Below are 51120 nucleotides of genomic sequence, written 5' to 3' on the forward strand. Positions count from 1 at the left end.
CTCTGATTGGTTCAGCAGGTGAGAACAATCAACTTCTGGGTAAGACCGTTCATCCAAGGGAGAATAGCTTTCTCCTACGACAGGACTTTTGTATACTAAGCCATGTGCAGCCGCCAATGGCATGGAATACGGAGAAATTTAGATGAAGGTCGCAGTAACAGGGGCAACAGGGTTCGTAGGGCATCGGCTGGTGGAACGCTTGCAGGCAGAAGGCCATCAGGTAGTTGTCTTCACCAGAAATCCAGACCGGGCGGCAAAGGTGTTTCCCAAAACAGCATTTCCAGCCGTTGCAATCGTCGCCTATACCCCAACCGTTGCAGGAGAGTGGCAACAGGCGATCGCGGGCTGCGATGGTGTCGTTAATCTGGCGGGAGAACCGATCTCAGAACGGTGGACAGCGGCTCATAAACAGGCCATTCTGGAAAGTCGCAAGCTGGGAACTCGACGAATTGTCGAGGCGATCGTCCAGGCAAACCCCAAACCCCAAGTACTGGTGAATGCCTCAGCGATCGGCTATTACGGTACCAGTGAAACAGTGACCTTTGATGAGAGCAGCAATCCGGGTAACGACTTCTTAGCAGAGGTTTGTAAGATGTGGGAAAGTGAAGCCCAGAAAGTGAAAGAGGCCGGAGTGCGGCTGGTCATCCTGCGCCTGGGAATTGTGCTGGGGATGGGAGGTGCGATCGCCAGAATGCTGCCACCGTTCAAACTATTTGCAGGTGGTCCGATCGGTTCCGGCAAGCAATGGTTTTCCTGGATTCACCGTGATGATCTAGTCAGCCTGATTCTGCAGGCCCTAACTCAACCCAGTATGGCAGGTATTTATAATGCGACTGCCCCCAATCCTGTCCGCATGGCCGAATTCTGTCATACTTTGGGCGAGGTGATACATCGTCCTTCCTGGCTTCCCGTGCCTGCCTTTGCGATCGAAGCGTTGCTGGGCGATGGTGCGATCGTCGTTCTGGAAGGGCAAGAAGTCATTCCCAAACGCACCTTGGAAACTGGATTTCAATACCAGTATCCAACCGTGAAGCAGGCGCTAGAAGAAGTTGTAACTGAAGAAAGTTAAACCAAGTCCAATTTCAACTCTTACCTTTCAACTCTCAACTTTTTTAAGATGTTTGTTGAGCCAGCTAATCACGCCACTGGCGATCGCGCCTGCCATCAAAATACCGATTGCAGGTTGCATCACAGGATCCCATAGCTTGTACCAGATATCCAGACCTAGAGGAAATCCGGCACTGCGCCCAATTACGGCGGCAGCAAACCAGATAAAGCTCAACAGTACAAAAAATAAATCTGCCATCAAGGCCAGATTCAGCCACTGCAGAAGTTTTTCTTTCACGCTGAGTAATCTCCCAAGTCCACTAGCCTGATTGTACAGGGCAGCGCAATCAATAACCGAGTGGTGAGTGCAGAGTAACACAATTAGTTTATTTCATGATCCTTAGAGAATTTTTGTTGCATGGCATCAAAGGCTGCAACTTGAGCCTGAGCCGCTAGACTATTGGGGCATTCATTCAGCAACAATGACCAGATCATTTGATCCGGCTTCTGCCCCCCATGGTCATCCAATCATTGGCGTAAGGTGGCCTCATGGATAAAACCCAGTTTTATTGTTGATGGTGGTCTCTTCCCAACCTGCGGGTCGAGCGATTGCTGACTACGCCCATCGTTGGTCAATTGAAACCCTCTTTGTCGCGTTCTGTTAAATCTCGAACAAAAGGCTGATGATTTTTTCAAGTTCTACGTTTTTTGTCCTGTACTTAAATCTCGGTCACATTCCAGTCGGAATTTGCGGAGCCAATTAACTTTTTGCTGTAAATCCTGGGGTTCGTTGTGCGCCCATGATGTCCAGAGTTTAAGGTGTTCCAGTATCTTTCATTTACTCAGTGGTTATCAGATCGATTTCCACACCATAGGTTTCCAGCAAATTACAGGTGTCGTGATCAACAATGTTAGTATCACTCAGTTCCAAATTGTAAAAATCAATCATGGGCGCTTCAAAATAAGGGCCAGTGTGCCAAGTGTCCAGATTTAACTTAATAAAACAATTGCCTGGAATCCGAAAAGCTCTGATACTTTCCCAGTCTGGTTTAGGAGACTCCAGACTGGGACGAGCAACGGCCATCAACCACTCTTTGCCTTCCAGAGATCCTAAACACTGAGTACAGCGCAGATGGCGGGTAATGCGATCGAATCTTGTTCCCCGGTTATGCAGCCGCATGATGTAGAGGCGTGGAGTGCCATTTTGTAACTCAAGTTGAGCGTCACTGGCATCATAAGCCTTGCCATCTTCAGCAGCAAAAATGACTTGCCCAAAGGGTTGAAAGTTCTCTGAAGTAATGGGTTGGGGACGCAGTTTAAGCAGCAAGTAGGTTTCCATAGCGGGTAAGGATGGCTAGATAGGAATGGATTCAAGCACAACAGCAAGTTTTCCGTAAAGGATGGCAGAATAAACCAAGTCCAGCTAGAGAACGATCGTTTTCCTATAAGAGGGTGTTTGAAAAGTCATTTGTTATAATGAAAGGCGTCTGTTGATCTCCCTTAGTCCCCCTTAAAGAAGGGGAAACCGGGCTCAAAGTCCCCCTTGTTAAGGGAGATTTAGGGGGATCTAAACCGTTTCGTTACCAGCAAGAGAGCTTCTCAAACATCCTCTAAGAGAAACTCCAATTCTGGACTTGAACAAGCTTTATTTTAGGTTTTAGATTTTGGATTTTGGATTTTCAAATTGCATAACATGACGCAGATTGAGGTTTCAGTATGAAAGTTATCTAACCTGAGATTTGAATCGGTGAATTTAAGTTGGTACCAGTTTGAATACAGAATAGATCCTATGATTTATTGGTTCTATCTATAGATATGCAGATATGCCAAATTTTTTACCGAAAAGCGTGTCTCCGGCAAAAAATTATGAGTGTCATCAGTATGTCTGAAATAGTGTCTCAATAGATGGTGAAGCTCAACTTAACTGACTTTTTGATTGCTGCAGCCTGCGATCGCTTATTGAGATCCACCTGATCTTTAATTGTCTGCCAAACTGAAACTACCCCTTCCAGCCAGCCTTGCGCGAAAACAATCCGGCTTTGGGGATCCACTTCCAGCAGATAAGCAAAATCAGGATCCTGAATCCGCGCTTGTTGAGAATACTCTTTCAAATCTAAAAAGCTCCACAGATAGTCCAAAACTTCATCATCTAGGGAAGTTGCCAAAGGCATAACTCGTTCAAAATGCCGCAAGTCTTCATAGGACAGTTTTGAACTGGAGCGGACTCCCAACTCAAATCCTTCCTGACGAATTTTTTTGAGTAAAACTTTCCTTTCTGCCTGTAACCGCTCGATCAAATTGTCTTGTTCAGCAGCCTGAACTTTGAGTTCTTCACAAATCACAGCCATTTCTAATGCCTCCTGGCAAATTGCCGAAATATTGAACTGATGTTTCACGGGTTGAAGCCTTTCAAATAGTGCATCTGGAACAGCGATGGTAACTCTTTGACTCACAACTCCCTCCCGAAAACTGTCTACTCTTATACAAGAATTGGCTTTTGTGCATAAAAGCTGACATTGACCTAATTTGTTGCATAATTAGCAGTTTGTTTTTTAAAAGTATGTAACCAGGAGAGTATGAACCATGAGCAAGTGCCCGAATAGGGAAAATGCCCAATGCCTGGGTTCCCATGCCAAAGTTTGTGTAGCAGATGGACTGGCTGCTTGCGTGGGCATGGTAAGCACTAGCAAGAGAGACGATCGCTGTCAGCAAGCATCATAGGCTTCATCAGTCGGAATTACTCCCGTGTGGTGCCCAGAAAGCAAGGAGACTCAATGGACAAATGACTGAAGATGAGTGTTGAATCCCTATACCACTGCCATTGGTTGCTATATCACTAATCTGTTGCTTAAAAGTTGGCAAATAGCCTTGATAGGTATAATTCCGAATACGACTTTGGCCTGTGCAATTTGAATTGCAACACTTGTAATGTTAATTACCTACGGTTGACTTTCTGTACTTGACGATCTAAGTTCTACCAGAACTCAGGCACTGTATAGGTTTTAGCACCGCTGGCATCTTTCCCACCTTTGGAATCTCATTTGCAAATTCTGCTATCTCATTCTAAGACCTACATATCCATAACACTACCTCTGCCCTGACGCTTACCTGTAAGATAAAAAATCATTGCAGTTGGGATGAAAAAGCGATGCGGATCTTGATTATGGGCGGTACCCGGTTCATTGGGGTATCCCTAACCCGTCTTTTGTATGAGCAAGGCCATGACGTAGTGCTGTTTAACCGGGGGAATAAACCTGCTCCCATAGAAGGGATAGAACAAATTCATGGCGATCGCGCCAATGCCACCCAGCTCAAGGAATTGCTGGATGGGCAGGAATTTGATGCCGTGTTCGACAATAACGGACGAGAACTGAGTGATACCCAGCCTCTAGCAGAAATCTTTAAGGATCGAGTCAAGCACTTTGTTTACATGAGTTCTGCAGGAGTCTATCTGAAATCTGATCAAATGCCCCATATTGAAGGCGATCCGGTTGATCCCAAGAGTCGCCACAAAGGGAAACACGACACCGAAACTTACCTGGCCGAACTGGGAATTCCCTTTACCTCCATCCGTCCCACTTATATTTACGGTCCTCAGAACTATAACGATCTGGAAGTCTGGTTCTTTGACCGGATTGTCCGCGATCGCCCCATTCCTATTCCTGGCAACGGTCAGCACTTTACCCAATTCGGCCATGTGCGTGACTTAGCCAATGCCATGACCAAAGTCCTGGGCAACCGCAAAGCCGTGGGCCAAATCTACAATGTGTCCGGCGATCGCTACGTCACCTTCGATGGTCTGGCACGGGCCTGTGCCGTTGCTGCTGGTAAATCTCCTGACACTCTACAGCTTGTTCACTACGATCCCAAACAATTCGACTTCGGCAAACGCAAAGCCTTTCCCATGCGCGTGCAACACTTCTTCGCCTCTGTGCAAAAAGCCATGACTGACCTCTACTGGCAACCCGAATTCGACCTCATCTCCGGCCTCAAAGATTCCTTTGAAAACGACTACATCGCCTCTGGACGGGACAAAGCCGAAGTCGATTTCTCTACTGACGAAGAAATACTAAAAGGGAATTGAGAATTATGAATTATGAACTGGAGGGTCAATGCTCATCATTCATAATTCAAACCTCTTAAACCTTGTCCAAGTCCAGAACCGGAGTTTCTTCGATCGGAAAACAACTGTTCTCTAGCTGAACTTGGTTTAAATTTCTGATTCAAAATTCCTAATTCAAAATTCCTCAAAGGTTTTCTGTGCTGCTCCAAATTCTCGAAATCATCCTCGCTGCTGGCGTTCTGGTCATTGCGCTCTACCTGCTGCTGTTGGAACTGCAGTATCGTCGCCGGTTGGGTAACAAATTGGTGGCAACGGTTGGCCACTGGCATCTACAGGTGAAAGACCCGCAGCATTATGTGCTGCTCGGGGAGATGGACTTGGTTAACCGCACGCAACGGCTGGAAATTATGGTGCCGGAGATCGGGGCGGAAGTGGTCTTACTCTCGGATGGCAGTCTGGAGGGCGTTACCTGGCAGGCACGGGTTATTCCCAATCACCCGGATGAGCCTGCCCGTGCTGATGGCTACTGGTTTGGCTATATTGTCAAAATCGGGAAGCGCACCCAGGTAAAGATTCAGGTAGATATCCAGGGGCCAGATTTGAGCCAGTTGAAAACAGCCTGGGTGAAAGTGCATTACCTCACCTATGGGCCTGCCGGACGCATTCCCAAAACTCGTCATGTGGTTGTGCCACTGCAATTTCCAGAGCCGCAGGATTCCAGGAACTGGCGATCGACCCCAAACTCAGAGGTGCTGCCAATTCGTACCCATCTGCTAACCGAATTGGACGATCCGATCCAGATTGTGCAACGGTATGTCAGTCCCCATGCCAAACCGGGCGATATCGTGACGATCGGCGAAACTCCGATCGCTATCATGCAAGGTCGCTTCCGGCATCCCAGCGAAATTCAACCAGGATGGGTCGCCAAGCGGCTCTGCTACCTGTTCCTGCCTACCTCCAGTCTGGCAACCGCTTGTGGAATGCAATCGCTGATTGATATTGTTGGGCCAGTCCGGGTGTTAGCCGCATTTTTTATTGGAGCGATCGCTAAGGTCTTTGGCCGCCGGGGGGTGTTCTATCAATTGGCTGGAGAGCAGGCCCGACTCATTGATGATGTCACAGGCACCCTGCCTCCCTATGATCAGTTCATTGTGTTGGGGCCAGACCATCCTCAACAGGTGGTAGAGGCGATTCAGCGAGAAACCGGATTAGCCGCTGCGATTGTCGATGTCAACGATCTGGGAGCCGTCAAAGTGCTGGCCGCCACCCCAGATGCCTCTATTCCCCTGTTAAATCAAGCTCTGGCCAAAAATCCAGCAGGCAACGCCAACGAACAAACGCCTGTAGTGCTGATTCGACCCCAGCCACCCCTAACTCCTGCTCCCTGATCCCTAATTCCCAATCCCCATCTCTTAACCTTTTCCACCCAGCGCCAAATGACCGAACCGTTTAGAATATTAGGATAATATTGCCAGCATGCTCCTCAGAGCTTAGCCGTTCCCAAGGATAACTCCTATGCTTTCTCAAAACAGCGACATCTTAATCCGCTCCGTTCAGTATGGTGACTGGGAGGTGGTGGAGCAGTTTTGTAATCAGGCCTCAGCGGACGACGGTTTAAGCTACGCCATTAATCCCACCAGTCACTTGAAACCCTATCGTCCCTGGTATGGCCCACTCAAGGTATTGGGAGCACTCTTCAAGCGGCCTAACGTATTCGGGGCTTACCTGGCAGAACGAGACAGTAAGTTGCAAGGGGTGATTCAGGTATCTCCCTTTAATCGCGCTCGCAGTACCTGGCGGGTCGATCGCGTGGCGCTTGTAAATGAGATCGCAGCAGACTCTGAGCTTCCCAAGGGGGAAACAGCGATGTCTCTTTCCTCTGACTTAAGCGAATCCCCAACCGTGGTGAAGACTCCCAGCTTTTTGCATATTGGTTCGCTACTCCTGCGCCACTGTTTTGAGAAGACCTGGGAAGCCCGCAACTGGCTACTGGAAGTGAATGTGAATGATACAGAGTTGCTGGCCCTGTATCGGCACAATGGATTTCAACCCCTGGCGCAGATGACCTACTGGGAAATTAGTCCAGAGGAGTTGCAAGAACTGGCCGAGCGGGAGCCAGATTTACCGAACCTGTTACCCGTCAGTAATGCAGATGCTCAATTGCTATATCAACTTGATACGATGTCGATGCCGCCCCTGCTACGTCAGGTCTTCGATCGCCATGTTGAGGATTTCAAAACCAGTCTGGTGGGTTCCTTGTGTCAGGGAATCAAGAACTGGCTCAATCACACGGAAGTGATCAGTGGCTATGTGTTTGAGTCGCAACGAAAGGCAGCGATCGGCTACTTCCAGGTGCAGTTGTGTCGGAATGGTTCCCGTCCTCATCAGGCCCAATTGACGGTGAATCCGGCCTACACCTGGCTGTATCCAGAGTTGATGTCCCAGATGGCACGCATTACCCAAGACTTTCCAGAAAGCCCCTTGCAACTGGTCTCTTCGGATTATCACAAAGAGCGGGAGGAATATTTGGAACGCCTGGGGGCAAGCCGGATTGCCCACACATTGATGATGTCTCGCTCTGTGTGGCATAAGGTAAGAGAATCCAAGCTCAGTTTGGATTTGCAATTGCCAGAGGTGTTTCAAGGTCTGAAACCAGCCCGGAAGCCCATTCCTAGCCGGATTTCTCTGATTCAACCTCACCATCCGGCAAAGTTCAAACCACCGACTCGCAATGCAAAATCCGCCTCTAAGCCAGGCGGAATTAACAAATCGGTTTTGGATTTAGCTGGGAAAGATTTCCCAGACTCTCCTCCAGAAGGGCCGTGTTGCTAGTGGGCCGATTCATGCCAATTTCTGCCTTAGGACTGGATGTTGGTAAGAAGCGAATTGGGGTAGCAGGTTGTGATGGCACTGGATTGATTGCCTTTGGCATCACGACGATCGAACGTAAGTCGTTTCAGGCGGATCTGGCTGCTTTGCAACAATTGGTGAACGATCGCCAGGTTGACACCCTAGTTGTTGGCCTTCCCTACTCAATGGATGGAACGTTAGGAGCGCAGGCCCGCCAGATCCAGAAATTTGCCACCGCGATCGCCAAAGCCCTGCAATTGCCGTTGGAATATGTCGATGAGCGGCTTACCTCGTTTCAGGCAGAACAATTGCTGCAGGCGGAAGGAATTGCTCCCTCCCAACAAAAAGGTTTGGTCGATCGGAAAGCCGCGTCCCTGATTCTGCAACAATGGCTAGATGAGCGACGATCGCAAAACGCTCGCTCCAATTCAACCCAAATTTAACCGCCAGTGCCCTTTGGGAGAACACTGGAGCATAAATTTGTACTAATTGGCAGAATGCTGACTAAGCACTATCCAGGAGGAAAATCTGCAGTGCACGAGGACGATTTAGAAATCAATGGTGAAACCATCATTTTGACAGATGATGAAACTGGACGTACCATCGCCTGTACCATTGAGCGTTTTTTGGAAGTCGATAAACAGGACTATGCGTTGCTGCTCCCTGTCGATTCACCAGTAGAAATTTTTGAGTGGCAGGGTACCGACGATGAGGATGAAGAAGCCGTTCCCGTTGAAGATGAAGCGGTCATTGATCAGGTCTTTGCGATCGCCAAAGCGGTTCTGGAAGAACAAAACCTTACCCTAAAACGGACTGCCGTAATGCTGACCGTAGAGGGAGAACTCCCCGACCTGGATGAAGAGGATGAGTTTTTAGATCTAGCAGCAGAGGATGAAGAAGAAGTAGAAGAACTGCAATTTTTAGCCAGTTTTTACTATGAAGAACAGGAGTTTGCCGTTTACGCTCCTTTAGATCCTTGCTTTATCCTGGTGCGTATGGACGAAGATCATCAACCTAAGCTACTCTCTTCTGAAGAACTCAAAAAGCTTGAGCCAATGCTTGCCATGATCGAAGCTCAACTGTTTGATGAATTTGAGTCGACTGAGTCTTAAGGCTTAGAGGTAACATTCATGGGTGTCCGCTGCAATCGGCACCTTTTTTATGACGAAGCGAGTTCCTAAAACGTCTATTTTCTTAGTCCTGGTATTAGCCTTGCTGGGCTTTGCGGGCTGGTGTGGTTATCAGTGGTGGATCTGGGCAAGTGCCCCCACCGTCTCGACTACTGGCAGCCCAACCAATGAACAGCCCATTAATCTCCGGATTCCTCCGGGTACCTCCGCTCAGGAAATTGGCAAAGATCTGGAAACTCTGGGATTAATCCGCTCAGCTCTGGCCTGGAATCTCTGGGCACGCTGGTTAGCTGTACAGGATGACAAAGGTGGGTTTCAAGCAGGAACCTATCAACTTTTCAAAACCCAATCAATGCCAGAAATTGCGGCTCGCATCTGGTCAGGCGATGTGGCGCAACAGAGTTTCACGATCCCGGAGGGCTGGTCGATCAAACAAATGGCTCAATATTTTGAGCAACAGGGATTTTTTCCGGCTCGAGAGTTTCTGGCGTCAACAGAGCGAGTTTCTCTGGCTGAATATCCCTGGCTCCCCGCTACTAGCCCCATGACAGGTTTTCCGCGCTTAGAAGGATATTTATTTCCAGACACCTACCAAATTCCGGTAGGAGCAACAGTCAGTCCTGATGAGATCGTCAAGCAGATGCTTGACCGCTTTGAAGAGGTGGCCCTACCGATTTATCAACAGCATCAGGGCAAAACGAATCTCAGCTTAAGCCAGTGGGTAACCTTAGCGAGCCTGGTCGAAAAAGAAGCCGTCGTTCCTCAGGAGCGTCAACGGATTGCGGGAGTCTTTGATAATCGGTTAAAAAAAAGGATGCCCCTGGCTTCTGATCCTACGGTTGAATATGCGTTTGGCATTAAACAAACTCCTGATCGTCCCCTGACCTTTAAACAGGTGGAGACTCCCCATCCCTATAATACCTATGTCAATCCTGGCTTACCGCCTGGGCCGATCGCTAGTCCCGGAAAGGCCAGCCTGGAAGCAACTCTGAATCCAGAAGCAACGGACTACCTGTATTTTGTGGCGCAGTACGACGGTACCCATGTCTTTAGCCGGACATTGAAAGAACACCAGGCCGCGCAAACTGCTATTCACGATCAACGAGAGGCTGCAAAGCCCACCCCTCAATAACTATGTTTGGCAAACTGTTACAACCTGACCTGATTGTTCAGGGGACGATTCTAAAACTCACTCCAGACACGCTTAAACACCATCATTTGAAAGGATTGGTTTTAGACGTGGATGAGACTTTGGTGCCTTTTCGGGCGGCTCAAATCTCGGAAGAATTACTCCCCTGGGTGGAAGAGGTACGGCAAATGGCTGCTCTCTGGCTAGTGAGCAACAATATCAGTGAAGCTCGCATCCGACGAATTGCCAAATCTCTGGATTTGCCTTACATCTCCGGGGCTGGAAAACCATCTCGCCGTAAAGTTAGACGGGCAGTTGAAGCCATGCAATTGCCTGTGGAACAAGTAGGAATGGTGGGCGATCGCCTGCTGACCGATGTACTAGCTGGAAACCGCCTGGGGATGTTCACGATTCTAGTAGAGCCGATGGTCACGCCGGATCAACTGGCTGTCCGCTCCTCGCTCCATTCTTTTGAAGTTTGGTTATCGCAACGGCTGGGAGCATCTTTAGCCAACGATCAATCAAAAACTCTCTAAAGTTTGAAAAATATATAAAAATCAACAAATGGTTGTATGAGTAAATATAAAGAAAACATTACGTATTCTTTGAGTTTTTCAGATTTCTGCCATTCTGTAGACAGTTCAAATGGGGTCAGCCATATAAAGACCCTAACGATAAATCCTTGTGAATACTTTGGCAAAGCGCTGGCTCTCAACCATAGAGAGTCAGCGCTTTGTTTAGGATGATGTTATGGTGCAAACACTTGTCGTCAAAATTGGTACATCTAGTCTCACCCGTCCACCAGCCGGTGGATTGGCCTTGTCTACGATCGCCAGTCTGGTAGAAACCTTGAGTCACTTACGGCATCAGGGCTACCGGGTAGTACTTGTTTCCTCCGGAGCCGTGGGGGTTGGGTGTGCTCGCCTGGGGTTGAGCGATCGTCCCCGAACAATTGCCCTGAAACAGGCCGTAGCCGCGGTGGGACAGGGGCGCTTAATCCGGGTTTACGATGATTTATTTACCGCCCTGCAACAACCGATCGCTCAAGTGCTACTGACGCGAGGCGATCTGGTGCAGCGAACCAGCTACCTGAATGTGGAGCGTACCTTCCAGGAGTTATTGAATCTGGGAGTGATTCCGATCGTCAATGAAAACGACACAGTAGCGGTCGATGAATTGCGGTTTGGCGATAACGATACTCTCTCGGCTCTGGTTGCCAGTTTAGTTGGGGCCGATTGGCTGTTCCTGCTCACGGATGTCGATCGCCTCTACTCTGCCGATCCCCGCCTGGATCCTAATGCCCAACCAATTTCCGTCGTTAATCATGTGGATGAATTGAAATCTCTGCAGGTACAGGTGGGCGATCGCGGTTCCAACTGGGGAACGGGCGGCATGCAAACAAAGGTGTCAGCAGCTCAAATTGCAACAGGAGCCGGAGTGCGGACAGTAATCACGGAGGGACGTACTCCCCAAAATATTGTCAAAATTCTGGCCGGGGCATCGATCGGCACCCATTTTGAGCCGCAACCTCGACCTGCCAGTGCGCGTAAGCGCTGGATTGCGCATGGTCTGGTTCCAACGGGCAAACTTTACCTGGATGAAGGAGCCGTGAATGCGATTTGTAGTGGCGGAAAATCGCTACTGGCCGCTGGTATCATTGCAGTGGAAGGCAATTTTGACCATCAGGATGCCGTAGTGTTGTGCGATCGCAACGGTCAGGAAATTGCCAGAGGATTGGTGAACTACAGTAGTTTTGAGCTAGAGAAAGTTAAGGGCTGTCAGTCTGAGGCTATCGAGCCACTACTGGGCTACTCCTGTCCAGAGACTGTAGTACATCGAGATAATTTGACCCTTACCGGCTTGTAGAGACATCTCACCGGAACGTTTCTACGTCTCTACTCTCTTCTCTACTACGATCGCCTCCGTTCTCCAGCCACCATCTTTTGAACTGGTTTTTGAACTGGAGGTTGGCTAGGGGCAGCGGATGGGGGTACAGGCTTTCTGCGGGTGTGAGAATACTCAGTGTTGGGGTTGGGAGTTGATCGCGCCAAACTTTCTAAATTCAACCGATACCCCACATTCCGCACAGTCTGAATTAAACTGGGCTGTCGGGGATCTGTCTCAACTTTTTTGCGGAGGGACAGGATATGAGTATCAACGGTACGCGGGTTATCAATCTCATCAGGCCACGCTCTTCGCAGTAACTCTGAGCGGCTCAGCGGCATACCTCCCGTTTGAGCTAAGACATAAAGCAGACTAAACTCCTGGGGGGTTAGTTCGATCAATTCGCCCCTAAAACGAACTCGTCGATGTACCAGATCAATCTTCAACTCCCCACACTCCAGAGAAACTGGCGGTGGCATCGCTATTCGGCGGCGGGTAAGTGCCTCCACGCGAGCCAAAAATTCTTGCATTCCAAAGGGTTTGGTTAAATAATCGTCAGCCCCAGCCTTTAACCCTTCGACGATATCAGCCTCTGCACTGCGAGCCGACAACATCAGAATCAGACACTGTTGCTGCCGGAGCCATCGGCAAAACTCGATCGCATTCCCATCCGGCAATTCAGAGTCCAGAATCACCAGCGTGGGCTGCCGCTGCTGAAACACATCCATCGCCTGATGCAGGTCAGCAGATTGATACACTGCATACCCTGCCTGTTGGAGGTGCCATCCCAGGAGCGATCGCAAATGGGGATTGCTCTCAATAATCTGAATACAAAAAACTTCCACAGAAGACTAACTTCCTTCAAATCGTGCTTATCAATCTAACAGAGCACCTACTGAGCTTTTTGTAATGACTGTTACCCCAGAAATCTGAGCGGGGAGGATTTATGCCATTCTCCAAAAATTGATTAGAAAACCTTTTCAAATTTCAAGAACCTGCTTTCTTAAAGTTAAGATGAAAATAGCAAGCTCCAATGCAGGTACACTAGCCTAACCCAGTCCAGCTAGAAAGCTGAAGTTTTCTGTAAGCGAAACGACGATTCTGGACGTGGACAAGGTTCAATTGGTGAATGCGTCCAAAAGGCGTTTCCTGTCTGCACGGCAGAAACCGCTCTCTGAGGGTCGCTCTTTGTGCTTTTCATACAAAACTTATGCTACAGGACACACAAACAATTCGCTACTATCAAAGGCTAACAGACAATCTCGTTGAGCTGTGGAACCGGGGTTATCGCTTTGATGACCTGCGGATGTATATTGACGGGTATTTAGCGGCCCTCCACCAGTCTAATAGCCTGGAACCTTACTTAATTCACCGTTTAGAAGAGGAAATTACTCGTTACCTCTACGACCCCTCTAATCTACAAAATCAGGAATCCGAGCCAGATTATCGGTAGTCCTCTTGTTCATCTAAAATGCCCTCCTGGGTCTGCTGAGCAAGGACAGCAGGGGGCTTGTGCGGCTGTGAGTCTGCTACCCTTCGCTCAAGTAAATCCCTAAAAAAGAATCCCTGCCAGTGCTACGTTTGGCAGGGATATCTGGTTTTAATGACTGATATAAAGCCTTAAGATGCCAGGGCTACTTCAACCACTTGCTGGAGTTCACCTTTTTGATACAGCTCAATCATGATATCGGAACCCCCCACAAACTCACCATTAATGTAAACCTGAGGAATGGTTGGCCAGCTAGAGTATTCCTTAATTCCCTGGCGAATTTCTGGATCTTCCAGAACATCGAACGTTTCGTAGGGAACACCCAGAACATTCAGGATCTGAACGACATTGTTGGAGAAGCCACATTGGGGCATTAACTTGTTGCCCTTCATGAAGACCATGATCTTATTTTGTTTGATCAGGTTCTCAATTCGCTCTTGTGTTTCTGGAGTCATAGGTTTTCTGTCGCTTGGAGTTGATACTCAGACTTTAACAAAGTCTAGACGATTCTCAGCCATTTCTCCTACATCCCTTCAACTTGTAGCCTGCCATGCCTGAGGAGTGTAGGTCTTCACGGCCATCGCATGAATGGCCCCGGAAAGCATTTCTTGTTGAATAGCCCGATAAACTAATTGGTGCTGTTGTACCAATCCCTTACCTTCAAATTGGGAGGATACAACCGTGACTTCATAGTGCTCTCCATCCGGAGTGATGACTTGCACTTGAGCATCCGGTATTTGAGCTTTAATCGCCTGTTCAACCTGCTCGGAACTAACCATTCATCCTCCTGGACAAAGTTGGAAACGTAATTTACCCCATAAGACATTTTATGGGCTGACCTTGACTCTAGTCTAGCGACTCTCGTTTGGTAATTCGTTCACCGTGATCCAACCGCCTACTTTTTCTTAGCCGAGGAGTTGGATGGAGCCAGGGGTTGGTCAGCACGGTTTCTGGGATAAGGAGAATCTACAAACCCCAGTTCAAACAATTGCTGATAGGCTCTTTGACCCAAATCCCGGGTAGGTTGTTGACTGCGAATGATCTGAACCAGGAGGGGAACTGCTAGTTCCGGCTGGTTTTGTGCCCGATGTACAACCGCTAACTGATAGGTTGCTTCGTCCCGCATTTGAGCTGTTTCCAGGGCTTTACGACGCTGGCTATCGGAAATGCGGTTATCAATGCCAGAAAAGCTACTCGCTAGATCCTGGTAAAAATTGGAAAGCTGGTTGAAGACCTGACGCGCTTCTTTTAATTTCTTGACAGCTAAAGGATAATTTTGAGCAGCAACGGCGGCGTTGGATTCTTGCATTAAGCGCTGTCCAGCCTGCAGACTGAGAATCCCTGTTTCTTGCCCAGATGGACGTACCACATTGGGATCACTGGGATCAATGGGTTTTGCCTGATTTGGCCCCTGTGGTAACTCTTGAGCCAGGATCTTAACTGGCTTGGCAATGACAGCCGCTGTTATCACTGATAGAGAAATTAAGCTGACTGTGTGAAGGAGACGGGTATTTCCAAAAAGGTTCATGGGCCGTTGGTGCAGTAAGAAACAAGTAAATCGGACAGGGTTGCAATGGGACTTACGTATATTACCACTGCTAACTGACCCTGCGTTGAAATACCTATTGTGTTTCTCTGTTGAATTTAAGATCCATGTGCGTTGGGGGAAGGGGATTGGGGATTAGAGATTGGGGGTACGCCGCGATTGGCCAGTTGCTCCAGGACTGACTGGAGCGTGACATTGAGTTGCTCAGCATCTCGTTTTGGGGAACCCGTGCAGTATTCTGCCACTTGAATGGTAGGGCCAATGCATACTTTAGTCTTACACCGCCAAGGAACCAGGGGATGGCTGTAGTGGATGCTGATAGGAACGATTTGAACGCCCAGGTTCTTTTTCTGCATTTCGGCTTGAACTGCCAACCGCGCTAAACCGGGTTTGAGAGGTTGAATCTGATCCTCACGGAAGATGTTGCCCTCAGGAAAAATGACTAATGTTTCTCCGGCTTCTAACAGGTCTACCCCATGCCGGAGACTGGCGATCGCGGGTCGCTTGGTATTGATGGGAAACCCTCCCAACCGCCGAATAAACCACCCCTGTAGCCCTGTCACCTCGTCTGCCGACACCATATAGCGGAGATGCCGCCCTGTAATATGCCAACCCACTGCGTAAGGAACCATCACTGCATCCCAACGGGAACGGTGAGTTGGTGCAAAAATGACTGGACCAGACTGAGGTAAGTACTCCCGTCCGTAGACTTCGATCGTACTGAAATAAAACGGAAATACAAGATAGCGCCCTAGCGGATAGACCAGGGAAAGCAACCAGGGTGAAAACTTTGAAGGTGCAGGCTCAGCCACTTTTTTCCGCTTCTTTTCAGGGATATCTTGCTGTTCAGGGATATCACCAGGTGGAGGTGCAAAAAGGGACTGGTGCAAAATCCGGTCAGGGGTCTTGGCTGAACGGATTTCAGGTTTAGGGTGAGAGAGGGGGGATCCAAGCCGAGTCATGGCATCGGTCAAGCGCATGGGAGATAGGTGGTGAGATGCGAGAGGGAAAAAAGACTATTCCTACCGTAAATGCCCCTAACTGGGATGTCTGAGTGTGAGGGACAGTTTAACTGCTGTCATGAGGGTCATTCACGACGATCAACGCGACGATCAGCAAACCAGGACTGAAGTTGCTGACGACATGCAGCCTCTAAAATACCACCCATAACAGCTAGACGGTGGTTTGAGCAGGCGCTATCTGGCAAATTAATGACGCTTCGAATTGCTCCAGCTTTTGGGTCATCTGCGCCATAGACCAGGAGCTTCAGTCGAGCCAGCCTGATCGCCCCGGCACACATAGCACAGGGTTCCAGAGTGACGTACAGCGTACACTCCGTCAGATGCCAGGTGTTCAAAGTCTGTCCTGCCCTGCGTAGAACCAGGATTTCAGCGTGGGCCGTGGGGTCACAATCTTGCTCCCGCCGATTAGCGGCTTCTGCGATCGCAGATCCATCGGGGCCAACAATCACTGCTCCTACAGGCACATCACCAGCCTGTCCCGCCGTTGCTGCCAGGGCGATCGCCCGCTCCATCCAGCGGCGATGTAGCAGATATTCGGGGTTTTCTAGAAAAGAGTAAGACGAAGCAAAAGAGTAAGACAAAGCCGTTGAGAATTGAGAGTTGAGAGATTGGGGGTTGAGTGAGGAGAGGATCGAGTGATGAACGGTATTAGCTGAACATCAGCCATGCAAGCCGTTCAGTCGCTGAATATCTTGGATGATGTGGAGTAGGGCTTGGTCTATTTGATCGTCTGCTTCCAGATATGTCTCAACCTGCTCCAGGTCAACCCATTGATGGTGGATTTCATACTCCTGAGTTGACAGTTGTAAGCTGGCTTGCTCATCAGGGGTTAGCTTGACTTGATAGGTTAGGTTAACGGTATGAGAACCGTGATACCTGGGTTCTTGTTCCCGCAAAGCAAAGCAGGTGGAATAAACCCCGACATAGTGGAAGCGATCGCGGCTGAAACTGAGTCCTGCTTCCTCAAATGCCTTCCGCTGGGCAGTGATCAGGGGATCTTCCCCAGCAGTCATCCGGCCTCCTACCAGCCACCAGGATTTGCGGGGATACTGATTGCGACGGGTTAAGAGAATTTGCTGGTGATAAATCAAAGCGAGATCGACACAGGTGAGTACCAGATGATCGAGAGCCAGACTATATATCTCCTCTGGCAAGCGATCGCCAATAGTTTTGGGATTCGTCCGTCCGACTTCTTCAAAATGCGGGATCTGCATAAGCTATCTACAAAGGACAAGCGGAAGGGGCTTAAAAAACTTAACATACCTAAGCTGGGGAATCTTCTTTAAGCGCGACTCCTCCTTTTGATAGACTTGTACATTGAAGTACAGGTCAAAACCGCGCAAAATCAGCAGTTGGAGGACTTACGTCGTGGATAGTACACTCGGTTTAGAAATTGTTGAGGTCGTGGAACAGGCCGCGATCGCGTCTGCTCGTTTGATGGGAAAGGGCGATAAAAATGAAGCCGACCGAGTGGCCGTAGAAGCCATGCGGGAGCGCATGAACCGGATTCACATGCGGGGCCGGATTGTGATTGGGGAAGGGGAGCGAGATGAAGCCCCCATGCTTTACATCGGGGAAGAAGTCGGCATTTGCACCCGTGAAGATGCCAAAGCTTACTGCAACCCTGAAGAGTTGGTCGAAATCGATATCGCTGTAGACCCCTGTGAAGGCACAAATCTTTGTGCTTACGGGCAACCCGGTTCAATGGCAGTGCTGGCAATTTCAGAGAAAGGAGGGTTATTTGCTGCTCCTGACTTCTATATGAAAAAGCTGGCTGCTCCCCCTGCAGCCAGAGGTCATGTGGACATTACCAAGACCCCAACCGAAAACCTGAAGATTCTCTCCGAGTGTCTGGATCGGGCAATCGACGAACTGGTCGTCGTGGTGATGAAGCGCGATCGCCACAAAGACCTGATTCAGGAAATCCGGGAAGCTGGAGCGCGAGTACAACTGATTACTGATGGAGATGTAAGCGCCGCGATTAACTGTGGCTTCTCTGGAACCAATATCCATGCCCTGATGGGAATTGGAGCCGCACCTGAAGGGGTGATTTCCGCTGCGGCTCTTCGCTGTTTGGGTGCTCACTTCCAGGGTCAACTTGTTTATGATCCAGAGGTGGTGCAAACTGGACTGATTGGAGAGAGCAAGGAAGCCAATATTGCTCGTTTAAAAGAAATGGGCATCGACAATCCCGATCGCGTCTACAATGCAGACGAACTGGCCTCTGGCGAAACAATCTTGTTTGCAGGCACCGGCATTACCCCTGGTAACCTGCTCAATGGCGTTCGCTTCTTCAAAGGTGGAGCCAGAACCCAAACCCTGGTGATCTCCAGCCAATCCAAAACAGCCCGCTTCGTGGACACGATCCACATGACCGAGCAACCCAAGTACATTCAACTGCACTAACGTAGTGATAGGTTTTGAGTTTTGAGTTCTCCATAACTTAAAACTCAAAACTTAAAACTTAAAATTTTGATTCTGTTCTGTTTGCCGAAATCCTTCATATAACATTCGATCGTTATGAACATTGTTGTGGTGGGGGTAAGCCATAAAACTGCTCCTGTAGAGGTGCGTGAGAAGTTGAGTATTCCAGAGCCTGTGTATGATAAGGCAATCGCTCAACTCTGTAGCTATCCCAACATTCAAGAAGTTGCCATTTTAAGTACCTGTAACCGTTTAGAAATCTATGTAGTTGCGAATGAAACAGAAAATGGAGTGCGCGAAGTCACTCAGTTTCTTGCTGACCATAGCAAACTGCCAATTTCCTCTTTGCGGCCTTATCTGTTTGTGTTGTTACACCAGGATGCAGTGATGCATTTGATGCGGGTCGCGGCTGGGCTGGACAGCCTGGTATTGGGTGAGGGGCAGATTCTGGCTCAGGTGAAGCAGTGCCATAAGTTAGGGCAGGAGCATAAAGGCATTGGCCGAACTCTGAATCAATTGTTCAAACAGGCGATTACTGCTGGAAAACGAGTCCGTACCGAAACCAGCATCGGCACTGGAGCCGTTTCTATCAGTTCTGCAGCGGTGGAAATGGCGCAAATGAAGGTGCAAAACTTGGCTGCCTGCCGGGTGGCGATTATCGGAGCGGGTAAAATGTCCCGTCTGCTAGTACAGCACCTGGCTTCTAAAGGGGCTGCCAACATTGCCATCCTCAATCGATCGGTGGAGCGCGCTCAGGAACTGGCGAAGCAATTCCTAGACGTGCAGCTGCACTTGCATCCGATCTCAGAAATGATGAATATCATCATGCACTCCGATCTGGTATTTACTAGCACAGCAGCGACTGAACCCTTGCTCGATCGTGCCAAACTTGAACCAGTTCTACATCCTGGCCATCATCTGATGCTGTTTGATATTGCGGTGCCGCGTAATGTTCACTCTGATGTGAATGACTTACCCCACGTTCAGGCATTTAATGTAGACGACCTGAAAGCGGTAGTGGCTCAGAACCATGAAGCCCGTCGGCAAATGGCTATGGAAGCCGAAGTCTTATTGGATGAGGAAGTGGAATCCTTTGAAGCCTGGTGGCGATCGCTGGAAACGGTTTCTACGATCAGCAGCCTGCGCGATAAGGTGGAAACCATTCGCGTACAGGAACTGGAAAAGGCCCTCTCCCGCCTAGGTACGGAATTCGCCGACAAGCACCAGGAAGTGATCGAAGCCCTGACGCGTGGTATCGTCAACAAGATCTTACATGACCCAATGGTACAACTACGTGCCCAGCAAGATATTGAAGCCCGTCGTCAGGCGATGCAAACCCTCAGCATCTTGTTTAACCTAGAAACGGCGACGGCTAAAAAGCAGTTCGGCTAATTCTGGGTAATTCTCTTGCTTAGCCAGACCTTCGAGTTTTACAAAAGCTCTAAGGTCTAGGCTGATCTTGGGAATTATCAGGTAAAACAAATGACATCTCTTGGTACGCTACATCCATCTCAATCCAGTCATTCACAGGATACTCCTACATTCTGAATGCCCTATCTACCCTGAACTCTATTGAGATTGACATCAAAAATAAAACATCTGTACTTCCAGAGATGGTTGTCACAAATGATAAAAGTCTTGAAGGTTTTGACTTTCAAGGCTTCTGCTTATAAAGCGGGTAGCGAGAATCGAACTCGCAACTAAAGCTTGGGAAGCTTTCGTTTTACCACTAAACTATACCCGCAAAGGCAGGTCAGAGTTGAGAGTTAAGACTAACCGTAGAGACTATCGTAACCTAAAACTTTTCACTCTTAACTCTTAACTTTTCACTCATCTCAAGCGGGGTGGTAATAAAACGCCACGCCCAGAACAATGTAAGTTGCCAGGAGGAGGGAGCCGTCAAGCCAGTTGGAGCGACCGTTGAAGGTAATTAGATTAGTGATGGCTACCGCGATCGCTACAGCAATTACCTGAAAGGGGTTGAAGTTGAGGTCAATCGGTTGACCAATCAGTTGCCCGACAAACACAAGGACTGGGGCAACAAACAGGGCGACTAGCAAACTATCCCCTGTAGCTGTGGCGACCGTTAAATCCATCTTATTTTTAATGGATAACCGCACCATCATCACAAACGCAGCCACATCGCTGATGAAAGGCAGCAGAATGACCCCCGTAAACAGTGGAGTGAGTCCGATGCGTTCAGTTTCCGTATCTACTACATCCACAAACAGATCCGACTCAAAGGCAACGGCCACTGTCGAAGCTAACAGTACCGCTACCCAGAAGAACAATTTCGAGCGCTGATTGGTGGGCTTGCCATCAAGAGAGATTTCGGCTGGTTCTTCATTTGCCAAACCGATGTCATAGAGGTAACTATGGGTGCCCAGAGAAAACACCAGCGTCAATCCATAGACAATGATTAAGACGGTGGCTGCGACCAGAGAAAGATTGCGAATCGCCACGGCGTCTACCACATTGGAGGTGTTAATCACCAGGGTGGGAAGGGCGATCGCGGTAACGGCCAGGGTCATGGAAGAGCCATTCACCTGAGCCAGAATGGGCTGAAACTTTTGCTCCTTGTAACGAATTCCTCCTGCCAGCATAGCAATTCCCATGAGTAGTAACAGGTCGCTAAGCAAGGTGCCGGTAATACTGGCTTTGACAATATCAGTCAATCCTTCTTTCAGCGCTACCAGGGAAATAATCAATTCGGTGGCATTCCCGAAAATGGCATTGACCAAGCCGCCAATAGAGGGGCCTGTGAACACCGCCACTTTCTCGGTTGCCGTACTGAGCCAGATGGACAGGGGAACGATCGCCAGGGCAGAGGTGAAAAAGATGGCGGTTTCACCCCAATGCAGCAGGTCGGCGGCAATGGAGAGCGGCACAAAAATCAGCAGAATTAAGGGAATCAGGGTTTTGATCGGCATGGTGGCAGCGAACGATCGTTATCTTCCTCCGGTGACAAGGTGCCAGAGGGATTGGAAGAACTGGTTCACCTGGTTGAAGACCTGGCCGGGGCCGATGCCAAACACCAGTTGCAAAACCAGCACGATGATAGCAATAGCGATCGCAGTACCGATCGTAACCCTCACAACTTTGATTAACAACGTGAAGACCAGAAAGGCAATGATCACAGCCGCAATCAGGAGCACCAGGTTCATGATCAGGGTTCTGATTAGACAGTCGCCAGGGTTTGACTGGTGGAGAGGACTTCCTGCCGTGCCCACTGATCTGCCGCCAGAATATCGTCCAGGGTGGAAGTGGAGCGGTTCTGAGACTGGTAGCGATCGCAGGTTTGCTCAATCAACCGAGGAATGTCGAGGAAGCGAATCTGTTCCTCCAGGAAGAGAGCAACGGCCTGTTCATTGGCGGCATTCAGCACGGCAGGCAGACAACCTCCAGCCCGCCCTGCGGCATAGGCCAGTTGCATACAGGGATATTTCTGATGATCGGGTTCCCGGAAGGTCAGGTCGCCACATTTCACCAAGTCTAAGACCCTCCAATCAGTGTAAATGCGTTCCGGGTAGGACAGGGCATACAGCAGTGGCAACCGCATATCTGGCCAGCCCAGTTGTGCCAGAACGGAGGTATCTTGCAACTCAATCAGAGAGTGGATGATGCTCTGCGGATGGATCACAATATCAATTTGATCGTAATCGGCCCCAAACAAGTAATGGGCCTCAATCACTTCCAGCCCTTTATTCATCAACGTAGCAGAATCAATGGTAATTTTGCGTCCCATTGACCAGTTGGGATGCTTCAGGGCATCGGCCACCGTGACATGGGCTAGTTGCTCGACGGGAAAATCTCGGAAAGCTCCTCCAGAGGCGGTTAACAGAATCCGGCGCAATCCGCCATCAGGAACTCCCTGCAAACACTGGAAGATGGCAGAGTGTTCCGAATCGGCAGGTAACAATTTCACCCCATACTGTTGCACCAGAGGCAGGACAACAGGGCCACCCGCAATCAGGGTTTCCTTATTGGCTAAGGCAATATCTTTTCCGGCTTTGATGGCCGCGATCGTCGGGAGTAATCCGGCACAGCCGACAATTCCCGTTACCACGACATCTGCTTCTGGACACCGGGCGACTTCAATTACTCCTTCCTGTCCCACCAATAAAGCTGGTTGAGGAGTCACATCGGCGATCGCCTCCTGCAATTCTGGTAGAGAGTCTGGATCGGCGATCGCTACCAGACTGGGACGAAACTGCCGAATTTGTTGGGCTAGTAGCTCAATATTGCGACCTGCTGCCAGCGCTACGATCCGAAATTGATCCGGATGTTGGCTTACGATGTCCAGGGTTTGAGTACCGATCGATCCGGTGGAGCCAAGCAGAGAGATTGCCTTCACGATAGAGAATCCAGTCACGCCTCCCCTATCTTACGATTTGACGTGCCCTAAACCTGAAGGAAATGGAAAGGGAGTTTGGGTTGTTAAAACAAGTCCAACTAGAGAACGATCGTTTTCCGATCAGAGAAACGAGCGTTCTGGACTTGGACAAGGTTTAAAACTCATTACTGACGTTTGCTTGGCGAAAGTGGTAGATATCTTGAATAACTTGTACCCAACCCTTTGTAAGAGATTCCAGGAGGCGATCGCCCTTTTCCTTGGTTGCCGTTGTTGGATCACCGATCGTGCCACTGCGACTTAAATCCCGTGTTGTCCAGGCAAAGGGCAAATTTCCTTCCACACTCAACAAACTATTCTGGGGCAAACCCGTTGGGTACTCAGCGATGGCCCGCTCCATTTTCACCTGCTCCGGCAAAATCGCCAGCATCAAACTGGTTTCCGCATCTCCGGCATGAATTCCCAATTCCAGTTCTTGGTCAGTCAGCAACTCTGCTGCGATATTAGGCACCCGCCAAACAAATAGGGGAAAAACGAGAAAATCCTCATACCGCTGGTGCAGATCCCGCGCCACAATTTCCAGAATTTGAGGTTGCCCCCCATGACCATTGACTAACGCCCATTTACGAAATCCGGCTCGATATAGGCTTTCTCCAACCTCCATCAGGGTTGCCATCAAGGTTTGGGCTGTGAGGGTAATCGTCCCAGGAAAATGCCAGTGTTCATTGGATTTGCCATAGTTCAAGGTGGGCAGCACATAAGCGGGAATAGTATCATCCAGAATCTGCAGGGCTTTTCCGACTACGGCCTCTGTGATCGCTGCATCCACAATTAAAGGTAAGTGCGGCCCATGTTGCTCGATCGCACCCATCGGTTGAAGAATCACCACATTATCTTTGTTGGGCATAGCCTGAATTTCGGTCCAGGTAAGGTAGGGAAAGAAGCGATCAGCAGGAATGAAATGATGCATGGAGAAAAGGGAACAGGGAGTGGGAAGTAAGGAATAGGGGATAGTGGATGGTGAATAGGGGATGGGGATAGGGAATAGTGAACAGGGAGTAGGGAGTAAGCAATAGGAAGCTTTTAATTCTTAACTCTCACCTCTCACCTTTCACCCTTCACCTCTCACCTCCTAAAATCCTATGACTATTGAAGCCACTCTTGACTATTTTTTCTTTGATAAACGGTTTCTCAATCGGGCACTAACTCGGAAAGGGTATGCTCTGGAGCAGCAGAATTGCCAGGTCTGTGAGGATCAGGATGCGCTTGTATTATTGGGCGGCGCGGTACTGGATGCGGTCTTAACTGAGGTGCTGATTCGGGCAGGATATGAAACTCAGCAGGAAATTGTTCTGCGAAAGTTGGAGCTAAAGCAAGTGGAAAATCTGGCCAGAATGAGCCAGAAAATTGGGCTGGGGTACGAATTAAGAATGAGTAAGGCAGAGAAGTTGCAGCAGGCTGATTGCCAACCAGAAATTTTGGCAGAGACGCTGGAAGCGATCGTTGGCAGCATTTATCTGGATGGGGGATTTAGTGCGGCACGGCAAGTGATACAACGGCTATTTCAAGATCAAGTTGCAGAGGAACTGGTGATTCGAGAGATCGTGTGAATTGTTTGTAGAAACGTTCCGCTGGAGCGCCAGTCGTTCACACAGGCAGGATGAATGATACTGCAGAAAGTTTGCCGCCTCCCCCATTTTGTAGAGGACTGAGAAGGGGGGAACACTCAATCCTCAATGTTGATGGAGGTCGGGCCAGAACCGGTTGAGGTATTGGTAGTGGCGAGTGGTTTACGATAGTCGCTGTACAATTTGTCGCGCCAGGTGAAGAAGGGATAAAAGGTGCCCGCATCTGCAATTCCAGAAATCCCTTTTCCTTTTAAGGCATCAGGGATGTTCAGGTAATTACCTGCCGGAAACTTGACATACATGGTCAGCCCAGCAACAGCAAAATCCGCCAGGGTGGGTTGGTCGGTAATCAGATAGGGCTGCTTCATGAGAATGAAACAGAGGGAAGCCAGATCGTGCTTCATCGCGGCTTGTGCTGCTTTGATCGCGTCTGGCCCCATTCCCACTCCGATCCCTAAGAAGCTGAAGAAATCTCCTGGAACGGATCCCACAAAGGTTTTGAAAATATCAGGGGTACCAGCAGGCAGTACAGCAGTGCGAAAACTTTGATCCTGCCCCATTGCGCCCACTAAGCATTTGCGGGCATTAAGACCGATCAATTCATCCGCCCATTGTTCCAGGATCAGGCACAGTCCCCGTAGTTTTGGATCACCAGGAATGATGGGTTTATCGGGATATTGCTTGTCCAGGTATTCTGCGATCGCAGTGGAATCGGCAATGACCACACTGCCATCTTTCAGAACTGGAACCTGGCGCTGACCCGACATCCGCACCAATTCAAGTTGACCGATGCCTGGAGTCACTTCAATCTTACGATATTCCAGGCCCTTGTAATCTAAAATCAATCTCACCTTTTCGGAATAGTGAGACATCTCGAATTGGTATAGTTCCAGCATGACAGTCCCCAGATTCTGAACAAAGTTTAAGTACAGTGAGTAACTTCGTTAGCCTACCGCAGTCACCTGAAAAACTCAAACTCTCTGATGGAGGAGGTTGGTGAAAAGCAAATGCTACACTTTGTCCAAGTCTAGAACCGGAGTTTCTCTGGTCGGAAAACGATCGTTCTCTAGCTGGACTTGGTTTAGATTCAGAATTGATTGATTTGCATCATGGCACCCACCATTTCAATTACTGTGAAACTATTTGCGGCTTATCAAGAAGCTTATGGAGTGCCAGAGTTACAGTTACATCTCCCCTCAGGAATAACCGTGATCGAGCTGCGCGATCGCCTGATCAGCGAACATCCTGAATTGGCTGAATGGCGAGAAGTCACCCGTTATGGTGTAAATCTGAAGTTTGCCGAACCACAGACGGTCTTACAGGATGGCGATGAAGTGGTATTCATTCCACCAGTCAGTGGTGGCCTGGAGAGTTAACTGAAACTGTGCCGCTGGTCGAGCCACATCAGGACTTCATCCTCAGACGACAGGTAACTGGTCTGCCCGGTTGCTGGATCATAGGCGTGCCACCATAGGTTGCCGTATCGATGCATTGTTTGCCAGATGGCTGGTTCGCTGGTTTTACCGGGAATTGTTACAGAGTGCCACAGATTGGCAAACCATTCGATAATCCTGGCAAATCCCGTGGTCGGTTGTACCAAAAATCTGGGATGAGCTCCAATTTCTTATAAGGCTGCCATTGGGCTTTAGTGGTTGTTTTCATAGTAGAGTGTCTAACTTAAGAGGCTATGGACGACGATCAGTTTCTATTTGTAATGACACGAGAGGTTATTCCTATTGGATCGGTGCGTTACGCTAACAGCACCTACAGTTACAACCTTGTGTGTCAGTACATCTTGTCAATACGTCTTGTCAATACATCTATTGATTACTCTTCATCCTAGAGAAGGCGATATCGGAAAGTCTTCCCACTGTAGTAAGAAAATGAATCAACGAAGTTCCTCGTACTGAGGTGGTAGAGAGCGATCGCACCAGGTTCTTTTACAGACCGCTGAATACTACGACAAACCATGATCAAAAATTCCTGTTACGGTTTAGCGATGCATACGGCCAGTCCAGAATTAGGATTAGCCATCAGTAATTTTGCTGGTGATCGTCGTTCTCAAACCTGGAACCTGGGCCGCGAGACTTCCCAGTTATTGCACAGTCATCTGGTTGAATTTCTCCCACCTCAAACCTGGCAAGATCTGGAATTTATCGCCGTAGCAAAAGGCCCAGGAGGATTTACAGGCACCCGGATTGGTGTGGTCACTGCCCGCACTTTGGCCCAACAGTTGGAAATTCCTCTCTTTGCCGTTTCTACTCTGGCAGGGGTCGCCTGGGATGTCGGAAAAAAAAAGCTCGTTTATCCAGACGCTGATATCGCCGTGCAAATGCCTGCCCGACGGGGAGAATTTTTTTGTGCCATCTACCGCTTAAAGCCTGCTAGCCAAGTTGAACAGCAGCAGGATCGTGGCTCTCCAGCCTATTCTGTACTCCCTATAACGATTGAAGCAGTGTTGCTCGATCAGGTGCGGACGTTGGAGGATTGGCAAACGGTTCTCTCTCACTGGAATGGACCTTACCATTCGGTGGAGTTAGACGAGGGAGCGAGTTCATCCATAGTCAGTATTCTGGAAATTGCCTGCAGCAGATGGTTGGCAGGCGATCGCCCCCACTGGTCAGAAGCATTGCCGTTTTATGGTCAACATCCGGTGAGGGCGTAGGCTCACTTGTAGGCTCACTTTAAGAGGTAGAGCAGAATGAACAGGACAATCCACACGACATCAACAAAGTGCCAGTAGGGTTCAGCCGCTTCAACGCCAAAGTGACTGGTGTTGGAATAGTGACCTGCAATTCGCGATCGCCACAACACCGCCAGAATCAGCACCAATCCAAACAAAACGTGCAAGCCGTGAAATCCGGTTAACACATAAAAGGTGCTGGCAAACAGATTAGTTTTCAGCCCAAATTCGAGATGGAAGTACTCATAAAGCTGCCCCACCAGGAACACAATACCCATTAAAGCAGTGATGCCAAACCAGGTTCGCAGCCCTTTAACATCATTTTTCTTGATCGCACTGTTGGCATTATGGATCACAAAGCTACTGGGAATCAGAATGATGGTATTGATCCCTGGCAGGAGCAGTTCTAGCTCTGGAGTGCCCTCTGGCGGCCAGGTCGGAGCCACAGCCCGGAAGGTTAAGTAGGCCGTAAACAATCCTAAAAAAATCATCGCCTCAGCAATCAGGAAGACGATGACCCCAAACATTCGATGATCTGGATGCTCATGATGCCCATGAGCCGCTTCAGTTTCGTAGTTAACGATCGTCTGAGTCTCAATTACAGAACTTTGCATGAATCCAAATAGAGGAAGGTGGACAGTAAGAAGTTTCTAAGTTTTAAGTTCTAAACCAAGTCCAGCTAGAGAACGGTCGTTTTCCGATCAGAGAAACGCCGGTTCTGGACTTGGACAAGGTTTAAGTTTTGAGTTATGAATTTTTAGGGCTGGCCTGCAACTTAAAACTCAAAACTCAAAACTGTCAAACTATTACGTTTCCGCGCCAGCGACCATTGCCAAAACAGGGCCAGCTTTGATGACTTCAGTGGCTTCTTCGGTTCCGTAATCGTAGAGGCCAACGGTCAGGGCAGGATCGACTTCGAAGTTTTCGGGAGGAGGCGGAGAGGTGGTCAGCCATTCAAAGGTAAGACCACCCCAGGGATTACTGGGGGCTTTTGCTCCTTTGAAGATGCTCCAGCCCATGTTGACCAGGAAGGGGATCACGGAAACCGCGAGAATATAAGAGCCGATCGTGCAGACCAGATTCAGAGTCGTAAATTTGGGGTCGTATTCTGCAATCCGGCGATTCATGCCTTCTAACCCCAACTTATGCATCGGCAGGAAGGCCAGGTTGAAACCAATGAAGGTAAGAACAAGGTGAATTCTACCCAGGGTTTCGTTGACCATGCGGCCCGTCATCTTGGGAAACCAGTGGCAAGTCCCCGCATAAATGCCGAAGACGCTACCGCCAAACAGAACATAGTGCAGGTGGGCCACCACAAAATAGGTGTCATGAACGTGCAGGTCGAAGGGGGCAGAGGACACCATCACCCCACTGATACCACCGATCACAAATATCGAGACAAAGCCCATTGCAAATAGCATCGCCGTGTTTAGCCGCAGTTTGCTGCCCCAAATGGTTGCCAGCCAGCTAAAGACTTTAATCCCGGTGGGTACAGCGATCACCATGGTGTTGATCATGAAAAACATGCGCAGCCAGGGTGAGGTGCCACTGGTGAACATATGGTGTGCCCATACAATCAGTCCCAGAAAGCTGATGGCAATACTGGAGTAAGCGATCGCCCGGTAGCCAAAAATCGGCTTCCGCGCATGAACGGGCAGAATTTCTGAGATTAACCCGAAGATCGGCAGAATCATGATGTAAACCGCTGGGTGAGAGTAGAACCAGAACATGTGCTGGTAGACCACCGGATCGCCTCCCCCAGTGGGATTGAAAAAGGCCGTGCCGACAATCAGGTCAAAGCCGAGCAGAATCAATGCACCAGCCAGAACCGGAGTTGAGATCAAAATCAGGGCTGAAGTCGCCAGCATGGCCCAACAGAACAGGGGCATCTTGTTTAGAGTCATGCCGGGTGACCGCATCTTGAGAATGGTGACAATGAAGTTCAGGGCACCCAGGATGGTGGAAGTCCCCAAAATCAACACACTCAGAATCCAGATTGCCTGTCCGGCCTGATCTGTAACCAGGCTGAGGGGAGGATAGGATGTCCAGCCTGAACCAGGAGTACCCACCAAAAAGCTGGACATTAACAATAGGCCACCGGGCGGGATCAGCCAGAAGGCGACGGCATTGAGTCGGGGAAAAGCCATATCCCGCGCCCCAATAATCAAGGGGATCAGGTAATTGCCAAAAGCTCCCGTAGCTGCCGGAACGATCCACAGGAAAATCATTACGGTGGCGTGGACGGTAAGTAAGCCGTTGTACAGTTCCCGACTGACAAAATCGACCTCTGGAGTGGCCAGTTCAGTGCGGACGGCCTCCGCCAGCAGACCACCTACCAGATAGAAGAAATAGGAGGTTACTAAGTATTGAATGCCGATGACTCCCCATCCAACCAGGCCCCCAGCTAACATCGCCACTATTCGCTCCGGGGTGGCGGGAATCTTGCGTCGCTGATTCAACTCAAACCTGAAGAAGCTACCCACCAGCGGAATTCCCATCAAGGCAGACACGGAGGCCGCCCCGCCACAGATCGCCAGAGGCCGTACCAATTGGCGCAGGACTGGGAATGCGGTCCCCAATCAGGTCCCTGTCGCAACACCAATATGCGCGGCTGGAGATTCTGCACCCATCGGTGCACCCAGCCCAACCGTGGAGAGGATAGCAAGGGCACGCAGAGGGGCCAGATTCCAGGGGAAGCGCTCTTCTGCCCCAGATGCTCTCACGATGTCGCCGGTCAAATCCGCTCGGGCAATGTCGTAGGGGAAGGAATACCAGCTCATGAGAGAAGCCCAGCAACCAGAAGCGGTGACCTCACGGGGAGCCAAAGTCTGCACAGGCTGGCCCCTACCGATTGCAAACAGCACCAGCACTGCTAAGGCAACACCGACCAGTGGCAGCAGTAGTAGCCAGACAGTACCCAATCCAGAGGTGGTATCAAGTGTTAGCTTAATCAACTGGGTTAGAAACACTGCCGCTAGGGAGCCAACCCCCCCCTCCAACCCAAAGTCCGACCCTGGACAACATCGATAGTAGCTTGCCGTTTACCATTGTGTTTCATTGCCTTCCCTGGTTGCTGAATTTTGGTAATAATTCTGGCTCCCCGATCACACAAGCTTCAGCCTCAGGAATCTCCGCTTTTGAGAATGGGTAAGAAGCAATATTTTTCTTACTTCACTTTAAGCTAATAAATACAATTTAGAAATGAACCCTTGTACTGGTACTGTTGGTGAATTAGCAATTATTAAAAGGATCCCAGCAGATCCCCCAATAACTCGGAGTTTTACCGAATCAGTCAGTTCATAATCAAAACCTCCTCGCTAAAACTCCGAATTCTGAAGCCAGCTAATTTTGCCCCACCATGAAACCAACCGCGATCGCCTCCTACAATAAAGATTGAGATTTGTATCGAGGATTGGATTCATGGCTCCTGCCGTTCTAATCGAAAAGCTACAAAAGCGCTACGGTGCTGTCGAAGCAGTGAAGGATGTCTCCCTCACCATTGAATCGGGAGAGATTTATGGTCTGCTAGGACCAAATGGAGCGGGAAAAACCACCACGTTACGCTGCCTCTGTACCTTAACTGAACCAGACGCAGGTCGGATTGAAGTTTCTGGAATTTCCGTATTGGACACGCCCAAACTGGCTCGCCAAAAACTAGGCTACGTCGCGCAGGAAGTGGCCATTGACAAGGTTTTAACCGGACGGGAATTACTGCAACTGCAGGCTGCACTCTATCACCTACCTCGCTCTATCATCAAAGAACGGATTGAAGCTGTCATCCAACTTCTAGGCATAGAAGCTTACGCTGACCAAAAAAGTGGCACTTACTCCGGTGGAATTCGCAAACGGCTGGATCTGGCCTCCGGACTACTGCACCAACCGGATGTCCTTGTACTGGATGAACCAACGGTAGGACTGGACATTGAAAGCCGCGTTGCTGTATGGGACTTCTTACGCAAAATTCGTAACGAAGGCACCACAGTCTTAATTACCAGTCACTACCTGGAAGAAATTGATATGCTGGCCGATCACGTCGCCATCATCGACAAAGGGGTAGTGATTGCAGCCGGAACCCCCTCGCAATTGAAGGATCAGGTAGGAGGCGATCGGATCACCCTCCGTGTCCGGGAATTTACACCCAGCGATGAAGCCGAAAAAGCTAAATCTCTCTTAGCGGCTCTACCCGCAGTCCAGGAAGTGATTATTAACCCAGCTCAGGGTAACTCCCTGAATTTAGTCGTTGCGCCACAAAGTGATGCCTTGTCTACCGTCCAGCGTGCCCTCCAGGATGCCGGACTGCCTACTTTTGGTATTGCCCAGTCCCGTCCCAGTCTGGATGATGTCTATCTCGCTGCCACTGGACGCACGCTTCTGGATGCCGACCTTGCCGCCTCTGCCACCCGTGACGAAAAAGCCGAGCGTAAGAAACAGATGCGATAGTTTGAATCGTCAATGGCCAATGATTTGGTCAAGCCACTAAATCAGTTTCTTAACAAAGGTATAGATACAAACAGTTCATCTATACCATCACTTCTTAAATCCTGTATTACTTATGAACACTACCGTTACCCCTTCTCAATTAAATGGAAAAGTCGCAGGTCAAACGGCTGCTTCTTCCAGTGCATTGGCTGACTTTATCCAGGAAACAATCGCCCTCACCCGTCGCTTATTTATTCAACTGCAGCGGCGACCTTCCACCCTGATTGCTGGGGTGGTGCAACCGTTGATGTGGTTGATTCTGTTTGGAGCCTTGTTCCAAAATGCACCGCAGGGATTTCTAGGTAATAACGTGAGCTATGGCAAGTTTATTGGTGCTGGAATTATTGTCTTCACAGCTTTTGGTGGAGCGTTGAATGCAGGTTTACCAGTGATGTTCGATCGCGAATTTGGCTTCCTAAATCGACTGCTGGTGGCTCCTCTGGCCTCTCGCTATTCCATTGTCATGGCCTCAGCGATTTTCATCACTGTCATGAGCGTGATTCAGACGATCGCCATTATTGCCATGAGCGCCTTTCTGGGTGCAGGACTACCCAATGCCTCAGGATTAGCATTGGTTGGATTAATTGTTTTGTTACTGGTACTGGCCGTGACGGCTCTGAGCCTGGGATTGGCTTTTTCCCTCCCCGGTCACATTGAATTAATTGCCGTGATTTTTGTTACCAACCTGCCTTTGCTGTTTGCTAGCACTGCCCTGGTTCCTCTGTCCTTTATGCCCAACTGGCTACAATGGGTTGCTTCCCTGAATCCCCTCAGCTATGCGATCGAACCCATCCGCTATGTGTACCTCCATCCCAACTGGTTACTCAACAGTGTTGTTATGCATGCGCCTTTTGGAGATGTGACCTTAGGAATAGCTTTGCTCGTGCTGATCGGGTTTTGTCTGGTTTCTCTGCTGAGCATCCAGCCGAGACTTCGGAAGGCATTTGCTTAATTTGAGTTTGGAATTACCCATCCTCTGAGCCTCTCGCTTTCCCATCCTCTCAGTTTCTCTACTTTCAGCTTAAAGATAAAAAAGGCCACCTTTACTGGATGGCCTTTTTTGATGAATTCACCAGTTAACAGAATTAAACAGCGGCTAGTTCTGGGCGTTTGCTGTTGCGAATGTCTGTGATCGCCTTCGCATAATCGGGAGCATTGAATACCGCAGAACCTGCCACGATCGCATTGGCACCGACTTCCAGCACCTGCCAGGTATTGTTGCCTTTCAAACCACCATCCACTTCAATCCAGGGATCCAGCCCTCGCTCATCACACAGTTCCCGTAGCCGACGAATCTTAGCCACCTGGGACTGAATGAAACTTTGTCCCCCAAACCCAGGGTTCACACTCATAATCAGCACGATATCGCACAGATCGAGAACCGGCTCCACTAATTCCAAAGGACTACCCGGATTGAGAACGGCCCCGGCCTTTTTGCCCAGTTCTTTAATCTGTCCCAACACCCGATGAATATGAATCGTGGAACTCGATTCGGCGTGCACCAGGATATGATCTGCTCCAGCTTTGGCAAAATCAGCTACGTATTTTTCCGGTTCCACGATCATCAGGTGAACATCTAGTGGTTTCTGGGTCACGGGGCGAATCGCCTCTACAATCAGTGGGCCAATCGTAATGTTAGGGACAAACCGACCATCCATGACATCCACATGAATCCAATCGGCTCCTGCCTCATCTACGGCTTTAATCTCTTCGCCTAACCGACTAAAGTCGGCAGACAAAATCGAAGGAGCAATCATAATCGATTTCTTTGAGTTATTTTGAGTCATGGTGATCTGCGTCTCCTAAGGGCTGGAATGTGATTATTGTAACAATTTAGTGGGCGGCACCAAGAGGGAGGTTGGGCTGAGAAGGCTATGAAATGGGGATGGTGGAGTAATGAGATAGGAAAGCTGCTCTGGTGGAACGTCTTACAGGTAGGATGTAAACCTTGTCCAAGTCCAGAACCATAGTTTCTCTGATCGGAACACGATCGTTCTCTAGCTAGACTTAGTTTAGATTAAAAAATCATTACAGTAGCTTACTAAACTGTTGACGCAAAAATTAATAGAAAATTAGTATCTGGCGGTTAAAACCGCGACTACACTCACCCAGTCTGTCGACGCAGACTCAATAAAATCAAGGTTTTCTCCGTATAGCCGAGACTTCGGGCACCAGGGTGAAAAACAGACTGGCCAGCAAAAAATCTTCTAAGGAATCTTTTTACAGACATTTCTCGATCGCTACCTTTCTGGAATTCAGTCAACTTCCTTCGAAGTAAACCTTGTCCAAGTCCAGAACTGGTGTTTCTCTGATCGGGACACGACTGTTCTCTGGCTGGACTTGGTTTAAAGGCTAACCAGGTTGCCTATTCCCTTGAATTCAACCTGGGTGATACATCTACTTTCCGATCGCACTAAAAGTTCAAAAATCTGCTCCGATCGCAGCTTAATGAGGCCTTGAATATGTCTGTTGTCAGCGGGATGAATAGTTCTTCACTCCGCTGACAGCGATTAGGCATCCTAATACTCTCCCTTTAAAGGTTTGTTGAAATCGCCTGAACCGGACAGGTAGGAATGCACTGTTCACAGACGATGCAGCGCGATCGTGTGAAGGTAAGCTTAAACGATTCAGAATCCAGGGTCAGAGCTTCACTAGGACAAACCCCCGTACACAGGCCACAGTGTACACACAAATCTTCATCGATCACGATTTCGCGGCTGGAGGAAGAAACTCCGATGTCCTGGGAGCGCATCCACTCGATTGCCGCTTCCAGTTGGTCAATATCCCCCGACAATTCCACCACCAGTTTGCCGATCTGGTTGGGGGCCACCTGTGCCCGAATAATATTTGCCGCGACATTAAAATCTTTTGCCAATCGATAGGTGACTGGCATCTGGACAGAACGCTTGGGGAAGGTCAGGGTGACTCTTTTCTTCATGGTGGAAAAGCGGGATTAGGGAAGGGAGATTTGGTGAAGCGTGAGAGAGTAATCTCACTATTTACCCTTCACCATCCACTATCCCCTATTCCCTCCTCCCTCTCTACTGCCGAAATCATGATTGGTATTAAATCCATGGGCCGATTATGCAATACCATCGTCGTCGTGCTATTCGTCTCAAAGCCAATTTTTTCGTAAAAGGTTTGCTGCTGGGTGGTCATCAGATAAACTCGTTCCACCCGGTACAGTTTGGGATGGCTCAATACGGTTTGTACCAGTTTTCGCCCCAAGCCTGCTCCTCGATAGTCTGGATGGATCACCACATCCCAGATCGTGGCTCGATAAATGCCATCTGAGGTGGCTCTGGCAAAACCGATTAGCTCGGGGTCATGCCAGACGCTGATCACCGGATCACTGTTGGCAATGGCAATCTCCAAATCCTCCAGCTGGCGATCGCGGGCCCAAAAAGTGGCAGTCTGGAACAAATTCTGAAGCTGGTACAGGTCAACCTGCGATCGCTGATCACAAAACCGGACAGTACGGCAATCGCCCCTAGAATTTTGAACTTTGAATTTTGAATTTTGAATTTTGGCTTCCGGTGGGTCAGGTGTTTGGGGGGATTTGCTAAATACAAAACCGGCTTCCGAATTTTGAACGTTCTGCTTCACCATCCACTGTTCACTCTCCTCATCTGGCTACTGTCCATACATCTGCCACAACCTCTGCATCCATCCGTAGAAAGGCACCCCCTTTCTAGCTTCGGCTTTGAAATACAGCTTAAATTCGGTCAGGTTGGGATATCCGCTGGCCGATAGACAATGCCAAAATACATTATTGTCTATCATTGATAAGTTAGTCCTGAACACTCCTCAGGCCACCAACGCAAAACTTTACCGTTTTTTGGGTGTCTGGTCATCCCTAACTTGAGATCGCTTAATTTAATTGGTATGCCCTTTCCGTCCCATCGACCCTCTCAAATTTCCTACCGACGGCAACGGTCATCCCGTGGCACAAAAGCAATGAAACCCGATCGCAAGCCCTCTGTCTGGCTCTTGCTGGTGCTCTTATTGCTATGGAGTCTTTGCCTGGGAATTGGGCTAGCTCAGGCGACTGAACCCCAATCAAGAGAGGCGATCGCCCAGATTCCCGCAACGAATTCCAGCCTGCCAGAGGCTACCCCAACCAGTACCAATAGCCACATTGGTACGGTTGATGTGGTTCCAGAACGCTACCAGGCGGCTCAGCATCTATATCTCCAACATTGTTCTACATGTCATATTGCCCTGCCTCCAGCGGTGATGCCGTCCGAAACCTGGCGTACATTGATTCAAGATACTCAGCATTATGGGGCAGAGCTGAAACCTCTGGATCGCTTTGAAATCCAGGGAATGTGGCAGTATTTACGGGACTTTTCCCGACCGCAGGCGATCGACGAACCAACTCCTTATCGCCTCTACGAATCTCGCATCTTCAGGGCATTGCATCCCCGCGTCAAATTTGCTCAACGGGTAAACCTGGAAAGTTGTATTTCCTGCCATCCCGGTGCTGGTCAATACGATTTCCGTAGCCTCAGCGCTGAATGGCAAAACGCCCCGTGATAGTTAAGAATGAAGAGTTAAGAGTTAAGAATAAAGAGCTAAGAATGGAGCAGAATAGGTTCTGAATTTTGCACGTTTAACTGTTAACTGTTAACTCTCAACTTTTGACTCTTAACTCTTTTTCCACCCTTAACTCTTAACTTTCATCTCTTAACTGTCCAACCTAGAAACCTGCCATTTTTCGCCATGTTAAAAACGTTGCTGGGCGATCCAAACGCACGCAAACTCAAGAAATATCAACCGATCGTGACGGAAGTCGCTTTGCTGGAAGAGGAAATCCAATCCTTGTCGGACGAGGAATTGCGAGGCAAAACGACAGAATTTAAGCAGCGCCTGGAAAAAGGGGAAACTCTGGATGACTTGCTGCCAGAAGCCTTTGCCGTGGTCAGAGAGGCAGGTAAGCGAGTGCTGGGGATGCGCCACTTTGATGTGCAAGTGTTGGGGGGCATCATTCTGCACGAAGGTCAGATTGCCGAAATGAAGACGGGAGAAGGAAAAACCCTGGTGGCAACCCTTCCTGCTTACCTGAATGCTCTGTCTGGTAAGGGGGTGCATGTGATCACCGTAAACGATTACCTGGCCCGTCGGGATGCGGAATGGATGGGGCAGGTGCATCGTTTCTTGGGTCTCACTGTGGGTCTGATTCAGCAGACCATGACTCCCAGTGAGCGTAAGAAGAATTACGACTGCGATATTACCTACGGCACCAACAGTGAGTTGGGGTTCGACTACCTGCGGGACAATATGGCTACCTCAATGGCCGATGTGGTACAGCGTCCTTTTAACTACTGCATCATCGACGAAGTGGACTCAGTGTTGATTGATGAAGCCCGCACCCCCCTGATCATTTCCGGTCAGGTGGAGCGGCCCAGTGAAAAATATATTCGGGCGGCAGAGATTGCCAAAGCCCTGAATAAAGATGAGCACTATGAGGTTGATGAAAAGCAACGGACGATTCTGCTGACGGATGAGGGGTTTATTCGGGCTGAACAATTGCTGGGTGTCACGGATCTCTTCGACCCAAAAGATCCCTGGGCGCATTATGTGTTCAATGCAATTAAGGCTAAGGAACTGTTTATCCTGGATGTGAATTACATTGTGCGGGGTGGCGAGGTCGTGATTGTGGATGAGTTTACGGGACGGGTAATGCCTGGTCGGCGTTGGAGTGATGGTCTGCACCAGGCGATCGAAGCCAAGGAAGGCGTAGAAATCCAACCGGAAACTCAAACTCTGGCCACGATTACCTACCAAAACTTCTTCCTGCTCTATCCCAAACTGGCGGGGATGACAGGGACGGCCAAAACAGAAGAAGCGGAATTTGGCAAGATTTACAACCTGGAAGTGACGACCATTCCTACGAACCGCACCAACATCCGGCGCGATTTATCAGACGTAGTGTACAAGACTGAGGAAGCTAAGTGGCGGGCGGTGGCGCTCGAGTGTGCAGAGATGTACAAAATAGGCCGTCCGGTTCTAGTGGGTACCACCAGCGTGGAAAAGTCGGAAGTCCTATCTCGCTTGCTGGCGGAGTTGAAAATTCCCCACAATCTGCTGAATGCCAAACCAGAGAACGTGGAGCGGGAATCAGAAATTGTCGCGCAGGCCGGACGGAAAGGAGCCGTGACGATCGCCACCAACATGGCCGGACGCGGAACCGACATCATCTTGGGAGGGAATGCTGATTACATGGCGCGATTGAAGGTGCGGGAATATTTCATGCCCAAACTGGCCCAACCGGAAGATGAGGATGAATTTAGTATTACCTCAGTCCCAGGGGCTGGAGCAGGTCGCAGTGGAGGACAGGGATTTGTCCCTGGGCGCAAGGTGAAAACCTGGAAAGCCTCACCCCAGATCTATCCTACGGAACTCTCTAAAGCGACAGAAAAACTGCTCAAGGATGCAGTGGATTTTGCCGTGAAGGAGTACGGGGAGCGATCGCTGCCGGAACTGGAAGCCGAAGACAAAATTGCTGTTGCCTCTGAAAAAGCACCAACTCAGGATCTGGTGATTCAAAAATTGCGGGCAGCCTATAACCGCATCCGGGAAGAGTACGAAGTGTTCACGAAGGCTGAACATGAGGAAGTTGTGGCCTTGGGTGGTCTGCATGTGATTGGGACTGAACGTCACGAATCTCGTCGGATTGATAACCAGTTACGGGGACGGGCTGCTCGGCAGGGCGACCCTGGCTCCACCAAGTTCTTCCTCAGCTTGCAGGACAACTTGCTGCGAATCTTTGGAGGCGATCGCGTGGCGGGTCTGATGAATGCCTTCCGGGTAGAAGAAGATATGCCGATCGAGTCGGGAATGCTGACGCGATCTCTAGAAGGTGCCCAGAAGAAAGTCGAAACCTACTACTACGACATTCGGAAGCAAGTGTTTGAGTACGACGAAGTGATGAACAAACAACGTCGGGCCATTTACGCCGAACGCCGACGGGTACTGGAAGGGCAGGACTTGAAGGAACAGGTGATCAAGTACGCCGAATTGACGATGGATGACATCGTCAATGCCTACATCAATCCCGAACTACCGGCAGAAGAATGGGAACTGGATAAGTTAGTCAGCAAGATAAAGGAATTTGTTTACCTGCTGGCCGACCTGGAACCCAAGCAACTGGAAGATTTGACGTTTAGCGAAATCAAAGCCTTCCTACATGAACAGGTGCGGATTGCCTACGATAACAAGGAAGCTCAAATTGACCAGATTCAACCCGGACTAATGCGGCAGGCGGAACGGTTCTTCATTCTGCAACAGATTGACACCCTCTGGCGGGAACACCTGCAACAGATGGATGGCCTGCGGGAATCTGTCGGTTTACGCGGCTACGGTCAGAAGGATCCGTTGATCGAGTACAAGAGCGAAGGCTTTGAACTATTCCTGGAGATGATGACCGATATTCGCCGAAATGTGGTTTACTCCCTGTTCATGTTTCAACCCCAGGTGCAACCTACTGCTCCCGCTGCCGCTGTAGCTGGAGACATTGAGGTTGAAGAACTGTAGACCAAGCTGGAAAGGACGAATCAAGGCAAAGGGCAGAAGAGCAATACCTTCGATTTTCTGTCCTTTGTTTTCTCTCGGCCTGTAGTTGCACCAACCGGCCAAAGCCAGGAGCCAGTGGGGCTGGAGCCTTTGAACCACGAAAAGCCGTCATGCCCGCTGGTCTGCTGCAGGGTTTGATTCGGCGGTGACAACACTTGTCTTCGCCGGCAGCACCTTTACGCTGCCTTCTTATACAGATGAGCAAGCCCTTACTCCTTGCCTGATTGCTGAATGGGAATTGCAATCTGAAATGTGGTGCCCTGACCAGGCTGGGAAATACATTCCAGACTGCCCCCATGTCGTTCCGTAATAATTTGATAGCTGATAGACAGGCCCATGCCCGTACCCTTACCAACAGGCTTAGTGGTAAAGAAGGGATCAAAAAGCCGCTGCTGAACGGTTTCGGGAATGCCAGGGCCGTTATCTGTGATGCAGATGCGGATCCAGTTGCCCTCCAGCATCTCAGTCCGAATCAGAATTTGGGGCGCGGCGATCGCGGTTTCTCGCAGGGCATCGATCGCGTTAGCCAGAATATTCATAAACACCTGATTCAATTGTCCAGCGTAACATTCAACCTGTGGTAACTCTCCGTACTCTTTCAAGACCTCAATGGCATTCTGATCGGAGGTGCCCCGCAGGCGATTTTGCAAAATCATCAGAGTACTGTCGATCCCTTCATGGATATTCACAGCTTTACGCTCGGCTTCATCCATTCGCGAGAAGGTTCGCAAGGAAGCGACAATTTTCTGAATTCGTTCTGCTCCCACCTTCATAGAATTCAAAGTTTTTGGCAGATCCTCAATCAAAAACTCCAGGTCGATCGCAGCCGCTTCAGTCATAATTTCAGGCACAGGCTCAGCATAATACTTTTGATATAGCTTCACTAAACGTAATAAATCTTGAGTGTAGTTGTTGGCGTAATTGAGATTGCCGTAGATAAAGTTCACCGGATTATTAATCTCATGAGCCACCCCAGCCACCAACTGCCCCAGGCTAGACATCTTTTCACTCTGAATCATCTGAGTCTGAGTGCGCTGCAGTTCTTCCAGTGTCTGCTCCAATTCGGCTGCCTTGGCACAGGTTTGAGCATAGAGATCAGCCTGGTTGAGAGCGATCGCCAATTGCCCAACAATCGCCTGAAGCAGTGCGATTTCATCCTCGTTCCAGTGGCGTATCTGATGATCACTACAACTTAAGACTCCGATCATTCCGGATTGCGTTTGCATTGGCAGCATCAATACTGTTTGATAGCTCAGGCAGTGAACAAACTCCAGAATCGGGTAATGGTTCCAGGTTTCCTCATTTTCGATCGCCAGTGGCTCCAACCACTGCAGTCGTCTAGCCAGAGGGTCACTCCGAGAAATAGCATAGCGGCCTAACAGACTGGGGGAATCTTCATGGCGTGATTCTTTGATCACTTCCCAGTAAGCATCGGTATCCTGCAGGTGGAACCAGGCAAAGTAACAGCAATCCGTTTTTAAAAAGCTTTGAACCTCTTGCAGTGTAGTTTCCAAAATTATGTCAAAGTCTAAAGAGTTGCGAATCTGGCTAATCAAATGATTCAGCAATTGTTCGCGGCGAGCCTGTTCCCTCATCTGCTGCTCAGATTGCCGCAGCACTTCCTCGGCTCTGACCCGCTCGGTAATATCTTCGTAAGTTCCTAAGACTCCAACAACCGAGCCATCCGCTGCGTGCAGGGGAATTTTATTAATTTCCAGCCAACCAACTTCCCCAGCAATTTCTGGCATTGGCTCAACTAACCTTAGGACAGGCGTGTTTGACTCCATCACTTGTCGATCGAAGGCTTGAAAGGCTCTGGCTTCTTCAGGTTTCCACAGATCAAAGTCTGTCAATCCAACAATTTCTGAAGGAGTCATTAATCCAGCATCTTGAGCATAAGCCCGGTTACATCCGAGATAAACTAAGTTCTTATCTTTCCAAAAGATAGCCTGGGGAATATTGTCTATCACCAGTTGTAGGAGTTCTTGGGATTCCTGCAAGGCAGCTTCAGCCCGGATGCGATCGCTAATATCACGGACGATCGTTAAAACCTCATCATCTCCACAAGCTAGTACCCGTGCCTCGTAATCATGAACAACCGATCCGAGTGTCATTTGGTAATGAATGAGTTGAATTTGTTGAGTTTCTAGAGCTTGCTGAATGGCTTGATAAAGTTGTTGTGCAACGGTGTTTGGAAGCACCTCAAAAATGGTTTTTCCCAAAAACTGTTCTGGTGGCACCAGAGCATCCCAGTCCAGGGAAGGGAAAAAGTCCAGATAGATCCCATCGCGGCTGTAGCGGAAGATCATATCTGGAATAACTTCTAATAATGCTCGATTTTTCGCTTCGCTGGCACGTAGAGCTTCCTCAATGGCTTTGCGATCGCTAATGTCTACACCTATACCCCACTGTCCCCAACCCGCAACGGGAAATTGCTGCGAGAGATTAGACCAGAGAACCGTCTTGATGCTGCCATCCTTACACCAGAGTTTGCATTCCCAGTTGCGATAGTTGCCACCTAATTTCACCCATTCCGCCATCATCTGTTTCCGGTAATGTGTGTCGCGATAGAGCAGTTCTATCGCGTTAGGATTGCCAACAATTTCTGCAGCGCTATAGCCCGTTACCCGCTCACACTCCCGGTTCCATACAATGACATGACCTTCATCATCAAAAGCATTCATCATGACCGGCATATTTTGCAATACTGACTGGAGCCGATGCTCGCTTTCCCTTAAGGCGGTGGTACGCTCCTCAACACGGGCTTCTAATTCCTGATTGAGGTGTTCTAAAGCATCTTCTGCCTGCTTGCGATCGGTGATATCGATAAACAACCCCACGACCCCAATTACGGTTCCGGTCTCATCATGCAAAGGGGCTTTGTCCACTTTTAACCATCGTTGCTGCTGATCTGGAGTCAGCCAGGATTCAATCCGGTTTAGTTCAGCCGCATCAGATTCCATCACCCGGCGATCGCAGGCACGAAAAAATTCCGCATCCTCCCGGTTACAGGTCAGATCGTAATCCGTTTTGCCCACGATTTCCTGTGGTGAAGTGGCCCCTGCCATTTCAGCAAAGGTCTGGTTACACCCCAAGAAAACAGAATTCAGATCCTTCCAGAAAATTGCCTGAGGAATGTTATCCATCACCAGTTGCAAAGATTGCTGGGAACGTTGTAACTCCTGTTCGGCTTGTTTATGCGGAGTAATATCCCGAATTGTTCCCACCAAAAATTCATTACCGTGAGAGTCTTTAAAGATAGACCTTTTCGTAGAAATAAATTTGGTGATTCCAGCAGCGTCGGTGAAGCATTCCTCACTGTCGATCGTCATGCCTGACATGAATACCTGCTCATCTTTTTCCCGAAAAATTTTGGCTTCCGCTTCTGGAAAAAACTCAAACTCTGATTTACCGATTAACTCACTGTAGTCATACCCAATGAACCGGCAAAATGCATCATTGAGCAATAGCCAGCGGTGCTGACGATCTTTAACAAAAATGGGATCGGTAACTCTGTTAATCAAGTAATTTAGAAATTCAGGGGAGTTAGCCAGGTAAGCCTCAACAGAATCCAGGGATAAGTTGCTGACAGGGAACGACATAGAATTGAATGGGTACGTATTGCTTCGCCAGAGTTAATTGAGGCTACGATTGCCCACAACTTTATGATAGTATTCCCTAGCCAAAAATCTATTAACAATCTGCTGAGAGGTTAGTCATTGTTTCTGCTACCGATTTACCCTTGCGGAGTAGCGACTAAAGCTGGCTGGAGAAAATTCCATTTCTGCATGATCTGATATAAATTAATCTCCGTTTCCAATAAGCAAGCATGACCACTATCTGGCAGAACTACCAACTGAACATCTGGTAAATGTTTAGCCAAATCTCGAGCTTCTGGAACTGAGGGCAGCAAGCGATCTGCTGCGCTGGCCAGCAGCAACACGGGTTGAGTAATTTGCTGAAGTTGAGCGGCTGAAATAGTAAATTCACTCAACAACGAAAGCCGCCATGCAGATGTCTCCTGGGGGACTGATTGTATCGCCTGCCAGAGAGCCTGACGATCGCCAGGAGCAACGCGCTCCAGATTGGCCAACCAGAATAGCAATCCCATTGAGGTTAGCCGATACAACGGTTCGGGTAATCGACTGGTAATCGCTCCCCCCCAACTCATTAAAGGCAAGCGACGAAACGAGGAAGCTGGATTCACTAGAATAATTCGGCTAAATAGATGAGGAGAATGAAGCGCTACTTTCATGGCCAGACAGCCACCAAAAGACTCTCCACAGAGATAAACTACTCGATCAGGAAAGTCTTGCAGTTCTTGGTGGAGTAGGTCAACGACCTGCTCTGTCAACTCCTCCCAGCTTGTTAAATCAGTCGGCGGAATTGCCAGACAGCGAACATCGAATCCAGTTTCTAAGCCCGTGGTTTGCGATCGCAGTAACTGCCCTGTGCCATCCATTCCCGGTAAAAACACAAACAACGGATAGTCAGGTTGCAACAATCTGAGCGTTAGAAAACAAGGGCCAGTCTCAATCATGGGGTTCTAATAGCATCCCTGGGTTAACAATTCACGAATCTCCGTCCGGCAAGTTTCCGTAATCTCAGCCACCAGCGATCGCGCTTGCTTGCCTTGATAAGCTTGTTGCTGAGCGGCAGTAATTCGGTAAGGACGACCAATCAGTATATTAACCCGCTGATAAACCACCATCGGATGCCATCCCGATTGATTAAATAAAGGTTCCGATGGATCAAACCACCTGAGGAACTGGAGGGGCACTACCGAATTCGTAATTTCCTCCTGAGACGCGATCGCCACAGGGAGAATGGCAAAGTTTGCGATCGGTACCCGTAGCGCCAGATGAGCAAAACCCCGTTGAAACTCGCCTATCTCCTGCGGGGAAGTTGCCTGCACCATCGGCTCAGCACCCTCTGGGAATACTCCCACCATTTGCCGAGCCTGCAACAACCGCACCGCCTGTTGAAAAAAACTTTGCTGCCGCTGCTGAGGTACCTCCAGGGGGAAGCAACCAAACTGATCTATAATTTCCCGCAAAACAGGTACCTGACCCATATAGTGATGACAAGCAAAGCGTACTGGACGATTCATTGCTGCCATCAACAGCGGTGCATCCATAAAACTACGGTGATTGCTGACCACCAGAACCGCTCCATCCTTGGGGATTCGCTCCAGGTAGTAGTTGTCCAGGCGGGTGCCAAACGCCGTCAGAAACAGTCGAGAAATTTGCAGGGGATCGCTAAACAGCATTTTGATGAACGGTATCACTGAGCATGAACAGTCTTCTCTCTATGGTTTAACATTTTTGTTACGCTCTTACCGACCTACTCTAGATAGAAGATTCGTACTATCTCCCTTTTCTTCTTGTCATGAAACTCTGGCACATGGAATCGCGATCGCCTTAGCCGCAATCCCTGGTGGGGACTTTCTCATGGGATCCCCCAATACGGAAGAAGGATGGCATCCTAACCAGAGTCCTCAACACATGGTTTCTGTGGCTCCCTTCTGGATGGCTCGCTACCCCATTACCCAGGTTCAATGGCAGGTGGTTGCCCAATGGCCGAAAGTGCAACAGTCACTCACGCCCAATCCTTTTTGTTTTTCAGGAGCAAACTATCCAGCAGAACAAATTTCCTGGTCAGAGGCAATCGAATTTTGTGCCCGGTTATCGGTTCGCACCGGACGTACATACCGTTTACCGACAGAAGCCGAATGGGAATATGCCTGTCGTGTCACCAGCCAGACTCCCTTTTATTTTGGCGAAACCATCACCACCGACTTGGCTAACTATTCTGGAGTGAACTGGGAATACAACGGCAAAATTTGTAACAAGGGATTTTATGGTCAGGGGCCGGAGGGGTGTGATCGTCGCCAAACAACGGCAGTTGGTAGCTTAGGAACAGCCAATTTATTTGGCTTGATGGATATGCATGGCAACGTGCGGGAGTGGTGTGCGGATTGCTGGCACGATCACTATCAAGGTGCTCCCGTGAATGGCAGTGCCTGGATTACGGGGGGAAACTGCCGACAGCGAGTCTTGCGAGGCGGCTCCTGGAATGGTGGCCCCAGAACTTGTCGTTCCGCCTTTCGCAGTCGAGCCGATATCGACAGTCGGCTTTACGATATTGGTTTCCGCGTGGTTTGTGAGCAATAGTCCTTGCTGACTGATTGAAGCTTGCCGCTTGGTGGGAGTAGTTATGTTGGCAATTCATTGGCCAATCTCTGACAGATAGGTCAATGGCGGAGTTTTTGCAGTGTTTGCAATAGTGCTAAGTTACCCAGGGTTGGAGCAAGTTTGAGTTTGATCCGACCTATCAGCACTCTGTGTACAGACCCAATGCGAGTCTTTAGGAGCTGATAGTAATCGATTTGTTTTAGGTTTGACCAAACGAGTAGAGCCAGCAGAAGTCATGGTGGAACAACACTTAACTCATGAGGTCATTATGGGTAGGCTGTAACACTGGCACCGTGAGGAGATCTGATCGAGATCGCAACCTTGCTGATTCACGCCTTCAAGCAAAAAGTGATCGTGTGTGTGCATAGGGATTGCTCCTGCCTGCAAATTTATGTTGGCAGAGAGGTCTTTGCCAGACCAAAAGCCAGCGATCGCTGATTGGCATTACTGAGCCGATCAAGGCTACAAATTCGTGATACCCAATTCGGTGGCAAAATGAGATACTGCTACGGCTGAGGTAAATGGGGCAAGCTAATCATCGCTCCAAGTTTCCTGGCTCAGCAGATCGCCAATATGGTCTCGCAGCAGGTAACCATGCCGCTCCAGTTCACATTCGATATAACCCCATTCCCGCGCTGGAAAGCAGCCACAGAGACAATAAATCGGCTGGTGGCGATCGACTTTTCCCTCGCAGACCAGATCGCCCACTTCACTCTTGATAACATCCAGGGAGTATTGAACTGAGGGAACCATTGCTCTTCCGCCTCCCGCGACCTGTAGTAGTGGTGTCTAATGACTCATGAACTTTCCCAACTTCAGCGTAGAACAGGAATGAAAACCATCAACCGATAAGTATAATTTCTTAGCATTTCTTGAAATCTTGATATAGGGTAGGGGATTAAGAATCGGAAATTAGGGATTGGGGGAGAGGTGTGGAATCATCCCTACGATAAAATGCCTTCAATCTAGCCCTAAGTTAAACCAAGCCCAGCAAGAGAATGGTTGTTTTCCCATCAGAGAAACTACGGTTCTGAACTTGGACAAGGTTTGATTGGCAATTTTCAATTTGGTAATTCTCGAGAGAGCAGCCCCTAGTTTTGATAGATTAACTTAGAACTCCGACTTCTCAGCCAGTGGCCCTATGACAGAATCAACAGGTATCTCCTATCGCATTGAAAAAGACTCGATGGGAGAGCGACAAGTTCCTGACACCTTGTATTATGGCATCCAGACCCTACGCGCCGTGGAAAACTTTCCCATTAGTGGCCTGAAACCACTGGCGACCTATGTGGATGCCTGCGTTCTGATCAAGAAAGCAACAGCGATCGTGAATGGAGAACTGGGCTGCATTCCGGAAGACATCAGTCAGGCGATCGTACAGGCAGCGGATGAAGTACTCAATGGTCAGTGGCGAGATCAGTTTGTGGTGGATGTGTATCAGGCGGGGGCCGGAACCTCCCACCACATGAATGTCAACGAGGTGCTGGCAAATCGTGCCCTGGAATTGTTGGGAGATAAGAAGGGCAATTATCAGCGAGTGAATCCCAATGATCACGTCAACTACGGGCAATCGACCAATGACGTAATTCCCACGGCGATTCGGATTGGGGGACTGCTGGCCCTGAAACGATCGCTCTATCCGGCACTATCGGGTGCGATCGCGGCCCTGGAAAACAAAGGCCAGGAGTTTCACAACGTTATCCGCTCTGGTCGCACTCACTTACAGGATGCGGTTCCCGTACGCCTGGGAGAAAACTTCCGTGCCTGGGCACAGATCCTGAGTGAACATATGATTCGGATTGAAACCGCCGCCGCCGACCTCACCCTCTTGGGATTGGGAGGGAGTGCCGCTGGAACCGGACTGAATACCCATCCCCAGTATCGCTTTCGGGTGGCTGAAATCCTCAGCGAACTCACTGATCAACCCTTACGACCTGCCCCGCACCTGATGGCTGCAATGCAGAGTATGGCTCCATTTGTGAATGTCTCCGGTGCCTTGCGGAACCTGGCTCAGGATTGCGTCAAGATTTCCCACGATTTGCGACTGCTGGATTCTGGCCCCAAAACCGGTTTTAAGGAAATTCAACTGCCACCTGTGCAACCCGGATCCTCCATCATGCCAGGGAAATACAATCCGGTCATGGCGGAAATGACTTCAATGGTGTGTTTTCAGGTGATGGGGTATGATGCGGCGATCGCCCTGGCAGCCCAGGCTGGACAACTGGAACTGAATGTGATGATGCCGCTGATTGCCTACGACCTGATCCACAGCATCGAAATTTTGGGGAACACGCTGGCGGCTCTCACTGATCGCTGCATTAAGGGAATTACCGCCAACCAAACTCGTTGTTTAGCCTTTGCGGAAGGCAGCCTGGCTCTGGTTACGGCCCTCAATCCTCATATTGGCTACCTGAATGCGGCGGCTGTGGCAAAGGAATCTCTGGAAACCGGAAAATCCCTGCGAGACATTGTGTTAGAAAAACAACTGATGACTCCCGAAGCCCTGGCAGAAGTACTGAACCTGGAAGAGATGAGCCAATTACCCGATCATGAGAGTATATAGAGCATCACAATAAGATCAGCAAACTCTGGAAGAGCGACCGGAAAAAGTTGATCTTCAAAAGTTGATTTTTATCTGACCCTTGCAGCATCAATCAGGGCAATGCATGATCACCAGTGGCAGTCGCAACAGGGTTGCCGATGTTTTTGATGTACCAAATTTCTGTTGCAGCGATCGCGGTAGTTTGTCCCAATCCACGGGTCCAAATCCAAATCGCTGATAATAGGTGGCCAATCGCTGTCCCAAACATTCCAGATACAGAGGCTGAGTCGCTTTTTGAATCAAGTGTCTGGCTAGAACTGAGCCTAACCCTTGATTGCGCCATCCCTTTGCCACCACTAGACTGCCTAACTCCTGAGCATCCTCAAACAATCGCAACTGACCACAGGCAATCACTTTCTTCTCAAACTCAATCACCCAAAACTGTTGCCAGCGTAATTGCGTCGGATCTAAAGGCACACTCAGCACCAACCAGTGGATCGGCCAGATGTCAGCTTGCGTGGCTGGACGTAGGATGCAGCCCCTGGAGGGAGGGGTGTTGGGCTTTCATGGGGGTGAGTGGATGGGTGGGTGAATGAATGAGTGGGTGAATGAGAGCGCGATCGCATTATCCTGTCATCGCATCATGGCATCATCTGGTTACCGGATCATCCCATCATCCCAATCACGCTCAATCCTGAAGACTTTATTTTTATTATTTTTCACCAGAATCGCATGTCCCTTAAATCGGCCTTAGAAGCGCCTTAACATTTGTCCCTTATTTTCTAGTGCAGTCCTTGTAGCAAAACGCTATATTCACCGGGAAAACAAGCGCATCATGGCTAAAAACGTCATTCTTATGATTGGCGATGGGCTGGGCTGGGAAATGGCCCGTGCAACAGCGATCTACCAATAAATTCAGGCAGGCAGTGCTGGCAATACCTTAAGTGATTTTTATACCTCCGGCTTTGGCGATACCCTTAACTTTCAAAAACTCTCCAGTAGCAGTCTGGTTACCACCTATGGAACGACGGTAGCAGGCAGTAACGGAGTCTTTAGCAACGGTAACTCGGCATTAACTGGATCTGAGCCAGTCACAGCGGCCAGTCCCTTGAGAGCAGACTTTCAATTTAACCCAACCTTTAATCCCGGTAATACCGCAACAGGTGGCGCAACCGTCGCTAGTGGAGCCGTGGACAACTTAGTCAGATATGATCCGCTGCGTGGCGGAGTGGTGCCCTGCAAGCGGCTTACTATGGCGGGCCGATTCTACCCGAATTTGACAAAGAGTATATTAAATTCAGCTATCCTGACTCTGCGAATACCGCAACTACGCTGTATACCGGGGTGAAAAGCCACAACAATGCAATCGGGGTAGACATCTATGAACAACCCCTGGAAACCATTATGGTAACAGCGGCACTGAATGGGAAATCAACGGGATTGGTCAGTTCTAGTCCCATTGATCACGCCACTCCGGGAGCCGCCGCTGCTGTTAACCGCCGCGCCAAATATGACAGCGAATTTCCCAACCTGGACAGCATCCTGCAGCAGGAATTACGGATTTATCAACCGACGGTGCTGTTGGGTGGGGGACATCCGCTCTCCAATACACAAACCCCCTTACCTGCCGGGGTTGAACCGCCTTCGATCTTTGAATTCATTACCAAAGATATCTATGAGTATTTGCGCAGTAACCCAACCGATAACCGTTATGGCTACACTTTCCTGGAACGTGGCCCCGATGCGGCTCGAATTTTAGCAGAAACCGCTGCGAATCTGGATCCGAATGCGGGCGATCGTCTCGTCGGGCTGTATGGAGCCAGAGGCCAAAACGGCAACTTACCGGTCAGCTTGGCCAATGGCGATTACAGTACTACCGGTCTGGATATGTTCAGTTTGTTCAGCAGCCAGGGATTGAAGCCTGATACCCAGCGGCCTCTGCTCCCCGGAGAAACTGACGCCAGCTTCATCGCCAGAAAAGTCAATGAAAATCCCACCTTAAAAGATCTGTCGTTAGCTGCGCTGTCTACCCTGGGTAAGGATCCGGATGGCTTCTGGCTGATGATTGAAGGGGAAGACATTGACTGGGCAGCGCACGACAACAACCTGGACAATTTGATCGGCACCGTCCTGGACTTTGATAAGACTATTGGCGCGGTCATTGACTGGATTAATAACAATGGCGGTTGGGAAGAAAATCTCCTGATTGTGACGGCAGACCACAATCACTATCTCACCCTCAACCCGAACTATCCCTCCTTGCTGCGGACTGCAGGGGCGGAAGCGATGACCAGCGCCCTGACTCCTGACTTAGCTGGGCAGTTCTGGGGATCCAATCCGACGGTGAAATATGGCTGGGGCAATCACAGCAACCGTCCGGTGCCCGTTTACTATCAGGGGGCTGGCTCTGAGGTTTTGAGCAGCTATGTCGGCCAGGGCTATTATATCTTTGCTAACCGGGGGAATAACACGGTCTACTCTGGTGCAGGAGATGATTTAATCTACGCCAGCTTTGGCAATGATGTGATTGCGGCTGGAGCAGGCGACAATACCATTTTCGCGGGCGCAGGCGACAACACCATTTACACAGGTGCAGGCGCGGATTACATCAGCACTGGATCTGGAAAAGACCTGATTTTTGCTGGAGATGGCGATAATGTAATTGTGTCAGGTGCAGGGGACGATCGCATCATCGCGGGTTCCGGCAAGAATATGATCGATGCTGGCCTCGGCAATGATGTGGTGTACGTAGGTAGCGGTGAAAATCGCTTTACCTTAAATGCGGGAACAGGCTCCGTCGCGATCTACGGTTTCACTGATGATGATGCCATTCGTCAAGGAGTGGGTTTAACAGCTTCCGGCACCACCCCCGCCCCACAACTCACCTACAAGATCAGCGGTAGCGACACTCTGATCAGCCTGGGTGATGATTTACTGGCCACTCTCAAGGATGTGTTGTTAGAAGTAGTTCCGATCGCTGGGGAGAATAAATAAGTATGCTTGAAAGGTAACTGGAAAGGCTCTGCCTGTTTGTTTGACGCTCATCCCGCTAACGCTTCGCGTATAGCAGGAGATTCCCCGTTC

49 protein-coding genes and 1 tRNA gene are annotated in these 51120 nt (G+C 49.4%); 22 read left to right on the forward strand and 28 right to left on the reverse strand.

Annotation, left to right across the window (positions count from 1 at the left end; all coding sequences use genetic code 11):
* The first annotated feature begins 142 nt into the window (after positions 1 to 142).
* Positions 143 to 1069, forward strand: coding sequence for a thylakoid membrane protein ThyD (gene thyD / locus ACUVQO_RS02400; RefSeq protein WP_445924298.1), 927 nt, complete (start codon positions 143 to 145; stop codon positions 1067 to 1069).
* Between the two features lie 27 nt (positions 1070 to 1096).
* On the opposite strand, the gene ACUVQO_RS02405 is transcribed toward thyD, so the two are convergent.
* From ACUVQO_RS02405 to ACUVQO_RS02415, 3 genes are all read right to left on the reverse strand, one after another.
* The gene (locus ACUVQO_RS02405; RefSeq protein WP_445924299.1) at positions 1097 to 1345 is read right to left on the reverse strand and encodes a hypothetical protein; all 249 of its coding nucleotides are present in this window, start codon (positions 1343 to 1345) and stop codon (positions 1097 to 1099) included.
* 540 nt (positions 1346 to 1885) lie between these two features.
* Positions 1886 to 2386, reverse strand: a complete 501-nt coding sequence (locus tag ACUVQO_RS02410; RefSeq protein WP_445924300.1) for an ureidoglycolate lyase — start codon at positions 2384 to 2386, stop codon at positions 1886 to 1888.
* A gap of 559 nt (positions 2387 to 2945) precedes the next feature.
* Positions 2946 to 3500, reverse strand: coding sequence for a hypothetical protein (locus ACUVQO_RS02415; protein ID WP_445924301.1), 555 nt, complete (start codon positions 3498 to 3500; stop codon positions 2946 to 2948).
* A gap of 695 nt (positions 3501 to 4195) precedes the next feature.
* On the opposite strand from ACUVQO_RS02415, the gene ACUVQO_RS02420 reads away from it, so the two are divergent.
* The 8 genes from ACUVQO_RS02420 (at position 4196) to proB (ending at position 12085) form a co-directional block, all read left to right on the forward strand.
* Positions 4196 to 5131, forward strand: coding sequence for an NAD-dependent epimerase/dehydratase family protein (locus tag ACUVQO_RS02420; RefSeq protein ID WP_445924302.1), 936 nt, complete (start codon positions 4196 to 4198; stop codon positions 5129 to 5131).
* A 176-nt stretch (positions 5132 to 5307) separates the two neighbouring features.
* Positions 5308 to 6498, forward strand: a complete 1191-nt coding sequence (locus tag ACUVQO_RS02425) for a F420-0:Gamma-glutamyl ligase (RefSeq protein WP_445924303.1) — start codon at positions 5308 to 5310, stop codon at positions 6496 to 6498.
* Between the two features lie 127 nt (positions 6499 to 6625).
* Positions 6626 to 7942 (forward strand): GNAT family N-acetyltransferase, encoded by a 1317-nt coding sequence (locus tag ACUVQO_RS02430; RefSeq protein ID WP_445924304.1) that lies wholly within the window; start codon positions 6626 to 6628, stop codon positions 7940 to 7942.
* 11 nt (positions 7943 to 7953) lie between these two features.
* On the forward strand, positions 7954 to 8403 hold the full coding sequence (gene ruvX / locus ACUVQO_RS02435; RefSeq protein ID WP_445924305.1) for a Holliday junction resolvase RuvX: 450 nt from the start codon (positions 7954 to 7956) through the stop codon (positions 8401 to 8403).
* Positions 8404 to 8457: 54 nt separating this feature from the next.
* Complete coding sequence (locus tag ACUVQO_RS02440; protein ID WP_445924306.1) at positions 8458 to 9072, forward strand: DUF3727 domain-containing protein; 615 nt, start codon at positions 8458 to 8460, stop codon at positions 9070 to 9072.
* A gap of 49 nt (positions 9073 to 9121) precedes the next feature.
* On the forward strand, positions 9122 to 10222 hold the full coding sequence (gene mltG, locus ACUVQO_RS02445) for an endolytic transglycosylase MltG (protein WP_445924307.1): 1101 nt from the start codon (positions 9122 to 9124) through the stop codon (positions 10220 to 10222).
* A 2-nt stretch (positions 10223 to 10224) separates the two neighbouring features.
* Complete coding sequence (locus tag ACUVQO_RS02450; RefSeq protein WP_445924308.1) at positions 10225 to 10755, forward strand: YqeG family HAD IIIA-type phosphatase; 531 nt, start codon at positions 10225 to 10227, stop codon at positions 10753 to 10755.
* Positions 10756 to 10969: 214 nt separating this feature from the next.
* Positions 10970 to 12085 carry a glutamate 5-kinase gene (proB, locus tag ACUVQO_RS02455; RefSeq protein ID WP_445924309.1) on the forward strand — a complete coding sequence of 372 codons (1116 nt, stop codon included), beginning with the start codon at positions 10970 to 10972 and terminating at the stop codon, positions 12083 to 12085.
* Positions 12086 to 12129: 44 nt separating this feature from the next.
* On the opposite strand, the gene ACUVQO_RS02460 is transcribed toward proB, so the two are convergent.
* Positions 12130 to 12948, reverse strand: a complete 819-nt coding sequence (locus tag ACUVQO_RS02460; RefSeq protein WP_445924310.1) for a response regulator transcription factor — start codon at positions 12946 to 12948, stop codon at positions 12130 to 12132.
* 365 nt (positions 12949 to 13313) lie between these two features.
* On the opposite strand from ACUVQO_RS02460, the gene ACUVQO_RS02465 reads away from it, so the two are divergent.
* Positions 13314 to 13556 carry a DUF6761 family protein gene (locus ACUVQO_RS02465; protein WP_445924311.1) on the forward strand — a complete coding sequence of 81 codons (243 nt, stop codon included), beginning with the start codon at positions 13314 to 13316 and terminating at the stop codon, positions 13554 to 13556.
* A gap of 167 nt (positions 13557 to 13723) precedes the next feature.
* On the opposite strand, the gene grxD is transcribed toward ACUVQO_RS02465, so the two are convergent.
* The 6 genes from grxD to ACUVQO_RS02495 form a co-directional block, all read right to left on the reverse strand.
* Entirely contained in the window at positions 13724 to 14047 is a 324-nt protein-coding gene (gene grxD, locus ACUVQO_RS02470; protein ID WP_445924312.1) for a Grx4 family monothiol glutaredoxin, read from the reverse strand.
* Between the two features lie 78 nt (positions 14048 to 14125).
* Positions 14126 to 14371: a BolA family protein gene (locus ACUVQO_RS02475; RefSeq protein ID WP_445924313.1), complete on the reverse strand. Its 246-nt coding sequence runs from the start codon at positions 14369 to 14371 to the stop codon at positions 14126 to 14128.
* Between the two features lie 116 nt (positions 14372 to 14487).
* The gene (locus tag ACUVQO_RS02480) at positions 14488 to 15063 is read right to left on the reverse strand and encodes a hypothetical protein (protein ID WP_445924314.1); all 576 of its coding nucleotides are present in this window, start codon (positions 15061 to 15063) and stop codon (positions 14488 to 14490) included.
* Between the two features lie 173 nt (positions 15064 to 15236).
* Positions 15237 to 16100, reverse strand: coding sequence for a lysophospholipid acyltransferase family protein (locus tag ACUVQO_RS02485; RefSeq protein WP_445924315.1), 864 nt, complete (start codon positions 16098 to 16100; stop codon positions 15237 to 15239).
* Positions 16101 to 16225: 125 nt separating this feature from the next.
* On the reverse strand, positions 16226 to 16741 hold the full coding sequence (gene tadA / locus ACUVQO_RS02490) for a tRNA adenosine(34) deaminase TadA (protein WP_445924316.1): 516 nt from the start codon (positions 16739 to 16741) through the stop codon (positions 16226 to 16228).
* A 78-nt stretch (positions 16742 to 16819) separates the two neighbouring features.
* Positions 16820 to 17374: an NUDIX domain-containing protein gene (locus ACUVQO_RS02495; protein ID WP_445924317.1), complete on the reverse strand. Its 555-nt coding sequence runs from the start codon at positions 17372 to 17374 to the stop codon at positions 16820 to 16822.
* Between the two features lie 154 nt (positions 17375 to 17528).
* On the opposite strand from ACUVQO_RS02495, the gene glpX reads away from it, so the two are divergent.
* Both glpX and ACUVQO_RS02505 read left to right on the forward strand, forming a co-directional pair.
* Positions 17529 to 18566: a class II fructose-bisphosphatase gene (gene glpX / locus ACUVQO_RS02500; protein WP_445924318.1), complete on the forward strand. Its 1038-nt coding sequence runs from the start codon at positions 17529 to 17531 to the stop codon at positions 18564 to 18566.
* Between the two features lie 114 nt (positions 18567 to 18680).
* A complete protein-coding gene (locus ACUVQO_RS02505) occupies positions 18681 to 19976 on the forward strand; it encodes a glutamyl-tRNA reductase (protein WP_445924319.1) in 1296 nt (431 codons plus the stop codon).
* 281 nt (positions 19977 to 20257) lie between these two features.
* Here the strand turns inward: ACUVQO_RS02505 and ACUVQO_RS02510 are convergent.
* The 5 genes from ACUVQO_RS02510 to ACUVQO_RS02530 all read right to left on the reverse strand — a co-directional run bounded on the left by ACUVQO_RS02510 (position 20258) and on the right by ACUVQO_RS02530 (position 23905).
* Positions 20258 to 20328 (reverse strand) — tRNA-Gly (locus ACUVQO_RS02510).
* A 91-nt stretch (positions 20329 to 20419) separates the two neighbouring features.
* Positions 20420 to 21514, reverse strand: a complete 1095-nt coding sequence (gene cax / locus ACUVQO_RS02515; protein ID WP_445924320.1) for a calcium/proton exchanger — start codon at positions 21512 to 21514, stop codon at positions 20420 to 20422.
* An 18-nt stretch (positions 21515 to 21532) separates the two neighbouring features.
* Positions 21533 to 21748: a hypothetical protein gene (locus ACUVQO_RS02520; protein WP_445924321.1), complete on the reverse strand. Its 216-nt coding sequence runs from the start codon at positions 21746 to 21748 to the stop codon at positions 21533 to 21535.
* Between the two features lie 14 nt (positions 21749 to 21762).
* Entirely contained in the window at positions 21763 to 22938 is a 1176-nt protein-coding gene (dxr, locus tag ACUVQO_RS02525) for a 1-deoxy-D-xylulose-5-phosphate reductoisomerase (RefSeq protein WP_445924322.1), read from the reverse strand.
* 154 nt (positions 22939 to 23092) lie between these two features.
* Positions 23093 to 23905, reverse strand: a complete 813-nt coding sequence (locus ACUVQO_RS02530) for a creatininase family protein (protein ID WP_445924323.1) — start codon at positions 23903 to 23905, stop codon at positions 23093 to 23095.
* Positions 23906 to 24077: 172 nt separating this feature from the next.
* On the opposite strand from ACUVQO_RS02530, the gene ACUVQO_RS02535 reads away from it, so the two are divergent.
* Complete coding sequence (locus tag ACUVQO_RS02535; RefSeq protein WP_445924324.1) at positions 24078 to 24545, forward strand: ribonuclease III domain-containing protein; 468 nt, start codon at positions 24078 to 24080, stop codon at positions 24543 to 24545.
* Positions 24546 to 24661: 116 nt separating this feature from the next.
* Here ACUVQO_RS02535 and ACUVQO_RS02540 read toward each other — a convergent pair whose 3' ends face one another.
* Entirely contained in the window at positions 24662 to 25459 is a 798-nt protein-coding gene (locus ACUVQO_RS02540; protein ID WP_445924325.1) for a glutathione S-transferase family protein, read from the reverse strand.
* Positions 25460 to 25672: 213 nt separating this feature from the next.
* On the opposite strand from ACUVQO_RS02540, the gene moaD reads away from it, so the two are divergent.
* On the forward strand, positions 25673 to 25939 hold the full coding sequence (gene moaD / locus ACUVQO_RS02545; RefSeq protein WP_445924326.1) for a molybdopterin converting factor subunit 1: 267 nt from the start codon (positions 25673 to 25675) through the stop codon (positions 25937 to 25939).
* On the opposite strand, the gene ACUVQO_RS02550 is transcribed toward moaD, so the two are convergent.
* Complete coding sequence (locus ACUVQO_RS02550; RefSeq protein WP_445924327.1) at positions 25936 to 26163, reverse strand: hypothetical protein; 228 nt, start codon at positions 26161 to 26163, stop codon at positions 25936 to 25938. The two genes, moaD and ACUVQO_RS02550, sit on opposite strands and share 4 nt — an antisense overlap.
* Before the next feature lie 369 nt (positions 26164 to 26532).
* Between ACUVQO_RS02550 and tsaB the strand changes: the two genes are divergently transcribed.
* The gene (gene tsaB, locus ACUVQO_RS02555) at positions 26533 to 27228 is read left to right on the forward strand and encodes a tRNA (adenosine(37)-N6)-threonylcarbamoyltransferase complex dimerization subunit type 1 TsaB (RefSeq protein WP_445924328.1); all 696 of its coding nucleotides are present in this window, start codon (positions 26533 to 26535) and stop codon (positions 27226 to 27228) included.
* A 14-nt stretch (positions 27229 to 27242) separates the two neighbouring features.
* Here tsaB and ACUVQO_RS02560 read toward each other — a convergent pair whose 3' ends face one another.
* The 3 genes from ACUVQO_RS02560 to ACUVQO_RS02570 all read right to left on the reverse strand — a co-directional run bounded on the left by ACUVQO_RS02560 (position 27243) and on the right by ACUVQO_RS02570 (position 30200).
* On the reverse strand, positions 27243 to 27860 hold the full coding sequence (locus tag ACUVQO_RS02560) for a cytochrome c oxidase subunit 3 (protein ID WP_445924329.1): 618 nt from the start codon (positions 27858 to 27860) through the stop codon (positions 27243 to 27245).
* 192 nt (positions 27861 to 28052) lie between these two features.
* Positions 28053 to 29825, reverse strand: a complete 1773-nt coding sequence (ctaD, locus tag ACUVQO_RS02565; RefSeq protein ID WP_445924330.1) for a cytochrome c oxidase subunit I — start codon at positions 29823 to 29825, stop codon at positions 28053 to 28055.
* On the reverse strand, positions 29826 to 30200 hold the full coding sequence (locus tag ACUVQO_RS02570; protein ID WP_445924331.1) for a hypothetical protein: 375 nt from the start codon (positions 30198 to 30200) through the stop codon (positions 29826 to 29828).
* Between the two features lie 466 nt (positions 30201 to 30666).
* On the opposite strand from ACUVQO_RS02570, the gene ACUVQO_RS02575 reads away from it, so the two are divergent.
* Together ACUVQO_RS02575 and ACUVQO_RS02580 are read left to right on the forward strand one after the other, a co-directional pair.
* Complete coding sequence (locus tag ACUVQO_RS02575) at positions 30667 to 31686, forward strand: ATP-binding cassette domain-containing protein (protein WP_445924332.1); 1020 nt, start codon at positions 30667 to 30669, stop codon at positions 31684 to 31686.
* Positions 31687 to 31798: 112 nt separating this feature from the next.
* Entirely contained in the window at positions 31799 to 32677 is an 879-nt protein-coding gene (locus ACUVQO_RS02580; protein ID WP_445924333.1) for an ABC transporter permease, read from the forward strand.
* A 133-nt stretch (positions 32678 to 32810) separates the two neighbouring features.
* Here ACUVQO_RS02580 and rpe read toward each other — a convergent pair whose 3' ends face one another.
* From rpe to ACUVQO_RS02595, 3 genes are all read right to left on the reverse strand, one after another.
* Positions 32811 to 33512: a ribulose-phosphate 3-epimerase gene (gene rpe, locus ACUVQO_RS02585; RefSeq protein ID WP_445924334.1), complete on the reverse strand. Its 702-nt coding sequence runs from the start codon at positions 33510 to 33512 to the stop codon at positions 32811 to 32813.
* Between the two features lie 746 nt (positions 33513 to 34258).
* Positions 34259 to 34663 (reverse strand): NIL domain-containing protein, encoded by a 405-nt coding sequence (locus ACUVQO_RS02590; protein ID WP_445924335.1) that lies wholly within the window; start codon positions 34661 to 34663, stop codon positions 34259 to 34261.
* A 68-nt stretch (positions 34664 to 34731) separates the two neighbouring features.
* Positions 34732 to 35334, reverse strand: a complete 603-nt coding sequence (locus ACUVQO_RS02595) for a GNAT family N-acetyltransferase (protein WP_445924336.1) — start codon at positions 35332 to 35334, stop codon at positions 34732 to 34734.
* A gap of 276 nt (positions 35335 to 35610) precedes the next feature.
* Here ACUVQO_RS02595 and ACUVQO_RS02600 point away from each other — a divergent pair, with 276 nt between their 5' ends.
* Both ACUVQO_RS02600 and secA read left to right on the forward strand, forming a co-directional pair.
* A complete protein-coding gene (locus ACUVQO_RS02600) occupies positions 35611 to 36261 on the forward strand; it encodes a diheme cytochrome C (RefSeq protein ID WP_445924337.1) in 651 nt (216 codons plus the stop codon).
* A 186-nt stretch (positions 36262 to 36447) separates the two neighbouring features.
* Complete coding sequence (secA, locus tag ACUVQO_RS02605) at positions 36448 to 39261, forward strand: preprotein translocase subunit SecA (protein ID WP_445924338.1); 2814 nt, start codon at positions 36448 to 36450, stop codon at positions 39259 to 39261.
* A gap of 248 nt (positions 39262 to 39509) precedes the next feature.
* Here secA and ACUVQO_RS02610 read toward each other — a convergent pair whose 3' ends face one another.
* The 3 genes from ACUVQO_RS02610 to ACUVQO_RS02620 form a co-directional block, all read right to left on the reverse strand.
* Entirely contained in the window at positions 39510 to 42902 is a 3393-nt protein-coding gene (locus ACUVQO_RS02610; RefSeq protein ID WP_445924339.1) for a PAS domain-containing sensor histidine kinase, read from the reverse strand.
* 134 nt (positions 42903 to 43036) lie between these two features.
* Complete coding sequence (locus tag ACUVQO_RS02615; protein WP_445924340.1) at positions 43037 to 43804, reverse strand: alpha/beta fold hydrolase; 768 nt, start codon at positions 43802 to 43804, stop codon at positions 43037 to 43039.
* 42 nt (positions 43805 to 43846) lie between these two features.
* Positions 43847 to 44569 carry a lysophospholipid acyltransferase family protein gene (locus ACUVQO_RS02620; protein WP_445924341.1) on the reverse strand — a complete coding sequence of 241 codons (723 nt, stop codon included), beginning with the start codon at positions 44567 to 44569 and terminating at the stop codon, positions 43847 to 43849.
* A 4-nt stretch (positions 44570 to 44573) separates the two neighbouring features.
* Here ACUVQO_RS02620 and ACUVQO_RS02625 point away from each other — a divergent pair, with 4 nt between their 5' ends.
* Positions 44574 to 45473 (forward strand): formylglycine-generating enzyme family protein, encoded by a 900-nt coding sequence (locus ACUVQO_RS02625; protein ID WP_445924342.1) that lies wholly within the window; start codon positions 44574 to 44576, stop codon positions 45471 to 45473.
* 552 nt (positions 45474 to 46025) lie between these two features.
* Here ACUVQO_RS02625 and ACUVQO_RS02630 read toward each other — a convergent pair.
* Positions 46026 to 46247: a DUF4327 family protein gene (locus ACUVQO_RS02630; RefSeq protein WP_445924343.1), complete on the reverse strand. Its 222-nt coding sequence runs from the start codon at positions 46245 to 46247 to the stop codon at positions 46026 to 46028.
* Positions 46248 to 46635: 388 nt separating this feature from the next.
* Between ACUVQO_RS02630 and ACUVQO_RS02635 the strand changes: the two genes are divergently transcribed.
* Positions 46636 to 48057: an aspartate ammonia-lyase gene (locus tag ACUVQO_RS02635; RefSeq protein WP_445924344.1), complete on the forward strand. Its 1422-nt coding sequence runs from the start codon at positions 46636 to 46638 to the stop codon at positions 48055 to 48057.
* A gap of 87 nt (positions 48058 to 48144) precedes the next feature.
* Here the strand turns inward: ACUVQO_RS02635 and ACUVQO_RS02640 are convergent, their stop codons facing one another.
* Positions 48145 to 48522, reverse strand: a complete 378-nt coding sequence (locus ACUVQO_RS02640) for a GNAT family N-acetyltransferase (RefSeq protein WP_445924345.1) — start codon at positions 48520 to 48522, stop codon at positions 48145 to 48147.
* Positions 48523 to 49380: 858 nt separating this feature from the next.
* On the opposite strand from ACUVQO_RS02640, the gene ACUVQO_RS02645 reads away from it, so the two are divergent.
* Positions 49381 to 51030, forward strand: coding sequence for an alkaline phosphatase (locus tag ACUVQO_RS02645; protein ID WP_445924346.1), 1650 nt, complete (start codon positions 49381 to 49383; stop codon positions 51028 to 51030).
* The last annotated feature ends 90 nt before the right edge of the window (positions 51031 to 51120 follow it).

Source organism: Leptodesmis sp. (assembly GCF_052746595.1).

What these genes read in the sequence shown, in the direction of transcription:
- ACUVQO_RS02485 (WP_445924315.1), bottom strand. Translation starts at nt 16,100, where the DNA reads ATGACTCGGCTTGGATCCCCCCTCTCTCACCCTAAACCTGAAATCCGT.
- ACUVQO_RS02540 (WP_445924325.1), bottom strand. Translation starts at nt 25,459, where the DNA reads ATGCTGGAACTATACCAATTCGAGATGTCTCACTATTCCGAAAAGGTG.
- ACUVQO_RS02625 (WP_445924342.1), top strand. Translation starts at nt 44,574, where the DNA reads ATGAACGGTATCACTGAGCATGAACAGTCTTCTCTCTATGGTTTAACA.
- ACUVQO_RS02450 (WP_445924308.1), top strand. Translation starts at nt 10,225, where the DNA reads ATGTTTGGCAAACTGTTACAACCTGACCTGATTGTTCAGGGGACGATT.
- ACUVQO_RS02600 (WP_445924337.1), top strand. Translation starts at nt 35,611, where the DNA reads ATGCCCTTTCCGTCCCATCGACCCTCTCAAATTTCCTACCGACGGCAA.
- ACUVQO_RS02590 (WP_445924335.1), bottom strand. Translation starts at nt 34,663, where the DNA reads ATGAAGAAAAGAGTCACCCTGACCTTCCCCAAGCGTTCTGTCCAGATG.
- secA (WP_445924338.1), top strand. Translation starts at nt 36,448, where the DNA reads ATGTTAAAAACGTTGCTGGGCGATCCAAACGCACGCAAACTCAAGAAA.
- ACUVQO_RS02630 (WP_445924343.1), bottom strand. Translation starts at nt 46,247, where the DNA reads ATGGTTCCCTCAGTTCAATACTCCCTGGATGTTATCAAGAGTGAAGTG.
- ACUVQO_RS02595 (WP_445924336.1), bottom strand. Translation starts at nt 35,334, where the DNA reads ATGGTGAAGCAGAACGTTCAAAATTCGGAAGCCGGTTTTGTATTTAGC.
- ACUVQO_RS02430 (WP_445924304.1), top strand. Translation starts at nt 6,626, where the DNA reads ATGCTTTCTCAAAACAGCGACATCTTAATCCGCTCCGTTCAGTATGGT.
- thyD (WP_445924298.1), top strand. Translation starts at nt 143, where the DNA reads ATGAAGGTCGCAGTAACAGGGGCAACAGGGTTCGTAGGGCATCGGCTG.
- ACUVQO_RS02495 (WP_445924317.1), bottom strand. Translation starts at nt 17,374, where the DNA reads ATGCAGATCCCGCATTTTGAAGAAGTCGGACGGACGAATCCCAAAACT.
- mltG (WP_445924307.1), top strand. Translation starts at nt 9,122, where the DNA reads ATGACGAAGCGAGTTCCTAAAACGTCTATTTTCTTAGTCCTGGTATTA.
- ACUVQO_RS02465 (WP_445924311.1), top strand. Translation starts at nt 13,314, where the DNA reads ATGCTACAGGACACACAAACAATTCGCTACTATCAAAGGCTAACAGAC.
- ACUVQO_RS02580 (WP_445924333.1), top strand. Translation starts at nt 31,799, where the DNA reads ATGAACACTACCGTTACCCCTTCTCAATTAAATGGAAAAGTCGCAGGT.
- ACUVQO_RS02575 (WP_445924332.1), top strand. Translation starts at nt 30,667, where the DNA reads ATGGCTCCTGCCGTTCTAATCGAAAAGCTACAAAAGCGCTACGGTGCT.
- ACUVQO_RS02635 (WP_445924344.1), top strand. Translation starts at nt 46,636, where the DNA reads ATGACAGAATCAACAGGTATCTCCTATCGCATTGAAAAAGACTCGATG.
- ACUVQO_RS02410 (WP_445924300.1), bottom strand. Translation starts at nt 2,386, where the DNA reads ATGGAAACCTACTTGCTGCTTAAACTGCGTCCCCAACCCATTACTTCA.
- rpe (WP_445924334.1), bottom strand. Translation starts at nt 33,512, where the DNA reads ATGACTCAAAATAACTCAAAGAAATCGATTATGATTGCTCCTTCGATT.
- ACUVQO_RS02610 (WP_445924339.1), bottom strand. Translation starts at nt 42,902, where the DNA reads ATGTCGTTCCCTGTCAGCAACTTATCCCTGGATTCTGTTGAGGCTTAC.
- ACUVQO_RS02420 (WP_445924302.1), top strand. Translation starts at nt 4,196, where the DNA reads ATGCGGATCTTGATTATGGGCGGTACCCGGTTCATTGGGGTATCCCTA.
- ruvX (WP_445924305.1), top strand. Translation starts at nt 7,954, where the DNA reads ATGCCAATTTCTGCCTTAGGACTGGATGTTGGTAAGAAGCGAATTGGG.
- ACUVQO_RS02520 (WP_445924321.1), bottom strand. Translation starts at nt 21,748, where the DNA reads ATGAACCTGGTGCTCCTGATTGCGGCTGTGATCATTGCCTTTCTGGTC.
- proB (WP_445924309.1), top strand. Translation starts at nt 10,970, where the DNA reads ATGGTGCAAACACTTGTCGTCAAAATTGGTACATCTAGTCTCACCCGT.
- ACUVQO_RS02620 (WP_445924341.1), bottom strand. Translation starts at nt 44,569, where the DNA reads ATGCTGTTTAGCGATCCCCTGCAAATTTCTCGACTGTTTCTGACGGCG.
- ACUVQO_RS02560 (WP_445924329.1), bottom strand. Translation starts at nt 27,860, where the DNA reads ATGCAAAGTTCTGTAATTGAGACTCAGACGATCGTTAACTACGAAACT.
- ACUVQO_RS02505 (WP_445924319.1), top strand. Translation starts at nt 18,681, where the DNA reads ATGAACATTGTTGTGGTGGGGGTAAGCCATAAAACTGCTCCTGTAGAG.
- ACUVQO_RS02475 (WP_445924313.1), bottom strand. Translation starts at nt 14,371, where the DNA reads ATGGTTAGTTCCGAGCAGGTTGAACAGGCGATTAAAGCTCAAATACCG.
- ACUVQO_RS02535 (WP_445924324.1), top strand. Translation starts at nt 24,078, where the DNA reads ATGACTATTGAAGCCACTCTTGACTATTTTTTCTTTGATAAACGGTTT.
- ACUVQO_RS02530 (WP_445924323.1), bottom strand. Translation starts at nt 23,905, where the DNA reads ATGCATCATTTCATTCCTGCTGATCGCTTCTTTCCCTACCTTACCTGG.
- moaD (WP_445924326.1), top strand. Translation starts at nt 25,673, where the DNA reads ATGGCACCCACCATTTCAATTACTGTGAAACTATTTGCGGCTTATCAA.
- grxD (WP_445924312.1), bottom strand. Translation starts at nt 14,047, where the DNA reads ATGACTCCAGAAACACAAGAGCGAATTGAGAACCTGATCAAACAAAAT.
- tsaB (WP_445924328.1), top strand. Translation starts at nt 26,533, where the DNA reads ATGATCAAAAATTCCTGTTACGGTTTAGCGATGCATACGGCCAGTCCA.
- cax (WP_445924320.1), bottom strand. Translation starts at nt 21,514, where the DNA reads ATGCCGATCAAAACCCTGATTCCCTTAATTCTGCTGATTTTTGTGCCG.
- ACUVQO_RS02440 (WP_445924306.1), top strand. Translation starts at nt 8,458, where the DNA reads ATGCTGACTAAGCACTATCCAGGAGGAAAATCTGCAGTGCACGAGGAC.